Below are 55073 nucleotides of genomic sequence, written 5' to 3' on the forward strand. Positions count from 1 at the left end.
GGTAACGCCAATTTTTGATGTTTTACGGCCGACGAAGGCCAATCCAGTGGCCAAGCGAATTGAAGATTCTGCCAGGCTTCTTATCGAAAGCGGTTGGTGCAAGCCAAGTAAAAAATTCATCGTAGACACGTACGACATCCCTATCGAAGACTTCCTGCCCGACGGGTCAACCCCTATCGAAGGGCTAGCAAAAAAACTTTCGTATTATAATTTTCAACCGGGCTATTGCTATGGCTTCGACAGGGGGATAGCCTATGAAGAAGGTTTTTCAAGGCTTATCCAGTCCAATCTTATAGAGAATATCTATTTTCGATTAGGCATACATGATTTAATTTTCATACAGGATACCCTCGCGAAAATCCAATCAGTTCTATCTCTATCCACAAGAAAATTCAAAAACGTTGGCGTTATTTTTGATCTCCGAGTTTTGGAGCAATGCCCTACTGATTCCGATCGAATCTGCACCAATGCCAGTCACCATCTAAAAGTATTCGGCATAAACAATCAAATATTCCTAGCATCTGCGATGTGGGACTGGACAAAAATCAAGCCCGAGGAAATAACTCGAGTTCCCCGCTCCGACTATTTACTGTGGGAATCGCTACTAAAAAGAAACGTTCAGATCAAATATGGAGACTACGGGGTAATCAGCCCACAATTTACAGAGCCAGACAAAACGATAATTGCATCACCAAAAATACGATATTGCGGATTTTCAAGTTGGCTCGTATCCAAAGGAGAAAAACCTCAAAAAGGAGGAAATTCTCAATATCCGCGCTTGGCAAAACGTCTAATCAAAGAAAAAGAATTTCGTCACAATGAATTGAACTGGGGTCATGATCAACTGAAAGACATGAGTGACTACAGACTAGATACTGTAGGCCACTCCAAATCCGTTGCAATTGACACATGCAACCATCTCGATCTTGTTTTTCAACAAGTTACATATGCTGAGCGCATTCATGCAGAATCTCAATCTGCAGGTGCAAATTCTTTTTATGATCTAGAAAATATCGGTGCACCGAAAAAGCTAATTTAGTTAGACCGCCTGCCCCAGGCGGGCGACGCCTTCGCGGATCTTCTCCACATCGGCGGTCGCGAACGACAGGCGCAGCGTGGCGTGGTCGGGGTTGGCGCAGAAGAACGGCGTGCCGGGCACGAAGGCCACGCCCTTTTCGATGGCGCGTTTGGCCAGCACATTGCCATCGGCCACCTTGCCGCCCGCGCCGGTCAGGCGCGCCCACACGAACAGGCCGCCCTGGGGCTGCACGAACTCGATAGCGTCACCCAGTTCCTTGCGCAGCGCATCGCCCATGGCCTGGGCACGCTCGGCGTACACCTTGCGCACGTTGGCCAGCGTGGCAGGCATGCGGCCGGCCTTGAGGTACTGGGCGGCCGTGGCCTGGGCGAAGGTGCTGGTGTGCGCATCGCTGAACTGCTTGCACATGGTGGCCTTGGCCAGCAGCTCGGCCGGGGCGATCATCCAGCCCACGCGCAGGCCGGGCGACAGCACCTTGCTCAAACTGCCGCAGTGCACCAGCAGCTCGCGGCTGCCGGGCACGCTGGCCGACAGGTTGAGCAGGCTGGGGGGTGGCGCGTCGCCAAAATACAGGTCGCCGTACGGGTCGTCCTCGACGATCAGGGTGTTGTGCTTGACGGCCATCTCCAGCACGGCCTTGCGGCGCTCGGCGCTCAGCATCACGCCGCTGGGGTTGCCGAAGGTGGGGATGAGGTAGACGAACTTGGGCTTGTGCTCAGCGATCAGCTTTTCCAGCTCGTCGGTCTTCACACCGTTGGCGTCGATGGGTGCGCTGATGAGCTCGGCGCCGTACAGGCGAAAGCACTGGATGGTGGCCAGGAAGGTCGGGCCTTCCACGATGACCTTGTCGCCGGGGCTGATGAGCGTCTTGCCCAGCAGGTCCAGCGCCTGCTGGCTGCCGGTGGTGACGATGAGGTTGTCGGCCGCGACCGCCGTGGCACCCTTGGATGCCATGAAGGCGGCCAGTTGGTCGCGCAGCGGGTTGTAGCCCTCGGTGGCGCCGTACTGCAGCGCAGCGCCCGGCTCTTCGGTCAGGGCAGCGTTGCTGGCGGCGCGGATGCCTTCCACATCGAACATCGCGCTGTCCGGGAAGCCGCCCGCAAAGCTGATGATGCCGGGCTTGCCCAGCAGCTTGAAAAGCTCGCGGATGGCGGAGGTTTCTACATTGTTCAGGCGGTCGGCGAATTGCATGGCGTCAACAAGGTGGGTGGCAAAGAATCTGCCATTGTCGCCAATTGCCGAGCAGGTTTCCTGCGACGGGCCAGGTGTTTACGATGCAAGGCGCCGCGTTGTCGGCCATCACCCGACTGAAAGACCTGCCCCATGCCCCTCGAAATCCGCCAATTGCCCCGCATGCGCCTGGCCTACATGCGCCAGACCGGCCCGTACGGCCCATCGCTCACGCACCTGTGGGACCGCTTTGGCCGGTGGTGCCAGGCGCGTGGCCTGGCCGAGCCGCGGCCCAAGTACTACGGCATCAGCCTGGACAACCCCGCCTGCACCCCGCCCGAGCAGTGCCGCTACGACGCCTGCGTGCAGGTGGGCGTGGGGCTGCGCACGGGCACCGAGGCGCTGGTGCAGGACTTTCCGGGCGGCGACTACGCCTGCCTGCAGTTCGTGGGCACCGGGCCCGAGATCGGCGCGGCCTGGGCGAGCATGATGGCGCCGGGGCAGATCCCCGCGGGCTGGGAGGTGGCCGCGCGGCCCGCCGTCGAGGTGTATGACGAACACTTTGCCGTCAACCCCGCCACCGGTGCGTTTCCGTGCTGGCTGTGTCTGGCGGTGCAGCGCACGGCCTGAGCACGCCCCGCGCCGCGGCGCGCCACCTTATTGATCAATCGACGCGGATGTCCGCCCGCGCCGCTACGGCGCGCATCAGCGGCAGTTCACGCTCGATGCGGGCGCGCAGCGCGTCGCCATTGCCCCAGGCCGGGGTCATGCCGATGTCCACCAGCTTCTTCTTGAATTCGGCGGACGCCATGGTGTCGGCCAGGGCCTTCTCCAGCTTTTTCTGCACCGGTGTGGGCAGGCCGGCGGGCGCGACGAACGCGAACCACGAGCCCATGTCGAAGCCCGGGTAGCCGCTCTCGGCCACCGTGGGCACGTTGGGCAACAACGCCAGGCGCTGCGGGCTCAGCACGGCGATGGGCTTGATCTTGCCGGCCTTGATGAGCGGGGTGGAGGCCACCACCGTGTCCACCGCCAGCTGCACCTGCCCGCCCATCAGCGCAGTCAGGTTGGGCGAGCTGCCGTTGAAGGGCACGTGCAGCATCGGAAAGCCCGCGGTGGCCTTGAGCATCTCGGCGCCGAAGTGCACCGACGAGCCCGTGCCGTAGGACCCGTACGAGAACTTGTCCGGCGCGGCCTTGGCCTGCGCCACGATGTCCTTGAGCGTGCTGCCCTGCACATCGTTGTGGGCTACCAGCAGCAGCCCCATGTCAGCCACCATGCCGATGGGCGTGAAGCTGCGCACCGGGTCGTACGGCAGGTTGGTGCGGATGGCGGGGTTCATGGTGAGCGTGGTGTTGGCGCCCAGCAGCAGGGTGTAGCCGTCGGCCGGGGCCTTGGCCACCAGCGACGCAGCCACCACCGTGCCCGCGCCCGGCCTGTTTTCGACCACCATCGGCTGGCCCAGCCGCTCGCCCATCGCCGTGGCCAGCAGGCGCCCCAGGATGTCCGTGGCGCCACCGGGCGCGAACGGGACGACCAGCTTCACGGGCCGGTCGGGATAGGTCTGCTGCGCCCACGACACGGCAGGCGCTGCCAGCACGAATGCGCTGGCCAGGAGACACGATACGAAGCGGGAGCGCGGCAGGGACATGGGGAGTTCTCCGGTCAAAAAATGCGGGAAGGGCAGTAAGAGCAGTAAGGGCGGGATGGCGAAACGATGTGGAAAACAGCGCGCATCAGCCCAGCAACGGGCTCGGCACACGGGCATGGCCGCTGGCCTGGTCGTACGCATGCCCGATCTGCAGCACGGCCGCATCGGACTGCGCCGGGCCGATGATCTGCAGCCCCGCCGGCAAGCCCCCGGGCCCGAAGCCCGCAGGCGCAGCCAAGGCAGGCAGGCCGGCCATGGTGGCGGGCACCACGGCCTCCATCCAGCGGTGGTAGGTGTCCATGGTGCGCCCGCCGACCTCGTGCGGCCAGTCCAGGTCGGCATGGAACGGAAAAACCTGCGCGGCCGGCAGCACCAGAAAGTCGAACTGCTCGAACAGGCCGCGCAGCATCTGGTACCACGCACTGCGCACGCGGGCCGCGTCGTACACCTGCAGGGCCGACAGCCGCATGCCGCGCTCGATCTCCCACACCGCCTCGGCCTTGAGCAGTGCGCGCGTGGCCGGGTTGCGGTACAGGCCCGCGTTGGCCCCCGCCACACTGAAGCTGCGCAGGTCGATCCAGGCGTTCCACAGTTGGGCCATGTCGAACGCGGGCACCACGGATTCCACCGTGCAGCCCACCGTGCGAAAGTGCGCGAGCGACTGCTCACAGGTGGCCAGCACGCCGGGCTCGGTGGGCAGGTGCCCGCCCAGATCGCCCAGCCAGCCGATGCGCGCACCGCCGAAGTCGCGCTCCAGCGGCCGCCCCAGCAAGGCCACGTCCTCGTGCCGGCGGGTGAGCGGCAGCCGCGCATCGAAGCCCGCCTGCACGGACAGCAGCAGCGCCAGGTCCGGGATGTTGCGCGCCATGGGGCCGGCCACGCTGAACTGCTGGAAGAACACCTCTTCGGTCGGGCCGTGCGGCACCAGGCCGAACGAGGTGCGCAGCCCGTACACGTTGTTGAACGCCGCCGGCGTGCGCAGCGATCCCATCATGTCCGAGCCGTCGGCCACCGGCAGCATGTGCAGCGCCACGGCCACCGCCGCCCCGCCGCTGCTGCCGCCCGCCGACACGGCCGGATCGAACGCATTGCGCGTGGTGCCATACACGGGGTTGTAGGTGTGCCCGCCCAGGCCGAACTCGGGCGAGTTGCTGCGGCCGATGAACAGTGCGCCGCCCGCGCGCATGCGCTCGAACACCACGGCGTCGGTGGTGGACACCTGCCCCGCAAAGATGGGTGAGCCGCGCGTGGTGACCATGCCGGCGGCGGGCATGATGTCCTTGGGTGCCTGCGGAAAGCCGTGCAGCGGACCCAGGCTCTCGCCGCGCGCCAGCTGCGCATCGCGCTCGGCGGCCTGCGCACGCAGCACGTCGCGGTCTGCCAGGGCCACCAGCGCATTGACCACGGGGTTCAGGCGGTCGACCTGTGCCAGGTAGGCGTCGAGCACCTCGGCACACGACACGTCGCGGGCGTGGATGGCGCGCGACAGGCTGGTGGCCGTGTGGCCGACGATGCCGCCCGGTGCCCTGCCCTGGGCAGGCTGAGCGGGTGTGGTCGATGTGGCTAAGCTGGAGGATTGTGTCATTTGCAAGTCAGCATAAGCAGCCCCTTGCGTTTCGACAATCGACGATTTCTGAGGTTATCGTTGCGTTTTATGCAACCCACACCCCGAGGCGGCCCCATGCTTTCGACCCGGCTTCAGGACACGGCACTGCGCTACTTTCTGGAGGTCGTGCGCAGCGGCTCGGTCAGCGAGGCCGCCACGCGCCTGAACGTGTCGCCCTCGGCCGTCAGCCGGCAGGTGGCCGCGCTCGAAGACCTGCTCTCCGTGCCGCTGTTCGAGCGGCGCCCGCGCGGCATGGCGCCCAGCGCCGCCGGCGAACTGCTGGCGGCCTACGCCCGGCGCGGCGCGCTGGAGGCGGACCGTGTGGTGTCAGACATTGCGGCGCTGCAGGGCCTGCACACCGGGCTGGTGCGCGTGTGCAGCTCGGCTGGTTTTGCCATCGAATTCCTGCCCCGGGTGATGGCGCAGTTCCGCACGCAATACCCCGGCATCCAGTTCCACCTGCGGGTGGTCAGCCCCGCGGCCGTGACCACCGCCGTGCTCAACGGCGATGCCGACATCGGCCTGACCTACAGCCGCTCGGCCGAGCGCGACATCACCGTGCAGCACCGGCAGGCATCCCCCGTCATCGCCATCATGCGCAAGGACCACACGCTCGCGCGCTTCGCGTCGGTCACGCTGGCGCAGATGCATGGCTACCCCATCGCCCTGCCCGAGCGCGACAACACCGTGCGCCAGCTGTTCGACATCGGCTGCAGCCAGCGCGGCCTGGTGTTCGAGCCCGCACTGGTGTGCAACCACTTCGAGACCCTGATGCACTTCGTGCTGCACGGCGGGGGTCTGTCGATCTCGGGCGAGGTCACGGTGCGCGACCGCGTGCAGCGCGGCGAGCTGCACGCCGCACAGATCCGCGAGCCTGGCATGGGCGCGCGCTATACCGAACTGCAGACCCTGCACGGCCGCACCCTGCCGGCCGCCGTGCGCATGTTCCTGGAATTCCTGCGCGGCCAGCTGCGGGACAATGGAGCGACACCACCCGTGCCTTCCAGAAAAAAGACATCCCCACCCAAGTCCAGATGAAGACCTCCGACATCGAGCCCTTCTTCGCCACCCTCAAGGCGGCCAACCCCATGCCCAACACGGAGCTGGAGTACACCACCCCGTTCGAGCTGCTGGCCGCCGTGCTGCTGTCGGCCCAGGCCACCGACGTGGGCGTGAACAAGGCCACGCGCAAGCTGTTTCCGGTGGCGGGCACGCCCCAGGCCATCTGGGACCTGGGGTTGGAGGGCCTGGAGGGCTACATCAAGACCATCGGCCTTTACAAAAGCAAGGCCCGCCACCTGCTGCAGACCTGCCAGATCCTGGTGGAGCAGCACGGCAGCCAGGTCCCCCGCACCCGCGAAGCCCTGGAGGCCCTGCCCGGCGTGGGCCGCAAGACGGCCAACGTGGTGCTCAACGTGGCGTTCGGCCAACCCACCATGGCGGTGGACACCCACATCTTCCGCGTGAGCAACCGCACCGGCCTGGCCCCGGGCAAGAACCCGCTGGCGGTGGAGCTGCAGCTGATGAAGCGCGTGCCCCCCGAGTACGCCGTGGACTCGCACCACTGGCTCATCCTGCACGGCCGCTATGTGTGCCAGGCGCGCAAGCCGCACTGCTGGGAGTGCGTGGTGGCACGGTATTGCGATTTCGAGCCGAAGGTGATGGCGCCTTGATCCATACGGCCTGCCGCTACAGATTCGATAGCTGCTCGCGCTTAACAGTCAAGCGGTAGAGGCCTCAAAGCCTTCATGCTTGGCGAGCGACTGCATGTTTGCGCAGCCAGGCGGCAAAGGCTTCTTCCGAAATGTCTCCGGCAGCGACGGCGAGCATGGTCATCACGCAAGACGCATCATCCGCAGCCAACGTCCACCCGTTCAGACGCAGAAACAGTTCCGCCGCCACGAAGCCTGTACGCTTGTTGCCGTCAATGAAAGGATGGTTGCGAGAAATGCCGTAGCCGTACGACGCGGCCAAGGCAGGGGCATCGGGCGGCGGCTCGCCGTAGTGGCTCAGATGGAGCGGCTTGCCCAATGCCGAATCCAGCAATCCTGCATCACGCACGCCTGCACCTCCGCCATGCTCTGCCAACTGCATTTCATGGATGGCAACAATGACAGCCCTGTCCAGCCAGACCCACTGGCTCATTTGGCCAACTCGTGCAAAACGGCCCGACGCTCTTTCATGATCTCGCGCGCAACGCGCATCTGCGCTTCGAATTCCGGATTGTGGGTCGTGATGCGCAAGCCATCAGGTGACTCGGTCACGTACAGCTCATCGCCCTTCTCCAACTGCAGTCGCGCCAGCAGCTCCTTGGGGAAGATGGCTCCGACAGAGTTACCGACTTGGGTGAGTTTGAGGGTGTGCATGGGAACTCCAGTAATTACACATGTAATACTAAACCTGCCCGCTGCCTCCGTCAAACGTAGAGTTAATTCCCAGATCTGCCATATCGACTGAAACGCCAGCCCAGCTGACATCAAACCCCGCCACCCGACGCTCGGGCGGCACCGGGTGCGCCCGCAGCGCCCAGGTCGCACCCGCCACCACGCTGTCGATCACCGGCACGCCCACCTGCGGCTGCACGGCGGAGGCCATGCCGGCCAGGCCTGCACCGCCCAGGATGACGGCCTGCACACCCATCTGGCGCACGACATCGCGGCAGGCCTGGGCCAGCAAGGCGCGGGCGGCGTCCGGGTCGGCGGCCAGTTGGGCCCCTGTGGGCGCCACGGTGTGGATGCCTGCCAGCCCGTGCGCATGCCCCAGGGCCTGCGCCAGGCGCTGCAGCATGGGGCCCCAGCGCTCGCCACCGGTGACGATGGCAAAGCGGCCGTGGCGGGCGGCTTCGATGAAGGACGCTTCGGCCAGGCCGGTCACGGGCACCGGGCTGCTTTCACGCAGGGCCATGAGTCCCGGGTCGCCAAAGCAGCCGATCAGCACGGCATCGGGCGGCTGCTGCCTGCCCTGCGGCTGTGCCAGGTCATGGGCCCAGGCGTCGAGCGCGGCATGCGCTGCCACGGCGTAGCTCGCCTCGCAGGCGATGTACGGCGCACCGAAACGGGCGGTGGCAGTGCGCACTGCCACATGCGAGCCGGCAGCGGCCTGCACGTGGTGCTGCAGCAGCGCGCTCACGCCGGCAGAGGTGTTGGGATTGATGACCAGCAGTTGGCGCACGGTGTGGAGAAGGTCGTGGAAGGCGGGTCGATGCGCTCAGGCCGCGCGGCCCAGCAGCAGGGCGATGAGGTCGGGTGCATCGCTGGCAGGCGGCGTGAACTCCAACTGGGACTCGATGCGTTTCAAATGGTCCAGCATCAGCCGCGCCGCCTCGCGCGCGTCGCGCAGGCGGATGGCGTCGATCAGCGCGCGGTGCTCACGGCAGCCGCAGGCGGTGGCCTCCTCGCGCTCGCGGGCATGGCTCGGGCTGTAGGTCATGAGGATGAGCGAAGTGCGCGAGACCAGTTCGCGCAGGATGCGCCCCAGCGTCTGGTGGCCCGCGGCCTGGGCGATGTGCAGGTGAAAGTCGCCCGACAGGCGGATGGCCCGGCGCATGTCGCCACCGGCGCGCGCAGCCTCTTCGTCGTCGATGCAGGTGCGCAGCGCGGCGATATCGGCGTCGGTGGCGTTGGCGATGAAAAGCTCCACCAGGCGCGGCTCCAGCAGGCGGCGGACCTCGAACACCTCGAGCGCCTCTTGCGGTGTCGGCTGCGCGATGGACGCGCCCCGGTTGGGCGTGAGCGTGACCACCTGCTCGTTGGCCAGCCGCACCAGCAGCGGCCGCACGCGCGTGCGCGATACGCCGAAGGCCGCTGCCAGCTTGTCTTCGACCAGTTTGGTGCCGGGCGGCAGGCGGTGGTCCAGGATGGCCGACACCATGCGGTCGTACATGTCGTTGTCGCTCAGCTGGCCCGGGACGTCGGCCGTGGGCGACTGCACGGTCGACTGAACGGGCGATTCGGCGGGCGCGGAGGCGGGGGCAGAAGCGGCAGCCTGGGCTGCGCGCCGGGGTTTCTTGGCAGTCGTGGTCATAGATGTGCCGTTTTTACCCCGAACGGCCCTTGCGACCGCGGCCCAATGCCCACACCAGGGCGAGCGTGATGCCCATGACCACGAACGACACCACCGTGGTCAGGGTGCCCAGCGCGTAGATCGACGGCGTGGTCACCGTGCTGGTCAGGCCCTGCAGCTCCAGCGGCAGCGTGTTCACATCACCGATGGCCTGCGAGGTGCGGGCGATCTCGTCCCAGCTGAGCGTGAAGCCGAACATGCCGATGCCCACCACCGAGGGCGCGATCAGCGGCAGCACCACATGGGCAAAGCCCTGCCAGGGCGTGGCACCCAGGTCGCGCGCGGCCTCTTCGTACGCCGGGTTGAAGCGGTTGAACACCGCGAACATGATCAGCAGGCCGAACGGCAGCGTCCAGGTCAGGTGCGCGCCCAGGGCCGAGGTGAACAGGCCGAGCGACGTGCCGTAGCCCTCCAGCGCGCTCTCCATGCCCAGCCATTCGAGCGCGGCCTTGATGCCGTTGTCGATGAGCCGGAACTCCAGCCCGATGCCCAGCGAGACGATGATGGACGGCATGATCAGGCTGGCCACGACGATGAAGAACAGCGTGTTGCCGCCCGCCAGCCTCTTGCGAAAGGCCAGGCCCGCCAGCACCGACAGCACCACCGTGCACAGCATCACCGCCACACCCAGGCCCAGCGAGCGCCACAGCGCCGCGCCGATGTCCACCACGCCCAAGCCTTCGGCCAGCTTGTGGAACCAGTGCAGCGACACGCCGCGCATGGGAAAGGTCAGCCCGCCTTCGGGGCCCTGGAAGCTCAGGATGAAGATGACGAACATGGGCCCGTACATGAACAGCACGAACAGGCTGAACACGATGGCCAGCAGCCAGAAGCTGGCGGGGCGGGATTCGCGAGGAGCTTTCATGCGGGATTCCTACGATGGACCAATTTCGGCAACAAGCCATTCAACATGGCATGAACCAAGCCAGTGACACCGTGGAGCCGGCTTTGCCGGGCCACCGGTGTCGCCCCCTGGAGGGGGGTGGCGGCTACACGAAGTGAGCAAGCAACGGGGGTGTTCATAGTTCTTTTCGGATGTCCACGAGGCGCGTGAGGCCCCAGATGATCATGAGCACCACCGCGAGCAGGATCACGGCATTGGCCGCGGCCAGCGGGAACTGCAGGTACGACGTCTGCACCTGGATGATCTTGCCGATGGAGGCGATCTGCTGGCCGCCCATCACGCCGATGGTGACGAAGTCGCCCATGACGATGGTGATCACGAAAATGGACCCGATGATGATGCCGGTGCGCGACAGCGGCACGATCACGTTCCACAGCGTCTGCCAGCCGCTGGCCCCGCTGTCGCTGGCGGCCTCGATGAGGCTGCGGTCGATGCGCATCATGCTGTTGAAGATGGGCACGATCATGAACATGGTGTACAGGTGCACGAAGGCCAGCACCACCGAGAAGTCCGAGAACAGCAGCCATTCGACGGGCTGATCGACCAGCCCCGCCCCCACCAGGGTCTGGTTCACCAGCCCGTTGCGCCCCAGCAGCGGCACCCACGAGATCATGCGGATCACGTTCGACGTCCAGAACGGAATGGTGCACAGCACGAACAGCAGCGTCTGCATGCCCGACGAGCGCACATGAAAGGCCAGGAAATAGGCCACCGTGAAGCCGATCACCAGCGTGATCAGCCACACCAGAAAACTGAACTTGAGCGTGGACCAGTACGTCTTGAGCGTGACGCACAGGCCGTCTGACGCATCGCCACAGCCCGCAAAGATCGACACGTAGTTCTTGAACGTGAAGCCCGGCAGCAATTCGTACTCGTTGAAGTCCCAGAAGCTGACCATCACGATCAGCGCGAGCGGCACCAGGAAGAACAGCACGAACACCAGCGTGAACGGCGCGGCCTGCCACCAGGCGGCAATGCCGCGCCCGGGGGCGGCGCTGGCAGGCAAGGTCGGAGTGTGGGTGGTGCTCATGGTGGTGCGGTTCAGCCAAATTAGCGCAAGAGAACGTGACTATTCACAAGGATTCGCGTTCGATCGATCCGAGCCGTTCGGGCTGAGCCTGTCGAAGCCTCGTGCGGCGCTTCGACAGGCTCAGCGTGAACGGGTTGGGATTTTTCCAATGACGGATCGGCACAAAAAGTCATGCTGAGCCCTCACTTCGACAAGCTCAGTGCGAACGGTTGGGGGTGGATTGGGGTCGGATTGGGGGTTGCGGTGAACACACGCCCTCCCCCAAACCGTTCGGGCTGAGCCTGTCGAAGCCAGGCCCCGCCCTTCACTCCGTCAGGCCGCGACGAATTCATTCCACTTCTGAACCATGTAGTTGTTCTCGTCCATCAGCGCGTTCCAGCAGGCGATGCCACCCATGCGCGATTCATAGCTGCCGCCGTCGCGCACCGCGCCGGTCTTGGCCAGCACGTCGCCATTGGGGCTCTTGATGTCCTGCGTGGCGGGCTTGCCTTCCATCCAGTAGGCCCACTCGTAGGCGTCCATCTTGGACTTGGCGGTCTCCAGCACGGCGCTGTAGTAGCCCTGGCGGTTCAGGTACGCGCCGGCCCAGCCGTCCAGGAACCAGTTGATGAACTCGTACGCGCCATCGAGCTTGCGGCCGCTCAATGTGGCCGGCAGGCCGAAGCCGGCGGCCCAGGCGCGGTAGCCCTCCTTCAGGGGCTGAAAGTTGCAGGCAATACCCTTGGTGCGCACAGCCGTGACGGCGGGGCTCCACATCGACTGGATCACCACCTCGCCCGATGCCATCAGGTTGACCGACTCGTTGAAGTCCTTCCACAGCGCGCGGAACTGGCCCTGCTTCTTGGCTTCGATCAGGGTCTTGATCGTGAGGTCGATCTCCTTCTTGGTCATGTTGCCCTTGTCGGGGTACTTGTAGATGCCCATGGCCTCGACCACCATGGCGGCGTCCATGATGCCGATCGAAGGAATGTTCAGGATCGCGGTCTTGCCCTTGAACTCCGGGTTCAGAAGCTCGGCCCAGGAGCTGATGGGGCGCTTGATCAAATCGGGGCGGATGCCCAGCGTGTCGGCGTTGTACACGGTGGGGATCAGCGACATGAACTGCGTGGGCGCGGTCGCGAACTTCTTGGACTTCTCGCCTTCCAGGTAGATCACCTTCTTGGGCGCGGTGCCCTGATCGCCCACGGCCTTGCCGGCCACCATGCCGGTGGTGAACAGCGTGGTGATCTTGTCGGCGTTCTTGATGCGCTTGGTGTCGATGCCCTTCAAGTTGCCTGTGGGCACGATCTTTTTCAGCGAGAAGTACTCGGTGTCGATCAGGTCGAAACTGTTGGGCGCGGTCACGGCGCGCTTGGTCACGTCGTCCGTGGTCACGGCCACGTACTGGATCTCGATGCCGGTGTCGGCCTTGAACTTCTCGGCAATGGCCTTGTCCTGGTTCACCGCCGTGCCCAGGTAGCGCAGCACGATCTTCTCCTGCGAATGGACGGCCGGGAAGATGCCTGCGGCCAGGATGCCCGCCGTGCCCTTGAGCAGCGAGCGGCGCTGCATGCCGCCGGTGGTGTCGGAGGCGGCGGCAGCAACAACAGCGGGGGAATCAGCACGAGAGTCGTCGGACATGGGAAAGCTCCTTGGTTGGCGAAGTGGCAGGGGGTTGGAAACGAGAGGACGAACGATCAAACGAAAAAGGGTCAGGCCGGCACGGCCTGCGCAGTGGCCGCATCAGCAGCAGCAGCAGCAGCAGCAGCAGGCGCGGATACCGGCACCGTGCGGGGCGACAGCGGGTGGGCCTGCTCCGGCGTCCAGTGCAGCTGCACACCCTGGCCCACCGCATACGGCTGCGCAGCAAACGCGGCCTCGGACACCATCACCGAATACGCCGCCGTGGCGTTGGCCGACAGGGCCACGCCCTGCTTTTGCAGGCCCAGCAGCACATAGGTGCCCTGGTACTCCACGTCGGTCACCACGGCCTGCATGCGCTGGGCGCCCCAGGGCAGCTCGGCACTGGCGGGGGCGATCTGCAGGTGGTCAGTGCGCACGCCGACCTTGCCGCCTTCGGTATCGATCACGTTGTGGCCGCCCATGAAGCGCGCCACGAACTCGCTGGCCGGCCGGTTGTAGACCTCGTGCGGGCTGCCCACCTGCTCGATCACGCCGTGGTTCATCACCACCATGGTGTCGGCCAGGGCCATGGCTTCTTCCTGCGAATGGGTCACGTGGATGAAAGTCAGGCCCAGCTCCTTTTGCCAGCGGCGCAGCTCGGCGCGCATCTGGATGCGCAGGAAAGGGTCCAGCGCGGAAAGCGGTTCGTCCAGCAGCAGCACGCGCGGCTGGGTGATGAGCGCGCGCGCCAGCGCCACACGCTGCTGCTGCCCACCCGACAGCTCGGCCGGCTTGCGATCGGCCAGGTGGCCCATGGCCACGCGCTCGAGCAGGTCGCGCGCCTTGGCCTGCCGCTCGGCCCGGGCCACGCCTTTCATCTTCAAACTAAAGGCCACGTTGTCCAGCGCCGACAGGTGCGGGAACAGCGCGAAGCTCTGGAACATCATGGCCGTGCCGCGCGCCGCGGCGGGCAGGTCGGTGATGTTGCGGTTCTCCAGCAGGATGTCGCCGCTGGTGACCGACTCGTGCCCGGCGATCATGCGCAAGGTCGTGCTCTTGCCGCAGCCCGAAGGGCCCAGCAGGCAGCAGTAGCTGCCGCTCGCAATGCGCAGGTTGATCGCATCCACCGCGGGTTTGCCGTGGGAATACCGCTTGGTGAGTGCGACGATTTCGATGGCGGCCGGGGCCTTGGCAGGGGCTGGGACTTGCATGCACTGCTTATTGCAAGCGCCGTGCCAGTTTTGTACACAATCTTTTATTCACTTTGAGTACAAAATGCACCAGCATCGTGCGCACAGCGCACCAGTTGCACGAACCGCCGGCACCGCGCCCGCACGGTGCAGCCTTTTATTGGTGCGAAAACGTTTGCGCGGCGCGCCTTGCTGGTGAGCCGCTTGGCGCATGGCTATACTGAAACCGAAGCAGACACAAATACTTACCTTTACAAGAGGCGCCACCTCCCCCCACGCCGGATGACGCACCTCGACCCGCGCTCCATGATCGCCATGGCGGGCTTCATGTCCGCGGTCATGGCCATCGTGCTCCTGTTCATGCGGCGGCACTACCCGCCATCGATCCGTGGCGTGGGCGCCTGGGCGGTGGCCCCGCTGCTGTGGCTGGCCTCCACCGTGCTCTTCAGCGTGCGCGGTTTCGTACCCGACTGGCTGAGCCTGGTGCTCGCCAACGAACTGCTGGTGCTGGGCACCGTCACCTACTACATGGGCACGCGCAGCTTCATGGGGGCGCCCAGCACCTGGCGCGTGTGGGCCTGGGTCATGGCCGCCAGCACGCTGGTGTTCATCGTGCTCACCTACTGGGTCCCGCACTACGCGCTGCGGGTGGCCTTCTTCTCGGCCATGATGGGTTTCATCTACGCCGCGCAGCTGCGCTTCATGCTGCGCCATGGCGAGCAGACCTTTCCGGTGCGCCTGGTGGAGGCGGTGCTGGCCCTGCACATGGCCGTGCTCGCCCTGCGGCTCGTCTCCATCGCCATCGGGCATGCGGGGGCCAACCTGATGGAGCCCTCGATGTTCCAGACCTTCTACATCGGCGCCTACGTGCTGACGGTGCTCATGCTGTCCATCGGCGCGGTGCTGATGGCCACCGACCGGCTGCGCACCGAGCTGGAACACCTGGCCACGCACGACTCGCTGACCAACACGCTCAACCGCCGCGCGCTGCTGCAGCGCTGCGAGGACGAACTGGAGCGCGCCCAACGCTACGGCCAGGGCCCGTCCATCATGATGCTGGACCTGGACAACTTCAAGGCCGTGAACGACACCCACGGCCACCAGCATGGCGATGCGGTGCTGGTGCACTTTGTGGACTGCACCCGCCAGGTGCTGCGCCGCGCCGACCGCCTGGGCCGCTACGGCGGAGAGGAATTCATGGTGCTGCTGCCGGGCGCAGATACCGCGGCCGCCGCGCAGGTGGCCCAGCGCATCCACGCCGCCCTGGCCGCAGGCCACCCCCTGGACTGCCAGGTCAGCATCGGCGTGTCCAGCTGGCAGGGGCCCGGCGAGACGCTGGACGCGATGCTCTCGCGCGCCGATGCAGCGCTGTACCGCGCCAAGGAACAGGGCCGCAACCGCACCGTGGCGGCCTGACGCAGGCCGCCCGTCAGGCCGTCTGCGTGGCCACGCCGGCCGACTCGAAGCTGGCCATCTCGCCCAGCACCGCGCAGGCCGACTGCAGCAGCGGCCAGGCCAGCGCCGCGCCCGAGCCCTCGCCCAGGCGCAGGCCCAGGTCCAGCAGCGGCTCTGCCTGCATCTGCGCCAGCATGAGGCTGTGGCCGCGCTCGCCCGAGCGGTGGGCAAACACGCAGCGCTGCAGCACATGCGGCTGCAGGCGGCTGGCCACCAGCACGGCGGCGCTGGTGATGAAGCCGTCCACCACGATCACGCGGCGCTCGGCAGCCGCCTGCAGCACCGCGCCGACCAGCGTGGCCACCTCGAAGCCGCCCAGGGCCGCCAGTGCATCGAGCGCACTGGTGGCCTCGGCGTTCACATCCAGCGCCTGCTGCAGCACCGCGCGCTTGCGCTCGATGCCGGCGGAGTCGAGCCCGGTGCCCGCACCCGTCACCTCGGCCAGCGGCAGGCCGGCCAGGCGCGCCAGCAGCAGCGACGCCACCGACGTGTTGCCGATGCCCATCTCGCCCAGCAGCAGCGCATTGCCGGGCAGGCCGCGCACCACCTCTGCGCCATTCGCCAGGGCCTCGCTGCACTGCGCTGCCGTCATCGCAGGGCCCACAGACGCATCTTGCGTGCCCAGCGCCACCTTGCGCAGCAGCAGTTGCGGCTGGCCCGGCGCGGCATCACGCGCCGCGATGGGCTTGGCCACGCCGCAGTCCACCACCGTGAGGCCCAGGCCGTGCTGGCGCGCCAGCACGCTCACGGCGGCGCCACCGGCCAGGAAGTTCTCGACCATCTGCCAGGTCACGTCGCTCGGAAACGCCGACACCCCCCTTGCGGCCAGCCCGTGGTCGCCCGCGCACACCAGCATCTGCGGCGCATGCAGTGCAGGCGTCTCGGTGCCCTGGATGACGCCCAGGCGCAGCGCCAGGCGCTCCAGCGCGCCCAATGAACCGAGCGGCTTGGTCTTGTAATCGATCACATGCTGCAGGCGGGCGGCCAACGCGGCATCATGCAAATCATCAACGGACGGTAGAACGAAAGGTGCAGTCATGGTGGTAGTGAACACAAAGAATGACGCTGTGCACGCTGCGGCACAGCAGGGTTACGCGAAAGAGGCCCAGGCCTACGCGCGCGGCCGGCCGGACTACCCGGCGGCGCTGTCGGACTGGCTGGCGCACACCCTGGGCCTGGGCCCGGGGCGGCAGGTGGCCGATGTGGGTGCGGGCACGGGCAAGTTCACCGCGCTGCTGGCGACCACCGGGGCGGATGTGGTGGGCGTGGAGCCGGTGGACGCGATGCGCGCCAAGATCGACGCGCGGCAGTTGCCCACGGTGCGCACGCTGGCAGGCACGGCGCAGGCCATCCCGCTGCCCGATGCCACGCTCGACGCGGTGGTCTGCGCGCAGTCGTTCCACTGGTTCGCAGGCACCGACGCGCTGGACGAGTTCCACCGCGTGCTGCGTCCCGGCGGCAAGCTCGGCCTGGTGTGGAATGTGCGCGACGAGTCCGTGGACTGGGTGGCCGAGCTGACCACCATCATCACGCCGTTCGAAGGCGATGCCCCGCGGTTCTACAAGGGCGACTGGAAGAAGCCGTTCCCCCACCCCGGCTTCAGCGCCCTGGCCGAGACGCGACTGCAGCACGAACACGTGGGCCCGCCAGAGCAGGTCATCATCGACCGCTTCATGTCGGTGAGCTTCATCGCCGCGCTGCCCGATGCCGAGCGCCAGCAGGTGCGTGCGCAGATCGACGAACTCATCGCCCACCACCCCGCGCTGCGCGGGCAAGACACCGTGCGCTTCCCGTACACCACGCTCGCATACCACTGCGAGCGGCTCTGAGGCGGCGCGCACCGTCATGCCGCAGCAGGCGTAGTGCCGGGCGCCGGGTGCGCGATCAACGCCGCCAGCACGCCGGGCGCAAAGCAGGCCTCGGCGGACCGCGCCAGGCCGTCGAACACACTGTCGAGCGTGGGGGCGCGCGTGCCGAACAGCGCGTGCAGCACCGCCGTATCTTCAAACAGGCCGTGCAGGTACACCCCCAGCACATTGCCTGCTGCATTGGTCCAGGCCAGGCCCGGCATCACCTCACGCGCCACATCGCCCCCGGCGGCCATGGCCGGGTGCTGCGCGGTCTGCCCATGGTGGATCTCGTAGCCCGACACCTCCACCCCTGACAACGCGCTCCATGCGCCCGCCAGCATGCCCCAGCGGGTGCGCGTGAGCCGCACCGTCTTGTCGCGCGCAAAGGCGGTCACCAGCGGCAACAGGCCCAGGCCGGGCGCATTGCCGTCGATGCCGTCGGTGTCGATCAGCGCCTCGCCCAGCATCTGCAGGCCGCCGCACACACCCAGCACCCGCCCGCCGCGCGCGGCATGGGTGACGATGGCCCCGTCAAGGCCTTGGGCGCGCAGCCAGGCCAGGTCGTACGCCGTGGCCTTGGAGCCGGGCAGCACCACCCAGTCGGCAGGTGCGAGCCCCGCCAGATCGGCTGGACTGCGCACCCACTGCAGGCGCACGCCGGGCACGTTCTTGAGCGGCTGAAACTCATCCAGGTTGCTGATGCGCGGGTAGGCGATGACGGCCACGGTGGTGTGCACTGCGCCGGCTGCGGTGCTGCGGTCGTCGAAGACACCGTCCTCTTCCGGCAGCCCGTGGTGCCACTGCATTGGGATGGTGGCGACCGTGGGCACGCCGGTCAGGTCCTGCAGCATTTGGGGCGCAGGGGCCAGCAGGCTGGCATCGCCCCGAAACTTGTTGAGGACAAAGCCGTGGATGAGCGCCCGCTCGTCTTCGGGCAACAGCGCCCAGGTGCCGTACAGGTGCGCAAACGCGCCGCCCCGGTCGATGTCGGTCACCAGCAGGCAGCGCGCATCGCTGTGGCGGGCCACGCGCATGTTCACGATGTCGCTGGCGTGCAGGTTGATCTCCGCGGGCGAGCCCGCGCCTTCGATCACCACCACGTCGTTCTCTGCGCGCAGGGCGTCCAGCGCGGCGGCGATCTGCGGCCACACCCGCTCGCTGCGGCCGCGCCAGGGCAGCGCGGTCAGCTCGGCGCTCACCTGCCCCATCAGCACCACCTGGCTCTTGGTGTCGGCCTCGGGCTTGAGCAGCAGCGGGTTCATGCGCACCTCGGGCACGGCGCGGGCCGCCAGGGCCTGGAAGTACTGCGCGCTGCCGATCTCGCCCCAGGCACCAAAGCCACCCGCATCGGCGCCCGTGCCGCCGGGGCCGGGCACCACGCGCGCGTTGTTGCTCATGTTCTGCGCCTTGAAAGGCGCCACCTTCAGGCCCTGGTTGCTGTACCAGCGGCACAGGGCGGTGGTGAGCCAGCTTTTGCCGGCGCCGCTGGTGGTGCCCAGCACCATCACGCAGCGGGCCAGCGAGGAAGGTTGCGAAGGCACGGTCATTAGGAATGAAACGAATGCTGCCGACTATAGCCTGCGCGCGCCTAAAGATCACATCGTGCCTACCTCAAAATCCGACTATTGATCGATTGCTGTATCTCCCCCTCGGAGTGGCACGCAGCCCTATTATCAGGCCTCTTTGTTCTCCTTGATACTGAAACCCATTTCGCTCGTTGCGCCCTTACCACCCTGTGCCGTCTGCTCAGAGTACTCAGTCTTGATTTTTGCGGCTTGAAAGCCGTAGTTCACCATAACAATGTCGCCCTCAGCGGTTCCACTGACAGCCACGTTAGTAACAATCACATCAGTCAGTGTGATTTTAAAAAATTCGATCTGCGCACCACCAGCCTTACACATCGAGATTTCCATCTGACCCAGGTGTTTGCCTGTGGCGCAGTGCTTGAGCACGGCAGGATAAGCCTTGTCAATATGAGCAGTGATGTTCAGATTCTGAAATGTCGCCTTACCAGCACCGGCCCCGCCACCCGTCGCCATAGATTGCGGCTGAGAGGTACCCCAAGTGAACGACTTGACATCGGTCCAATCCTTGTGCGAAGCATCTTTTGACTCGCCGATGGCGCCTTCCACTTTCATAAAAATTGCAACTGCCATTACCAATCTTTCGTCATTTAAATTAATTTAGCAAAGCCACAAGCAATGCACCCAAATAAAAACACAAGGTTGCAAAAAAGGATCAAAAAAAAGGGATAATCCAACAAGTATTGTTTTACGCCAGCCTCAGGAATCTTTAATTTGCAACACTCTACTCGTGCTTGAAAATAAAATGCGAGATAAAATCACATTACAGCAAAAATCAAAAGACATTTTTGACAGACACTTCCAGCAAAGACAAAAACACACAGCCAAAGAAATTATTTTCTAGAATGCACGCCTTGCCAATCAAAACAATCGTTGCAACTCACCCCTCCATCAACGATCCTTGCGCAAGTGTACTAAGCAAACGGCCAAAATCACCAGCAAAACAACAATCCATACAAATTCGAAACATCATCACTGTGCACGGGTATATTTTGGCATTTTTAACCAGAAATAATACACTTTGAAACCAATTAAAGTATTAAAATACCCAATAAACACTTTTAACTTAAGATCTAAAATACTTAATATTTAAAAAATCTATTAACTTACGCAATCAGAAAAATGCCCGATTTAATTGATTATTCTTTTTTAAGCGATCTTGAAGGCGGACGACGCACAAAAGCCTATGTCCCAGCATCCGAAACCAGCAAAAGCGGTGTAACAGTGGCAACTGGATTTGATCTAGGGCAGCACTCGGAGCATGACTTAAAAAGACTAGGACTGAGTTCAACCTTGATCGTAAAATTGAAACCCTATTTGGGATTAAAGAAAGAAAAGGCAACAGAACTTCTCGACAAATCGCCGTTAACGGTAACAGCATCCGAAGCAGAAATCATCGACAAGGCTGTAAAATCGGCACACTTGGCAGCCATTAAGCTCAAATACGATACAGCTTCTAGCGAAAAAAGTTTTTTAGATCTGCCAGCTGAAGCTCAAACAGTAATTGCATCGGTTTCATTTCAGTACGGGAAGAACCTTGATGCAGTTTTACCTAAATTTTGGTCTCTAGTGGTTAAGCAAGATTGGGAAGCGACCGTCAAACTTTTGAATAATTTTGGCGACAAATATCACACCCGCAGGAGAAAAGAGGCGGCTCTTTTAGATAAGGTAAAATGAGAAATTCTTTACTTGTCGCGACAGTTCTAATTTTTCTCAGCAATGCTTTGCAGGCAAGTCAAAGCTCCGAGCAATCAACACTTGTTCAAGTATATCCAACCAACAAGAGTTTCTCGACTGCTCTAATGGACGTCAAAAAGACTCTTATCAAGTCCCGGACTCCAATAAAGTTTGAAAATGGTGCACTGGCGGATAACTGCACCGATTATTTGACATACTTAGCGACAAGTGCAACTGAAGAAACCGTTATCAACGAAGAAGTGCACTCGGAATATTTAACCTGTGAAGCGTTGTATTTAATTTCAAAAGAAAAATACATTGTCAGCAAAAATAATTTGCTTTCACCTAGTGCTGCAAGGAAAATTTTTGAGCATTTGGATTTTCGCTCTTTTCCATCATCCCTACGCAACCGCGCGGACGATCAACAACATACGTTTAAGACTCTCTTACCTTCAAGCAAAGTAAAATTATCCAAAAATTCAATAGAGGTTGAAAATAGCGAGCAATTTTTCGGATTGAAAATTGTTGGTGTGGTCCGCCGCACGGTCGTGACCAAGGGAGTAAAAGCTACCAAAACAGAATGGATTGTTTGGATTGGAGACGAAAGAAAAGACGGAAACTACAAGTCCTATTCCACCATGGTCGTGACTCCGTCGAACCCATCATCTAACGGGCCATATATAGGATCAATTTACCCGCCCGGGGTTAGTCTAGAGACACTGCCGAAGGGCCGCTAATATCTTATTAAGGACGCGTTCAGCGCGCACCCAGGGGCCGCACCATGCGGTCCATGATGTGGTCGAGCGCCGCCGCCGCATCGGTGCAGCGGCCGGTGTGCACCGGGGACGTCTGAATGATCGCGCTGCGCCGCGCCGTCAGCCAGTGAAAGCGCGAGCGGAAGGGCAACTGCGCAATCGGCCCGCAACCCGCCTCGCCCGCGCAGATGGCGACGATGGCCGACAGGTGGCGGCGCACGGTGTCGATGTCGACCTGCGGGTCCATGGCCAGCAGGCGCGCCTCGTCGAGCGCGATCGCCGCTTGCAGGAAGCCGCTGCGGTGGCACGACAGGATCACGCCGGCGTTGACGAATTCTTCGCGCTCCACACGCGGCACCACGCGCACGACGGCGTAGTCGTACACGTCCATCTCAGCGCTGCGCATCGAAGGCTCCCTTCAACGCATCCACCCAGGCGGCACGGCCTTCCAGGCGCGCGCAGAAATGGTCCACATAGGCCTGGCGGTGGCTGGCCGGTGCCGACAGCGGGCCCTCGGTGTGCTCAGCCCCGGCGATGGCCAGGAACTCGTCGGGCACATCGGCCAGGATGTGGGTGAGCACATCGCGCGTGAGCAGCGCGGCCAGCTCGCCATCCACCTGCGCAATGGCGGTGGCGCGGTGCAGCAGCACGTGGTCGGCCATGGGTGCAAACGGCTTGGCCGGCTGCGCCACCGCGCCGTTCCACGCATGGTGAAAAGTCAGCGATGCGCCGTGGTCGATGAGCCAGGGCTTGCGGTGCCACATCAGCAGGTTGGTGTTGCGCGCGGTGCGGTCCACATTGGCCACTAGGGCGTCGAACCACACCAGGCGCGACGCGAAGTCGTCGGTCACCTCGTCGACCGCCGGGTCGAAGTTGAGCGCACCCGACAGGTAATCGAGCCCCACGTTGAGGCCGGCGCTGGCGCGCACCAGGTCTTGGATCTCGGGGTCGGGCTCGGTCTGCGCGAGCGCCGGGTCCAGGTCGGCCAGCACGATCTCGGGCACCGGCAGTTGCAGGGCACGGGCGATGCCGCCCGAGATGAGCTCGGCCAACAAGGCGCGCACGCCCTGCCCTGCACCGCGGAACTTGAGCACGTACAGGCCCAGGTCGTCGCCCTCGACCACGGCGGGCATGGAGCCGCCTTCACGCAGCGGCGTGACATAGCGGGTGACAGTGATGGTTCGCACGAAGTGGCGCTCCTCAGGGGTTGGATGGATCGGGCATGGTAGCGGCGGCGCGCTGCACATCGTGGACGGCGCGGGCCAGTGCCTGCTGCGCGGGGGGCGCCAGCACGCCCAGTCGCACATGGCTGGGCAGGCCAAACGAGCTGCAGTCGCGCAGCTTGATGCCGTGCGCGCGCAGAGCGCGCAGCCACTGTGCTGTCTGGGTGGATGGGGCGGTGTCGGCTGCGCGGGCAGCTTGAGAGGTATCGACCGTGTGAGATGCATCGGCCACGTGGGCAACTGACAGTTGCGCCACGAAGTAGTTCGCCAGGCTTCCAGGCACCACGCGCCAGCCCAGGGCGGCGCACAACGCCTGCTGCGCAGCCTTCCATTCGCGCAGCGTGGCCAGGCTGTGCTGCAGCCACTGCTGCACCGTGGGCAGTGTCCAGGCGGTGAGCATGGCCACACCGTGCGCGCCCACAGGCCACGAGGGCGCCAGGCGCTGCAGTGCGGCGATGCGCTCGGGGGTCTCGTGCGCCGGGGCGATGGCATAGGCGGCCCGCACGCCCGTCAGGCCCAGCGCCTTGTTGGGGGTCCACAGCTGCCAGGCCGTCGGCGGCGCGTGGGTACGGTGGCCGTCCAGGCGCAGCGGGGCGTAGGCGCAGTCCAGCACCTGCAGGGCAGTAGCTGCGCAGCCGTGTTCACGCCACGCTGCCAGCGCGGGGTCCGTCACGCCCAGCGGGCTCGACGGCTCGCACGCCCAGTGCAGGGCGGCCTGCGTTGGCAGACCACCGCGTGTTGCGCGGATGACGCCCAGGCCCCACGCCTGCGCGGCGTGTGAGTAGTCGCCATAGCTGTGCGCGGGCACCTCCACACAGGTCGCACTCTGGCGCGCAGCAAAAGCGGTAGTGCGGTGGATGAACTCACTGGCGCTGCCCGCCAGCACGATGCGGCCGGGGTCCACCGCATGCAGGTCGGCCAGGCGGGCGCGCAACGCGGTGTAGGCCGGATCCGGGTAGCGGCTGGCATCGGCGGACTGCACGCAGAGCAGCGCCTCGGGGCATGGTCCGCAGGCATTGCTGTTGGTGGAGAAGTCGTGCAGCGGCGCACCCAACGCGTCGGGCCCGCCGTGCAGGGGCGCCGAGGCGCTGCCCATGCCGCAGTCGCCATCTGCCGCCGTGTTCATGCTCATGTCGATGCTCATGTCCTGGCCCACCCCATCAGCGCCATCGCCACCAGCAGCTGCAGGCCCGCCACCAGCGGCACCAACATCAGCACCACCTTGTCGCCCTGGCGCGCCGCGCGGCGCGTGTCCAGCGGCCCGGGGGAGCGTGCCGCGCCGTTGAGCGCATACACCCCGGGCTTGGCCAGCCGCACGTTCAGCGACAGCGCCATGGCCGCCATGGGCCAGCCGCTGTTGGGCGACGGCGTCTTGCGCGCTTGCCGCACCAGCGTGCGCAGCGGCAGGCCCCCGGCGGCCAGCGCCAGCAGCAGCGCCGCGATGCGGGCAGGCACCCACGACAGCCCATCGTCCGCCCGCGCCGCCCACTTGCCGGCCCATTGCCAATACCGCCCGCCGCGCATGCCCGGGTAGCCCCACATCGCATCCGCCGTGTTGGCCATGCGGTACAGCGCGGCGCCGGGCAGCCCCAGCAGCGCAAACCAGAACAGCGGCGCCACCACCGAATCGTTGAGGTTTTCGGCCAGCGACTCGATGGCGGATTCGCGCACCTCGTCGGCCGTCAACGCACTCACATCGCGGCTCACCAGCCGCGACAGGCGCTCGCGCCCTGCGGGCAGCGACTGGCTCAGCGCAATCTCCACCGCCAGCACCTCATCGCGCAGCATCCGCCAAGCCAGCAGGGGCTTGAGCAGCAAGGCCAGCAGGGCCATGGCCAGCAGCCCATACAGCGCCAGCGTCGCGTGCTGCGCCAAGCCAGACACTATCAAAACAATAGCTGCCAGCGCACACCAGAAGAGCGCTGCTAGCCAAAAACGCTTCAAATCAGCGGCCACAGGGGCGGTGGGAGCCACCCGCTCGCCACCGTACTGCAGCGCCTTGCCCATCCACACCACAGGGTGCCAGGCCGCCGGCGGCTCCCCCAGCCACCAGTCGACGGCCAGGGCCAGCACCGGCACCCAGATCAGCACGCGCAGGGCATCCCACTGCGTGGCAGGAAGAAGCAAAGCCAGGGCGTCCATGGGATATCTACGGGCGAGAAAAAGCTCAGGACACAGAAGGCGGCAGGCGCACCACGATGCCGCTGCGCAGGCGCTCGGGGCGTTCGTTGCGGTGGAGCATGCCGTCGGCCGCGCTGGCGTGCATCGCGCCGCAGTCCAGCACGTGGCGGGCGGTTTCCTCATCGGGCTTCAGGTCGCCGAACACGAAGGTGTGCTTGCCGGCCGCCTGAAAAGCCACCGAGCAGGCACGCGAGCAACTGCTCAGGCAGGCCACGCCGCGCACGCGCACCTGGGCCCAAGTGCCGGCATCGTCGCCCAGCTGAGCGGCCTGCACGGCTTCGAACAGCAGTTCGCCGTCGGCGGGCAGGTCACGCGATGCGCCCGCCGGGCGGCAGGTGGTGCAGACGATCACGTCGGTGGTATGGGAAGGCGTCAAGGCGGCAACGTCAGACATCGGAAAAAGCTCGTTCATGGATCTAGGAAGAAAGGGGATCAGGCAGGCGGTGCTCGGCCTGCCAGCGTGCGGCCCAGGCTGCGCAGCGGCCCACGGGGCGCAGCGGGTCGTCGAAATCCACGACCACGACGTGCGCGGCAGCGCCCGGCGCGGCGGGCTGCTCGAGCGTGCGGCCGTCGGTCAGCAGCCACAGGCACGAGGGTGCGCCCGCGCCCCGCTGGCGGCGCGCCGTGCGCAGCAGCCGGTCGGCCTCGGCCAGGCCCGCCGCCAGCGGCGTGCCGCCACCGCCGCCCAGCGGGCGCACGCGGGCCGTGCCAGCCGTGCGCGCGGGGCCCGGGGCCAGCAGCAGCTCCACCCCCTGGCCGCCAAAACACAGCAGCGCCACATGGTCGCCGGCGCGCGCGGCCTGCTCGATCAGGCGCGCGGCATAGCCCTTGGCCCAGGCCAGGCGCCCGCCCTGGCGCATGGAGCCCGAGGTGTCGAGCACGATCAGGTGCAGGCAGGGCTGCACGGCGCTGGTGGGACGGCGGCGCAGGTGCTCAGGCTGCAGGCGCGCGGGGCCCTTGGCCACCAACGTGCGCAGCCAGTCGACGCTGGCGCCTTCCGGGTCAGCGGGCCGGGCCACGGCCTGCGGCGTGCGCAGCCAGGCATTGCGGGGGGCTTGCCACCGCCAGCCTGCGCTTGCCTTGCTTGTTGCCTGGTTGGCAGCGGACAGGCGCGGGCCGGGGTGGCTCAGGCTTTTTTTGGTGGCCATGCTCCGGTGCTTCGCACACGCGCCATGGTTTGGGGTTCGGGCGGCAGCGCGCCCCAGTCGCCCTCGGGAGCATCCTGGGCAGAGCCCGCGGCCTGCCCGCTGGCGGGCGAGGGTCTTGACGGTGACGGTGACGGCGATGAAAGCGAAGGAGGCTGTGTGGCGCCCGAGGGCGGTGCCGTGCCGGCTGCGCCTGCCGGGTTCTCACCGCGGCGGTGCGCCAGCGCCAGTTCGGCCACGGCGTCCACATGCTCCACGCGCACGCTGGACTGCTGCTCCAGCGCTGCCAGGGCCCGTGCGGCACGCAGCATCACCAGGTCGGCACGGATGCCGTCCACGCCTGCGGCCAGGGCCAGGTTGGCGGCGTGCTGCACCACGGCGTCGGACCACTCCAGGCCCGCCAGCGCGGCACGCGCACGCACGACGGACGCCACCAGAGCAGCCTGTGCAGCGGTATGCCGCGCCACCACGGCCGCCGGGTCGGCCTCGAAAGCCAGTCGCGCCCGCACGATGGCCTGGCGTGTGGCGGCGTCGGCCGGGTTGTGCAGCGCCACCGACAGGCCGAAGCGGTCGAGCAGTTGCGGGCGCAGCTCGCCCTCCTCCGGGTTCATGGTGCCCACCAGCACGAAGCGCGCGGCATGCTGGTGCGACACGCCATCGCGCTCCACCGTGTTCACGCCGCTGGCGGCCACGTCCAGCAGCGAATCCACCAGCGCATCGGGCAGCAGGTTGACCTCGTCCACATACAGCACGCCGCCGTGCGCGCGCGCCACCAGGCCGGGCGCCAGGTGTACCTGGCCGTCGCGCAGCACGTCTTCGATGTTCAGCGTGCCCACCAGTTGCTCCAGGCTGGCGGCCAGGGGCAGCGTGACGAAGGGCGCATCGGGCAACAAGGCCGCCAGCGCGCGCGCCGAGGTCGACTTGGCCGTGCCCCGCGGGCCGGTGATGAGCACGCCGCCCATGCCGGGGTCGATGGCAGCCAACAGCAGCGCGCGCTGCAGGGCTTCGTGGCCGACCAGCGCGGTGAAGGGGAATGTGGTGGTTGGCACCGCGGCCAAAGAGACAGGAGTCATGTCAGTTATCCATAGCTATGTGAGCCGCCCACGGTCCTTGAACCCGGCGCGGCCGAGGCCAGCGGCCCCGCGCAAGGGCCGCCCCGCCGCGCTGGGGGCGTCCCCCTCCCGACTCGCGCAGCGAGACGAGAGAGGGGGAAGGCGCGAAGCGACTCAGGGGGTGTTTCACTTCAGCGTCCTTCGCCCTGAGTTTCTAAGCGGTGTTCGAGCTCCAGCAGGTGCTCTTCGATGCGCTCGCGGTGCTCGCCGGGCTCGGCCCACAGGCCGCGCTGCATGGCTTCGAGCAAACGCTCGCCGATGCTGCGCAGGGCCAGCGGGTTGTGTTGTTGCAGAAAATCGCGCGTGGCGTCGTCGTGCAGGTAGGCGTCGGCCACCAGCGCGTACTGGTGGTCGCCCACCACGCCGGTGGTCGCGTCGAAGGCGAACAGGTAGTCCACCGTGGCTGCGATCTCGAAAGCGCCCTTGTAGCCATGGCGCTTCACGCCGTCGATCCACTTGGGGTTGACGGCGCGGGCACGCACCACGCGGGCGACTTCTTCACTCAGCGTGCGGATGCGCGGCGCGCCGGGCGTGCTGAAGTCGCCGTGGTACAGCGCGGCCGGCGCGCCGGCCAGGTGCTGCACGGCCGCGGCCATGCCGCCCTGGAACTGGTAGTAGTCGTCCGAGTCGAGGATGTCGTGCTCGCGGTTGTCCTGGTTGTGCAGCACCGCGTCCACCGCAGCCAGGCGCTGCTCGAAGGCGGCGCGCGCGGCCTCGCCGTGGCCGCCCTGCCCGTAGGCGAAGGCGCCCGCGCGCAGGTAGGCCTGGGCCAGGTCGTCCGACGTGCTCCAGCGGCCGCTGGCCATGATCTCTTGCAGCCCTGCGCCGTAACCGCCGGGGCGCGGGCCGAACACGCGCCAGGTGGCGCGGCGCTCGGCGTCGTCGGCGGCCATGCCCTGGGCCTGGGCCTCGGCGGCCTCGCGCTGCACGCGCACGCGGATAGGGTTCACGTCGTCGGGCTCATCGTCTGCGGAAATGGCGGCCACCGCGCGCACGGCGGTGTCGAACAAATCGATCACGCCCGGGAAGGCATCGCGAAAGAAGCCCGACACGCGCAGCGTCACGTCGATGCGCGGGCGGTTGCGGATCGCCATGGGCAGCACTTCGATGTCCACCACGCGGCTGCTGCCGGGCGCCCATCGGGGCCGCACGCCCAGCAACGCAAAGGCCTGCCCGATGTCCTCGCCCCCCGTGCGCATGGTGCTGGTGCCCCAGACCGACAGGCCCACCGCGGTGGGAAAGCTGCCGTGGTCCTGCAAATGCCGCTCCACCACGCGGTCGGCCGCCAGCGCGCCCATGCCATAGGCCGTGGGCGTGGGCACGGCGCGCGTGTCCACCGAGTAGAAGTTGCGCCCCGTGGGCAGCACGTCGGGCCGGCCGCGCGAAGGCGCGCCGCTGGGGCCGGGCGGCACGAACCTGCCCGCCAGGCCGCGCAGCAATTGGCCCATCTCGTTGGGGCCGCAGGCATCCAGCCGAGGGGCCAGCACCGTGCGCATGCGCGCTAAAACCGCGGCGCTGTGCGGCCACTGCGCGGCGTCCATGGGCAGGCCCACGATGTGCCCTGCATCGTCCACCGCCAGGTGCTGCTGCACGCACTGCACGGCCAGCTTTTCGAGCCGCTCGCGCGTGTGGCCCACGTGGCGCCAGGGCTCGTCGCCCAGGGCCTGCAGCGCCGCGGGGCGCGGGCCGGTCCACGGTGCGGCCCACTCGGGGTTCAGCGGGTCGAAATCGCCCAGTTCCAGGTCACGGGCCAGCGCCACCAGCAGGCTGCCCTGCCCTGGCGCCGAGCCGCCCGGAAAGCGCGCCAGCGCCACCAGCGTGTCGGTGCGCTGGCGGTCCCGCGGCGAGCGGCCCAGGATGTGCAGGCCGTCGCGGATCTGCGACTCCTTGATCTCGCACAGGTAGGCGTCGAGCCGGCCGAGCAGCGCCTCGCGCTGCGCATCGTCGGCCGGCGGGGCAAAGCCCAGTTCCTGGTGCAGGCCGTTCTTCAGCACCTGGTCGAGGATGCTCTGGCGCAGCAGCTTGGCGCGCCGCGGGTCGAGCGACAGCGCCTCGTAGTACTCGTCCATGGAGCGTTCGAGCTGCTGCAGCGGGCCGTAGGTCTCGGCGCGCGTGAGCGCGGGCATCAGGTGGTCGATGATGACCGCCTGCGTGCGGCGCTTGGCCTGGCTGCCCTCGCCCGGGTCGTTGACGATGAACGGGTACAGGTGCGGCAGCGGGCCCAGGATGGCATCGGGCCAGCACGCGGCGCCCAGCGCCACGCTCTTGCCCGGCAGCCATTCGAGGTTGCCGTGCTTGCCCACGTGGACCACCGCGTCCACCGCGAACGCGCGGCGCAGCCAGAAGTAGAAGGCCAGGTAGCCGTGCGTGGGCACCAGGTCGGCATCGTGGTACGTGGCCACCAGGTCCAGGTCGCGCCCCCGAGCGGGCTGGATGCCCACGAAGACGTTGCCCAGGCGAACACCGGGCACCATGAAGCGCCCGCTGCGCACGATGGGGTCTGCGCCGGGCTGGCCCCACAGGGCGTTGACCGCGTCCTGGCTGGCCTGCGGCAGCGCGCCCAAGTCGGCCAGGTAGTCGGCCATGGCCAGGCTCTGGCCCGCGGGGCGGTCGGCGTTGGCGTCGAGGTTGTTGGTCACGCCCGCCACCAGCTGCGCGATCAGCGCATCGCCGCCCTCGGGCAGATCGCCCGTGGTGTAGCCCGCGTCGCGCAGCGCTTGCAAAATCAGCACGGTGGAGGCCGGTGTATCGAGGCCCACGCCGTTGGCCAGGCGCGCATCGTCGTTGGGGTAGTTGGCCAGGATGAGCGCCACGCGCTTGTCGACCTGCGGCTTGCTGCGCAGCACGCACCAGCGGCGCGCGAGTTCGGCCACGAAGGCGATGCGCTCGGGCTCGGGCTGGTAGCGCACCACATCGACCTCGGTGCGCTCGCAGCGCCAGGCCAGGCCCTTGAAGCTGATGGCGCGCGCGCCGATGCGCCCGTCCACCTCGGGCAGCACCACCTGCATGGCCAGGTCGCGCGGCGCCAGGCCATGCGGGTCGTCCTGCCATTGCTCCAGCGAGCAGCCGGCGGTGATGACCTGCAGCACCGGCGCATCGCCCGCCAGGGTGATGGCCTGCGCGTCGTCATCGTCACTGCCGTCGATGGAGGCCACGGCAAAGCTCGTGGCGTTGAGCACGATGCCCACGCCCTGCGCGGCGGCCATGGCCTGCAGCGCGGCCAGGCTCTCGGGGTTCTTGAGCGAGTCCACGCCCACGGCCAGGGTGTTGAGCCCCACGTCTGCCAGCGCCGCATGCACCGCATCGAACACCGCCGTGTTGCCCGACTGAATGTGCGCGCGGTAGAACACCAGCATCGCCACCGGCGCGTCGGGAATCCACGGCGCTGCGGCGGCCGGGGTGTAGGCCATCACCGGCGGCAGCGCCCGGGGTGGCGCCGGGCGCGGGCCGATGCCGAAGGCCGCATGGCCGATGAGCGCAAAGAACGCCAGCGCGTTGTCGCGCCCACCCTCGCGCAGGCAGCGCCAAAGCTGGTGGCAGTCCTCGGGGCTGGCGGTACTGCGCATCAGAAGCTGCGGGTCTTCGATGTTGTCGCCCGAGAACAGGGCCAGCCACTGGCGGTGCTTGCCGGCCAGCGACATCGCTTGCTCCACCACATAGGCCCAGTCGCTGGGGCTGCCCAGGTGGTCGATGACGATCACGCGTGCATGGCGCAGCACGTCGTCCACGTACATGTCGGTGGACGCGGGCTGGCGCAGCCACATCAGGTTGGCCAGGCGCACGCTGGGGAATCCATCGCCCAGGCTGGCCGCCGCATCGGACAGCAGCGACAGCGTGGTGTCGGCCGCGCTCAGGATGACGATGTCGCCGGGCGTCTGCTCCACGCGCACCAGGCCCTGGCCCCCGTCCTCGACGTAGCCACCCGGGCGTGTGGAAAGCAGATGCATGGGTGTCGCCTCAGACGGTGGTGGCAGCGGGTTCGGCCAGTGCCGATTGCAGTTCGGCCTGCAGGGCCGCAGCGTCCAGGTGGTCGCCGATCACGACCAGGCGCGTAGCGCGCGCATCGCCTGCGCGCCAAGCGCGGTCGAAGTGGCTGTCGAAGCGCTGGCCCACGCCTTGCACCACCAGGCGCATGGCCGCGCCCGGCAGGGCCACGAAGCCCTTGATGCGGTAGATCTCGTGGCGCTGCACCAGGGCGACCAAGGCCTCCACCAGGCGGGCGCGGTCGGTCACGTCGAGCGTGACGTGCACCGACTCGAACTCGTCGTGGTCGTGGTCTTCTTCCTCGTCGTGGTGGGTCTTGCGCGCGTCGATCACGTCTTCCACCGCGTGGCCCAGGCCCAGCAGCACGCTGGGGTCGATGCGGCCGTGCTGGGCGTGCACGAACTTCACGCCCGGCTGGGTCTCGCCGCGCACGATGGCTTCGACACGGGCCAGGGCGTCGGCGTCCAGCCCGTCGGTCTTGTGCAGCACCACCAGGTCGGCGGTGGCCAACTGGTCTTCGAACAGCTCGTGCAGGGGCGATTCGTGGTCCAGGTTGTCGTCGGCACGGCGCTGGGCGTCCACCGCCACCGGGTCATCGGCGAACTGACCGGCAGCCACGGCGGGCGCATCGACCACGGTGATCACCGAGTCCACCGTGAACACGTTGCGCAGCGCGGGCCACTGGAAGGCCTGCACCAGCGGCTTGGGCAGCGCCAGGCCCGAGGTCTCGATGACAAGGTGGTCGATCTGGTCGCGGCGCGCGGCCAGTTGCTCCATCACGGGCGCGAACTCTTCCTGCACGGTGCAGCACAGGCAGCCGTTGGCCAGCTCGAACAGCTGGCCGTTCTCCACCCCGTTCTCGTCGCAGCCGATGCCGCAGCTGCGCAGCAGCTCGCCGTCGATACCGAGCTCGCCGAACTCGTTGACGATGACAGCGATGCGCTTGCCCTGCGCGTGGGTCAGCAGGTGGCGCAGCAGCGTGGTCTTGCCGCTGCCCAGAAAGCCGGTGACGATGGTGGCGGGGATCTTGTGGACTTGTTGCATGGAGGTCTCCAGTCAGAAAATGGTGGGAGTCAGGATGTGTGGATCAACGCAAGGCTTGCGGCAACCCTGAAAGGCAATCGACCAGCATGTGCGCCGCCTCGCCCAGGCGCGGGCCGGGGCGTGAGAGCAGGTCCATGCGGTCGGTGTCGAGCTGGCAGACCTGGTGCTGGCGCAGCGCTCTCATGCCCGACCAGCCGGGCCGCTCCGCCAGGTTCATGAGCGAGGCGGCCGGGCCGATGACAAGGTCGGGCGCGCCGCGCACCACCATCTCGGCGTTGACGCGCGGGAACAGCCCCAGGTCGCCGGGCACGATGTTGACCAGGCCCAGCCGGGCGATGGTCTCACCGATGAAGCTGGCCGCGCTGGCCGCAGTCGGCCCCACGCCCACCTCGACATACACGCTGCGCCCGCGCAGGTGGGCCGGCATGCGGCGCGCGGCAGCGTCCAGTTCGCGGTCGATGCGTGCCACCAGCTCAGCCGCGCGGGCCGATTCGCCGAGCGACTGGCCCACGCTGAGCAGCATGCGCTGGAGGTCGGCATGGGTGCGCGCATCGAACACCTGCACGGGTACGCCCAGGGCCGACAGCCGCTCCCCTGCCCTGCTGCGTGGACCGAGCAGCACCATGTCGGGCCGCAGGGCCACGATGCGTTCGATCTGCGCGTCCTGCAGGCCGCCGACCTTGGGCAGTTTGGCGACCGTGCCGGGCCAGCTGGAATAGCGGTCGGTACCGACCAGCTCGGCGCAGTGGCCGAGGGCGCAGACGGTCTCGGTGAGCGAGGGGGACAGGGTGATGATGCGGTGTTGTTGTGGCTGCTGCTGTTGTGCCTGGGCTGATGCCACGGCGAAACCGCCCAGCAGGCCGAGCACCGCCAGTGCCGGCACGGTGGGGTGCAGCAGGCGGGTGCGGGTCATGGGCAGGGGTATCGGCATGGGTGCGTGCACGGCGTTCGGCATCAAATCAGATGAGATCAGATCAAATCAGATCAATGCTTCATCAGTCCTCGATGCCGCGCTGGGCGGGCACGCCGGCTTTGAAGTGGTGCTTGATGAGGGTCATCTCGGTGACGGTGTCGGCCAGCTCGATCAGCTCGGCCGGTGCGTTGCGGCCGGTGAGCACGACGTGCACGTGCGACGGGCGTTCGCGCAGGCAGGTGAGGATGGATTCGAGCGGGATCCAGCCGTAGCGCAGGGGGTACATGATCTCGTCGAGCACGACCATGAAGTGCGCGCCTGCGCGGATGGTGGTTTCGGCCTTGGCCCAGCCGTCGAGCGCGAGTTGCGCGGAGTGGTCGAGGTCGCGGCTCTTCCAGCTGAAGCCGTCGCCCAGGCCTTCGATGGGGACGCCGAGTTGCTCGAACAGGCGGTGTTCGCCGAAGCGGGCGGTGGGGACCTTCATGAACTGGTAGACCTTGATGGTCTTGCCACGGCCGTGGGCGCGCAGGGCGAGGCCGAAGGCGGCTGTGCTTTTGCCTTTGCCGGTGCCGGTGTGGACCAGGATCAGGCCTCTGCGTTCGCCTTGGGGTTTGGGGGTGTCGCGGAGGATAGGGGGGGATTCGATTTGCATGGTTTCGATTCAGGCTCTATTTCGTCCGTGTGGCGATGGCGACTTCTGCTTCTTTGCAGAGGGCGGAGGCCGGGGTGTGCGCCCGGCGGCGCAGTAACTTTCTCTTGCGTCGCCAAGAGAAAGTCACCAAAGAGAAGGCGACCCCCAGTCTGCGTCCCCCGTTCGCCCTGGCGGGCGAACGGGGGCAACCTGCGATGCTCGGGCCGGGGGTGGCGTCGCAGAACTCGCTGCGCGGGGCCGTTGGCCCCGCTCCGCTCAAACATCTGCGACGAGCTAGATCACGAAGCGTGTGTGTCCTGCGGCACACACGCCCACCCCCGGCCCTGCGCTTCTCGGCGCAGCCAGCAGGGGGTGAATACCACCCGGCTGCTGCCTGGGCAGCGGCGCCGGGGGTGGGGGACGCGCTGCGCGCTGCCCACGACACTGGCGCAATCGCTCTGCTTAGATCAAAGCGTCGCGAGGTCGCCAAGGCAGAGGGAAACAATAGTTCATCTTCAGACAACTCCCTGCCACTACTCCAACGTAGGTGACGCATCAGATAGCGATGCTTGGTTGCCGCATTGCGCGCTGCCCACAACACCGGCGCGGCCGCTCTGCTCAGGCCGAAGCGCAGCGAGGCAACCCGGGCCGAGCGAAGCAATGGCCCGTGTGGAGCCCGCTCCCCACCCCTGCTGGCTGCGCCGAGAAGCGCAGGGCGTGGGGTGGGTGCGTGTGCCGCAGGACACACGCACTTCGTGATCTGACTCGTCGCAGTTGTTTGAGCGTAGTTTGGCCTGCGGCCAAACGCAGCGAGTTCTGCGACGCCACCCCACGACCGAGCATCGCAGGTTGCCCCCTTCGCCCAACGGGCGATGGGGGTCGCAGACTGGGGGTCGCTTTTTCTTTGCCTTCTTTCTTTTGGCGACGCAAAAGAAAGAAGGTGCGCCGCCGGGCGCACATCCCGGCCTCCGCACTTGATACACCAACCGAAGCAACAACGAGTCACGATCACAAATCAAACAGCCTGATGCAACCGACGCTCAACGAACGCAGAGCCCTCGAAACGACGCAAAGCCTTGGCCCCCGCCAACACACCCAGATCCACCAGCGGCTCCAACAACACCACCATCATGTAAGCAGCACCAAAAGTACCAATGCTCTCCAGATTCGCAGACCCAACCCCCGCACCATAAATAGCCCAGAACGCCACCCAGGCCACGATCCCCCCCTGGTAAGCCACCGACAACTTGAACGTCTGCGCATACGTCATGTCCACATACGCCATGCTCTCCGGCACGATGCGCTTGGCAATCGCAGCAGTGGCAAACAACGGCACCAGCAACGTCGTCACATTCATCCCGTACTGCGGCAAATCCTGCTGCGCAAAAAACACGCTCTGGATCAACAACCCCGCCGCCAACCCAATGCACGCAGGCGCAGCCCCAAACAGCAACAACAAGGTCGTGCCTAGAATCAAATGCACCTCCGACACCCCCACCGGGTGGTGCGGCAGCAGCTCGAAGAACGCAAACACCAGCGCCGTGGTGAACACCGAGCGCAACAGCAAAGCCACCACGCCCTCCTGCTTCACCATGTCCACCGCCAGCGTGCCCGCATACAGCAGCGCCGTGGCCCCCGTCGCGTAGCTCAGGAAGATCTTGGTGGTATCCACCAGCCCGGGTTCGATGTGCATGTCACGACTCCTTGGTTGAAACAAAAACAAAACAAAAGCCAAACAGAAAAAATCATCAGCGCGGCAACGCCACCCACTGCCCCAGCAGCGCGTGCACCGCGATGCGGTCGTCAAACACCGCCTCCAGCGCGCGGTGCGTGGCGGGCTCATCACAGCCACCCTGATGCGTGACGCGGCCCTTGGCCATCACCACCAGCTCATCGGCCTGCAGCGCCAGCGACACCTCATGCAGCACGCTGACCACTGTGGCGCCGCCGGCCACCAGGGCGCGCACCGTGTGCAGCCAGTCCGTCTGGTGCGGCGGGTCCAGGTTGGCCAGGGGTTCGTCCATCAGCAGCACCTGCGCCTGCACCGCCAGCGCACGCGCCAGCAGCACACGCTGGCGCTCGCCGCCCGACAGCTGCGACAAGGGGCGGTCGCGCCAGTCCCAGGCCTGCGTGGTGCGCAGCGCCTGCTCCACGGCGGCGTGGTCGGCGGGCGATGGTGGGGCCAGCCAGGGCTGGTGCGGCAGGCGGCCCAGCATGGCCACGTCGTAACTCGTGAGGTCGTCGGCCGAGCCTTCGTTCTGGCCCAGCCAGGACAGCGTTCGCGCCCGCTCTCGCGCCGGCACCTGGGTGAGCGGGCGGCCGAGCAGCGCCACCTGGCCGTCCACCTGGCCGCGTGGCAGCAGGCCCGCCAGCACCTTGAGCAGGGTGGACTTGCCCGCGCCGTTGGGCCCGACGATGCTGGTCCAGCGGCCCGCGGGCAGGTGCAGGTCGATGCCGTGCAGCACCTCGGCGCCGCCTACGCGCGCGGTCATGCCGTGGACGCTCAATGCCGCGCCCGTCACAGGCTGCCTCCACGTGCGGTGCGCCGGTGCATCAGCCACAGCAGGTAGGTGCCGCCCAGCGCGGCGGTGAGCACACCGACGGGCAGCTCCTGCGGTGCCAGCATCCAGCGCGCGAGGATGTCGGCGGCCAGCAGCAGCACCGCGCCCATGAGGCTGGACAACAGGATGTGCCGCTCGTGCGTCACGCGCACGATGGAGCGCACCAGGTGCGGTGCGGCCAGGCCGACAAAGGCGATCAGCCCGGTCTGCGCCACGGCCGTGCCGGTGGCCAGCGCCATCGCGGCCACCAGGCCGGCGCGCATGGGGCCGAGCGGCAGGCCCAGGCTGGCGGCGGTGGACTCGCCCAAGGTCAGGCCGTCGAGCGCGCGCGCCAGCACCCAGGCCAGCAGTGCGCACAGGGCCCAGGCGGCCAGCATCAGGGTGCAGGCGATCCAGCCGACGAAGGCCGTGCTGCCCAGGATGAAGGCCTGCATGGCCTGCAGGATGTCGGGCGAGGCCAGCTCCACCAGGTCGCGCACGGCCCCCAGCACCACGCCCACGATCACACCAGCCAGCAGCAGCCGCAGCGTGTGCTGCACGCCCTGGGCCAGCACCAGCGTCAGCACCACGGCCCCGGCGGCCCCGACGAAGGCCATGCCGGTGATGCCGATGCGTGCGATCCACTGCGCTGCCACCGGCGACACGCCGAACATCGCCATGGCCACCGCGCCGCCCAGCGCCGCGCCCGAGGCGCTGCCCAGCAGGTACGGGTCGGCCAGCGGGTTGCGGAACAGGCCCTGCGCCACCGCGCCGGCCAGGCCCAGCAGCGCGCCGGCCAGCCAGGCGCCCAGGGTGCGCGGCAGGCGGATGTCCCACACGATCTGGCGCGCCACGGGGTCTTCGCCCATGTGCACCAGACTCTCGAGCCCCGTGCTGCCGACGGCGGTGCCCAGCACCAGCAGCAGCGCGCTGGCCAGACCCAACCACAGCGCGCACCACGCGGCGCGGCGGGCGCCTGCGGCAGTGGGCATGGCCGGGTGGGGGGAAGGCGTCACCGGGCCTTCTCCACAAGGCACCGGGCCATGATGCGGGCGGCCTCGGCCATGCGCGGGCCGGGGCGCACCACCACTTCGGCATCGCCGGGGCCGAACACGCACACGCGGTTTTCGCGCACGGCGCGCATCGTGGACCAGCCGGGGTACGGCACCATGGTCTGCATGCTGCTGTTGCCGATCATCAGCACATCGGGGTTGGCGCGCACCACGTATTCGGGGTTCAGGCGCGGGAAGGGGCCGAGCGATGCGGGCACCACGTTGCGCACGCCCAGGCGCGTGAGCGATTCGCCGATGAAGGACGACTCGCTGGCCGCATACGGGCCGCGGCTCACTTCGAAATACACCCGCAGGTTGCGCGCCTTGGGCGGCAGCGACTGGGCTGCCGCCTGCACGGCGGCGTCGATGGTGCGCCACTGCCGGTCGGAGCCTTGCGCCCGGGGCACGCCCAGCAGGTCGCTGATGGTGCCCAGCACGCGCCGCACGTCGGCATGGGTCTTGGGTTCGAGCTGCACGACGGTGATACCGAGCGCCTGCAGCCGGTCGCTGGCGCGGGAGCTGACGGACATGAGCACCACGTCGGGCTTGAGGGCCGCGATGGCCTCGATGCTGGGGTCCAGGCCACCGCCGACCTTGGGCAGCTTGCCGATCACCGCCTCGGGCCAGTTGGAATAGCGGTCCGTGCCCACGATGCGGTGGCACTGGTCCAGCTCGCACACGCTCTCGGTCAGCGATGGCAGCAGGCTCACGATGCGCTGGGGCGGCTGCGCCAGCGCAATCTCGCGGCCACGGTCGTCCTGGATGCGCACCGACTGCGCACGCGCCAGCCCCGCCATCAGCAGGCACAGCGCGATGAGGATCGCCACCACCCACAGGATGCGGCGCACGGGGGTCGGCTTCATGCGGCGGGCTCCTTCAAGGTGAGGGGCAGGCCCGCGGTCATCAGCGTGACGCGGGGGCACACCTGGGCCACCTGCTGGTTGAGGGCGCCCAGCGCATCGACAAAAGCGCGCACCTCGCGGCCCAGGGGGATGACGCCCAGGCCGATCTCGTTGCCCACCAGGATGACGGGGCCGGGGGATGCAGCGATTGCTCCTAAAAACATAGCTGCTTGCGCTTGCCAGTTGCGCGACAGGGCCTGTTTTTGCTCCAAATTCATGCTCTCGGCGTCCAAGGGCATCGTCCACTGGGTGAGCCACAGCGTGAGGCAGTCCACCACCAGCAGCGTGTGCGCGGTGCTGCGCTGCGCGATGGCGGACGCCACGTCGAGCGGCTCCTCCACCGTCGCGAGGCCCGGCACGCGCTCGGCGCGGTCGCGCTGGTGGCGCGCGATGCGTTCACGCATCTCGTCGTCCCAGGGCTGGCCGGTGGCGATCAGCACCGCGCGGTGGTCGGCGGACTGCGCCAGCCAGTCGCGCGCCAGCAGTTCGGCGCGGCGGGACTTGCCGCTTTTTTGGCCACCCAGGATGAGCTCGGTGATGATGGCGGGAGCAGGGTGCGGTGCGGACATGGCCGTCATGATGCCTGCGCGCCCAGCAATTGGGCCACGGCCTCGGGGCTGGAAGGGAACCAGGCGTGGAAGTAGCTGGCGTGGATGCTGCCGTGGTGGTACAGCGCCTCGCCGGCATCTGCCGCCACGGCCTCGCCGGATCGGGCCGTGCGCGCCACCACCGGCGCAGTGCTGGCGGCAGTGGAATAGTGAAACGTGTGCCCGCGCAGCGTGTGCCGCCCGGCGATGGTCAGGTGCTGCGGCCCCAGCGCCGCCAGGCGCTTGTGCATGGTGACGTGGCCGGGCAGCAGGCCCCAAAGCGGCGCCGTGCTGCCATCGGCCAGCGTGATGGCGTCGAACAACGCCATCATGCCGCCGCATTCGGCCCACAGCGGCTTGCCGGCCGCGACGTGCGCGCGCAGGCTGGCCTGCATGGCGGTGTTGGCGGTGATCTGCGCGGTGTGCAGCTCGGGGTAGCCGCCGGGTAGCCACACCGCGTCGCACTCGGGCACTGCGGCATCGTGCAGCGGCGAGAAATGCACCACGCGCGCACCCAGTTGCGCCAGCGTGTGCAGGTTGGCCTCGTAGATGAAGCAGAACGCCGCATCGCGCGCCACGGCCACCGTGCGGCCTTGCAGCAACGGCGGCGGCACCGCAGGCGGCTGCACGGGGGGCGCAAAGTCCGTCGCCCATCGCTGCAGGTCGGATGCCGTCATCTGCCCCAGCGGTGTCGCGGCCAGGGCATCGGCAGCGGCGTCGAGCCGCTCCAGGCTGTCGGGCAGTTCATGCGCGGCGATCAGGCCCAGGTGGCGCTCGGGCAGCAGCGCGCCGGGCTTGCCGGTGCCCGCGTTGGCTGCCGCTGTGCCGGGCTGCACGCGCATCACCGCGCCCATCCAGTCGGCGTCATCGCGCAGACCCTTGCGCAGCATGTCCGCATGGCGGGCGCTGCCCACGCGGTTGGCCAGCACGCCCGCCCAGCGCAGGCCCGGCCGGTAGTGCTGCAGGCCGAACGCCAGCGCGCCGAAGGTGCCCGCCATGGCCGATGCGTCGATGACGGCCAGCACCGGCAGGCCGAAGCGCTGGACCAGGTCGGCCGCGCTCGGGTCGCCGTCGAACAGGCCCATCACCCCTTCGATCAGGATCAGGTCGGCCTCTTGCGCCGCGGCATGCAGGCGCTGCGCGCAGTCGTGCGCGCCGTTCATCCACAGGTCCAGCTGGTGCACCGGCGCGCCACTGGCCAGGCGGTGCCAGTGGGGGTCCAGAAAATCGGGCCCGCACTTGAAGACCCGCACCCGCCGGCCCTGGCGCGCATGCAGGCGCGCCAGGGCCGCGGTGACGGTGGTCTTGCCCTGGCCTGATGCAGGGGCGGCGATCAATATCGCCGGACAGCGTGCCGGGGTGACCATTCTTCGGGCTTCTCTCTCTGCTCTCTCTCGTTGATGTTTGGGCTTACTGCGGCGCCCACTTCACGCCTACATACGCGGTGCGTCCGGCTGTGGCGTAAGTGCGAGCCAGCTCGTAGTGCTTGTCGCCCACGTTGTCCACGCGCGCCACCAGCGTGAAGTCGCGGGCGATGCGGGTGCTGGCGTACAGGTTGACCAGCGTGTAGCCGCCCAGCACGTTGGTGTTGGCCACCGTGTCGAAGCGGCGGCCCGAGGCCTGCACCTCGGCGCCCACGGTCCAGCCCGCGAGCTGCGTGTCGGCGCCCAGCGTGCCGTGGCGCTTGGCGCGGCGGGCCAGTTGCTTGCCGGTGTCCAGGTCGCGCGGGTCCTGCAGGTCGAGCGAGCCGCGCAGCTGCACGCCGCCGAGCACACCTGCCAGGCGGTACGAGCCTGCAAAGGTCACGCCCTTGTACTCGGCGCGCGCGGTGTTCACGTAGCAGCCGAAGGGCGATGGGCACGGGCCGGGCGCGCCGAAGGAGATCAGGTCCTGCACGCGGTTGCGGTACACGGTGGCCGAGAAGCTGTTGCTGCCCTGCGCCCAGCGCAGGCCCACCTCGGCATTGCGGCTGCTTTCGGGCTTGAGCGAGCCCACGCCGTATTCGCTGAAGCGCTGGTACAGCGTGGGCGCGCGGAACGCCGTGCCCACCGACGCGGTGGCGCGCCACTGCGGCGCAAAGGTATAGCCGTAGGCCAGGCTGCCGGTGCCCTTGCCGCCGAACTCGCTGTCGGAGTCATGGCGCACATTGGCCTGCAGCGTGTGGCCGCCGGCGGTGTAGCCGTAGCCCAGAGCGATGGCGTCCTGCGAGCGCGAGCGGTCGATGGGGGCGTTCTCGAGGTTGTCTTCGCGCCGCTCCAGGGCGGCGGTGACCAGGTGCGCGCCCTGGCGCCATTCGTTCTGGAACAGGTAGCCGCGCAGGTGCGTCTCGCTCAGGTACACCGAGGGCGTGGTTTCGTACTGGTCGCGCGAGTCGGTGACCTGCAGGCGTGTCTTGTATGCGGTGGTCCACTGCGCCTGCCAGGTCAGGCCCAGCGCGTGCAGCTGGTGCTGGTTGCGGTCGTCCTTGCCCAGGCCGTTGTCGTAGCCGCTGTCCAGGTCGTTGGCGAGCAGCGTGGCGTCCAGGCGGTGCGCGGCATTGATCTGCAGGCCCAGGCGCGCGTTGGCCGACGTGCTCTCGTAGCCGTCGCGGTCGGGGTTTTGCGTGGCCACCGTGCGGGCGTTGAAGCCCTTGCTTTTCTCGCGCGCAATGCCGAGCGCGTAGTCGATGGTGCCGGTGGCACCGCTCACGCCGGCTTCAATCTTGGTGGTGCTGTGGCTGCCCACGCCGATGCCCACGTACGGCGCCACACCGTTTTCACCGCGCTTGGTGAAGATCTGGATCACGCCGCCCATGGCGTCCGAGCCGTAGACCGCGCCGGCCGGACCGCGCAGCACTTCGATGCGGTCGATCTGTGCGAGGGGAATGGCCTCCCACGCGGCGCCGCCGGTGGACTGCGAGTCGATGCGCACGCCGTCGATGTACACCGCGGTGAAGCGGGATTCCGCACCGCGCAAAAACACCCCCGTGGTCGTGCCCGGCCCGCCGTTGCGCGAGAACTCGATGCCCGGCACGCGCGCCAGCACATCGGCCAGGCCCGTGGCGCCGCTGGTCTCGATGGTGTCGCGGTCGATCACCGTCACATCGGCCACCAGGTCGGACAGCGGCTGCGGCGTGCGGGTGGCGGTCACCACCGTCTCGCTGAGCGACGGCGCGCGCAGGTTCTGCGCGATCTGCACCGGGCTGCCGGCCTCGCTGTTCGGCGCTTGCTGCGCCTGGGCCTGCGCAGAACAGGCAGCCACAACGGCCATGGCGGCCAGGGCCGGCTGCAGACACAGCGGCGCTGCAATGCGCGCACGAGGGGTACGGATTTTCATGGGGATCATCGTCAACAAACAAAACCCGAGCCGGCCTCCCCGCCAGCAGATGGGTGATACGGCTGCGCTTTGCCCAAAAAAGGCGTGGGCGCAGCCACCGTGTTGGCCGGTATCCGGGCTGGCGGAACGCCCTCCAACGCCTTCCCACACGCTTGTTCAAGGCGCACAGTGGCTTGTGATGGAGAGAGAATCGGGTGATTCGTCCGCTGACCGTTGCGGGGGCAGCGCAGGCTCGGCGTGCCATGCGTGGCACGCCTCCCTGCTTCCCGTTGAACTGCGGCATGTGAACCACACCGCGAGCACCAACCTCGGGATTTTACGGCCGATTACAAACCGCCACCCTACAATCGGGGGCTCTATGGCAACACCATCGACCACCGACCAGATCGCCGAACGCGTTGAACGCCTGCTGCTGCGCCACGCGGAACTGCAGCGCACCAACGCGCTGCTGGCCGACCAGGTGGCAGCCCTCACGCAGGAGCGCGATTCGCTCAAGTCCCGCCTTTCGGCCGCGCGGGCCCGGGTGGACGCCCTGCTGGAGCGCCTGCCCGCCGCAGCCCCTGCCACGAAAGAATCCGAATGAAGCAAATCGAGGTGCAGATCCTGCAGCAAAGCTACCTGCTGACCTGCCCCGAGGGCCACGAAAGCCGCCTGCTGGACGCCGTGGAACGGGTGGACACGGCCATGACCCGCATCCGCGATGCCGGCAAGGTGCGTGCCCGCGAGCGCATCGCCGTGCTGGCAGCCCTGAACCTCGCATTCGAGATCGCCGACCGCGAAGCGGCCGACCTGGCAGCCGCCACCGCCCGGCCCGCGGTGGACACCGCCCCCGCCCAGCCAGCGGCCACTGCCGCGGCGACGACAGCGGCCCCTTCCTCGGCCCCGCTGCCCGCCGCCGACGACCAGCGGCTGCAGTCGCTGGTGCAGCAACTGGACCACGTGCTGGGCGAAGACGGCCGGCTTCTCTGAGCGACGGGGCCCGCCCACCTGCCCTGAATCCGGGCGCTGCCGAAGCTTTGCCGACCCTGCCATCCAGCGCACCGCGCACGGTGCATCGCCTTACGGTCTTTACAAAACCGTCTTTCAGCGCAGTGCCCTGGCAGCGCCTACAATGGACGTGTCTGCGATGCCGCCGGGCTTTATATTTCCTTGAACCAATGCTCATTGAGCTCGGGCTTGGTACATCGTCCGGTGAGCGTGATCATCTCGCGTCAGATGAACCCAACACTTGGCTGCCCTCGCCCACCTGAACCCCCGGTTCAGGATGAGGGTTCGGTGGCAATCGCAGACACCTTATTCCCCATGCCCCTGTCACCCCGCCGCCCGGCTGCACCGCGGCGGCGACAGGGCGCAGGCTTGGCGGCCGTGCCGCCCTCACGCTTTCCTTTTGCGCCATGCTGGACCCTCTTCTGATCGTTGAACTTGGTGTCCTGGGCCTGGCCACGGGCTTTCTCGCGGGCCTGCTGGGCATTGGCGGCGGGATGCTGCTGGTGCCGTTCCTGACCTACATCCTCGGCGCGCGGCAGGTGTCGCCCGATCTGGCGGTGAAGATGGCGATCGCCACCTCCATGGCGACGATCATGTTCACGTCGATCTCGAGCGTGCGCGCCCACCACAAGCGCGGCGCGGTGCGCTGGGACATCGCCCGGCGCCTCGCGCCCGGCATCGTGCTGGGGGGCTTCATCGCCAGCCTGGGCGTGTTCGCGCTGCTCAAGGGCTCGTTCCTGGCCATCTTCTTCGCGCTGTTCGTGAGCTTCTCGGCCACGCAGATGTTCCTGGACAAAAAGCCCGCTCCCACGCGCCAGATGCCCGGCGGCGCGGGCCAGGTGGCTGCGGGCGGGGTGATCGGCTTCCTGTCGGGCCTGGTGGGTGCCGGCGGCGGCTTTGTGAGCGTGCCCTTCATGACCTGGTGCAACGTGCCCATCCACAACGCCGTGGCCACCAGCGCTGCGCTGGGTTTTCCGATCGCGCTGGCCAACGTGGTGGGCTACGCGATCAGCGGCCAGGCTGTGGAAGGCCTGCCCCCCGCATCGCTGGGCTACATCTGGCTGCCGGCCCTGGCCGTGATCGCCACCTGCAGCGTGCTCACCGCCCCGCTGGGCGCCAAGGCAGCGCACAACCTGCCCGTCAAGCAGCTCAAGCGCGTGTTCGCCACGCTGCTGTTCGGGCTGGCGGCTTACATGCTCTGGAAGGGGCTGGCCGCGTCCTGACCGGGGCTGGGCTGGCTGCCGGGCGGCTGCGGGCTACGGCGCAGCAAGAGCGTACCCGCGAGAGCAGGACGCTACCATATTGATAGCTGCTTGCGCTGATCCATCAAGCGGTAGCGGCATTTTTTGCATTGAATCCACCTGCCGGACCAGGCCACAGGACCCGCATGCAACGGCGCAGTGGCACGGCGCACGACACAGCCACCCGCACAGGCCGCCCCGCGCGCACTCTGCGCCCCCACGCCAACGCTCAGATCTGAAGTCCGTCGCGCCGGCCCTGCGCCTTGAGCGGCAGCGGCTTGCCCAGCATGGCGCGAAACTCCGGCGCCGGCAGGCCCGGTGCGCACAGAAACCCCTGGTAATGGTCGCACTGCATCTGCAGCAGCACGGCCTGCTGGGTTTCGGTCTCCACCCCCTCGGCCACCACCTCGATGTGCAGCGCACGGCCCATGCTGATGATGGCGCTCACGATGGCCCGATCGCCGTCGTCGTCGGGCAGGCCGCGCACGAAGGACTGGTCGATCTTGAGTTTGCTGATCGGCAGCTTCTTGAGGTACGCCAGGCTCGAATACCCCGTGCCGAAGTCATCGATGGCCAAGCCGATGCCCAGGCCCGCCAGCACACGCAGGCGCTGCTCCATCTCCAGCGCGTCCTGCAGCAAGATGGTTTCGGTCAGCTCCAGCTCCAGCAGCGTGGGCGGCAGCTGGTGCACGGCCAGCAGGCGCGTGATGCGGTCCACGAAGTCGGGCTGGCGGAACTCCAGCGCCGACACGTTCACCGAGATCACGATGGGCATGCCGCTGTGCATCCACTGCGCGGCCTCGCGCACCGCCTGCTCCATGACCCAGGCGCCCAGCGTCACGATGTAGCCCGACTCCTCGGCCAGCGGAATGAACTGCCCGGGCGACACCGCGCCGAATTCGGGGTCCGTCCAGCGGATCAGCGCCTCGGCCCCGGTGATGCGGCCGGTGGCCATGTTGACCTGCGGCTGGTAGTGCACTGCCATGCGGTCCTGCCCCAGCGCCTGGCGCATCGCGTGCTCCATCTGCATGCGCGACAGCAGGTTGGCGTTCATCTGCGGCTGGTAGAAGCCGTAGCTGCCCCGGCCGCGCTCCTTGACGCGGTACATGGCCGTGTCCGCCTGCTTGATGAGCTCGTCGAGCGTGGTGCCGTCCTGCGGGTACAGCGCCATGCCGATGCTGCACTGGATCGAAAAGCCCATGCCATCGAGCATGAAGGGCTTGAGCATGTCGTCCAGAATGCGGCGGGCCACGCTTTCGGCCACCACCGCGTCGCCGCCATGCAGGTAGATGACGAACTCGTCGCCGCCCAGTCGGCACAGCATGTCCGTCTGGCGCAGGCAGGCCTGCAGACGCTCGGCCACCAGTTGCAGCACCCGGTCGCCGAACGGGTGGCCCAGCGAGTCGTTGATGATCTTGAAACGGTCCAGGTCCAGGAACAATATGGCAAAGCCGGTGTCGCTCTGGCGCGCGCCCTGGATGGCCGTGTCCACGCGCTGCGACAGCAGCAGGCGGTTGGGCAGCCCGGTCAGCACGTCGCTGTAGGCCAGCTCTTCGATGCGCTTTTGTGCCGCGTGCTGCAGCGTCAAGTCGCGCATGAAGCCGATGCTCTGCACCAGCCGGCCCTCGTCGTCGCGCAGCGCCACCCAAGACAGCTGCACCGCGCAGTACGCACCGTTGTCTCGGGGCAGCCACAGCTCGCCCTCCCAGAAGCCGTCGCGCGCCCAGCCTTCCAAGACCTGCTCCATGAAGGCGATATCGGTGCCGCCGCCGAACAGCGAGGCCGCCATGCAGCCTTCGAAGGACTTGGCCGACGGCCCGACCAGGCGCTCGCACCCCGGGTTCATGCGCAGCACGCGGTGCTGGCTGTCGGCGATGAAGATCGCATCCAGGCTGGACTCGAACACGCGGGCCGCCAGGCGCAGGCTGGCCTGGATCTCGGTCTGGCGGGTGATGTCGCGGTACGAGTAGACGCGGCCCACGGGCCGCCCCTGGCTGAACTGCGGCACCGAGCGCAGCTCCAGCACCACGCCGCTTTTCAGCGTGAGGATGTCGGTGCTCTCCTGCATGGGCTCGCGCGCAATGGCGGCCATGCGGTCGTTGTACACCGCAGCGTCGCTCACCTGCGCGGCCATGTGGGCGTAGACCGCGGCATCGTCGCGCTCCAGCAGCAGGTCGCGCGGAATGCCCCACAGCTGCGCCAGGCGCTGGTTGAACGCGCGCACCTGGCCGTGCAGATTGCACACCAGCATGCCGTCGGCGGCGGAGTCGAGCGTGGCGCGCAGCTCGGACAGCAGGGTCTCCAGCTCGCGCTCGGTGGCGGCCTGGATGCTGCGGTCCAGCATGGTCACCATGAAGATGGTGTCGCCGGCCGGGCCATTGGGCACGCGGCTGACCTGGCGGTCCACCGGCACCAGGCTGCCGTCGGCCCGCAGCAGGCTGGTGTGCGAATGGATGCCGTCGGCCACCACATCGGCAGGCTCGCCCCAGAAAGCGACGTCCTGCGGCGTGGACGCCAGGCCGAGCACCGAGGTGCCCACCATGGCCGCCACGGGCGCACCGGCCAGCCGTTCAGCGGCAGCGTTGGCCCGCAGTATCAGCAGGCTGGATTCATCGACCAGCCACACGGCCTCCTGCAAGCCATCGAGCCAGCCGTGGGATTGCACGACCGTCACGCGCCGGCCTCTTCGGGGCCGGGGTTGACCGCTCGCTCAAAAAAGTAGCAGATGCGCTGGCGTGGCGACAGGTAGTCCAGCGCGTCGCGCGGCAACTGCGCCGGCTTGAGGCTGCGGCGAATGCCCAGCTCCGGCACGGTTTCCAGGTCCAGGATCGGCGCTTCTTCCTTGGGGATGCGCGAGTCGTGCACGATGACCTTGGGCCGCAGCGGGCGCGACGAGTTGACCGACGCGACGATGGCATACCGGTCGTTGACCAGCTGCACGATGGACCCCGGCGGGTACACGCCCATCATGCGGATGAAGGCCCCCAGCACGACGGAGTCGAACTTGGACTTGAGCTGCGCGAAGATGACCGACAGCGCCTCGTGCGGCGTGAGTGCATCCACGCCGTTGGCGGGGTTGCACATGCGGTCGTAGCGGTTGACCAGGGCCAGCACCTGGCTGGCGCGCCCGAGGTCCGGGCCCGACAGGCGCAGCGGGAACCCGCTGCCGTCGACCATTTCATGGTGCCGCGCCACGGCGGTGAGCACCGTGTCCGGAAAGCCCATGCGCATGGCGAATGCCACCGACTCCCCCACATGGGTCTCGTAGCGCGAGCGTTCCATCGGGATCATCGACGGCGTGACCTGCCGCAGGTTGGGCGGCAGCTTGAGCTTGCCCATGTCATGGATCAGCGCCGCGACGCCCAGGTCGTGCAGCTCCACGCTCTTCATGCCCAGGGCGCGGCCCAGCAGCAACGAGATGACCATGACGTTGATGGGGTGCAGGGCATTGCGCTCGCCCACGCCCTCGGACAGCAGCCGGATCACCGAGTCGCCGTTTTCCAGCAGCTCGGACACGCAGCCCGACACCAGGGCATCGCCCTTGGTGCGCGCCTGGTCGGGGTGTTCGGACACCACACGCTCCATGGCCTGGTACTGCCGGGTGGCCTCACCAAAGCGCTGGTCGCAGACAGCCAGTGCGCGGTTTTGCGCCTCCAGCAGCGCGCGGCGACGCGGTGCATCAGGGTCGGCCGCAGGGGCATTGCCGGCCGCATCGGCACCGCTGGGTGGTGCAGGCATTTCAGGCACCCGCCAGGCCGCAGGCACCAGCTCGCGCTGGTCGGGGTCGCTCTTTTTGGGAACGTAGCGCACCTCGGTCAGGCCGAGCTCGCGCAAGGTGGCGATCTGCTCCATCGACGCCACGCGAAAGCTGCTGACCGGGAACGGGTGATGCATCCAGCCCACATCGAGCTGGATGTACATGCCGACCCGCAGTTGGCTGATGTCGATGAGGATGGAAGAGTTCACTTCAGGGCGCGCGAAACATGGGGACTTGAATGCCACCGATAGTTACATAGATTATCGCCCTAACCCTGAGTGATCAATCCGTTGCTGCTGCACAGAGGCGACAGGGCAACACTTCATGCCGCAGGTCCTGTCACCGGGTGATTGCCCTGAGTCGGAGGGCGTATCCGATGGTGACCAGTGTGTGCCCAGTGCGTGCCCAGTGCGTGACAAACCGGCGCCGCGCGCTCCTTGGGCGGTGCCCGGCTACCGGCACCAGAGCGACGGCTTGTAGACCAGGTCCATCCAGAGCGCCCAGCCGGCCACCGCGCAGAGCAGGCCGCCGGCCACCCGCGTGCCCCCATTGGCTCGCCAGGTATGGAGCCGCGCCCGGAGCCGGCCCCACGCCCAGGGGCCGGCGGCCAGCCAGAGGCCGCTGCCCACGCCAAAAAGCGCCATGGCCAGCGCCCCTTGCACCGGACCGCCACTGAGCGCGGCCACCAGCAAGGCCGAATACAGCAGCCCGCAGGGCATCAGCGCCCACAGGAAACCCGCCAGCAGCACGCCCCCCGGGGCCTGGACCAGCGGGCGCACACGCGCCCACACCGCCCGGCCCGCCTGCTCCACCCACTGCGGCTGGCGTGCCTGCACCATGAGCATCAGGCCCCAGGCCATCACCGCCACATGCGCCAGGGTCCAGGCGGGGCGCAGCGCCATGGTGTGCTGGGTCAGCCATGCCAGGCTGTCCATGGCCAGGGCCGCGAGGGCGCCTGCCAGGGCATAGCCCGCCAGCCGGCCCGCGTGAAACGCCGCCGTGCGCTGCACCACGCCACCGCGCGGCAACCACCGCACCGGCTGCGCCACGGCACCCGCTGCAGAGCCGCCCCCCTGCCCCACCAGCGCCCCGCAAGGCGCAGAGCACATGGCCAGGCAGTGGGACCCGCCGGCAAGGCCCATGAGCAGGGCGGTCGAAGCTACCGTGAGCAGCATGGTGGGCAAGCGCCTGAAGGCACCCAGTGGGCCCGGGCGGTGCGGCCGGGCATCAGATGATGCGCGAGAACCGCGCCCGGTTGCGGTCTGCCTGCAGATAGCGGTCGAACACCATCGCGATGCCGCGCACGAAGAACCAGCCCATGGCAGTCACTGCGATGCCATCGGGGCGGATCTGCACCAGCCCCTGGCCGGCCATCTCCTCCAGCCGCTCGATCTCGGCCGCGAAGTAGCGCCGAAAGTCGATGAGCCACGCCTGCTCCAGCGGCTCGAACAGCAGCTCGCCCTGGCACATCAGCGCCATGATGACGGCGCGGCGCACCAGGTCGTCGCGGGTCAGCGCCAGGCCGCGCACCACCGGCAGCCGGCCCTGGTCCAGGAAGTCGTAGTACTCGTCCAGCGTCTTCGCGTTCTGGCTGTACGTCGCGCCCACACGGCCGATGGCGGATACCCCGAGGCCAATCAGGTCGCAGTCGGGCTGGGTGCTGTAGCCCTGGAAGTTGCGGTGCAGCCGGCCCTGGCGCTTGGCCACGGCCAGCGCGTCGTCGGGCAGCGCGAAGTGGTCCATGCCCACGTACACGTAGCCTGTGGCCATGAAGGCATCGAGCGAGCGTGACAGCATCGACACCTTGGCGCCGCCCATGGGCAGCTCGGCGGGGACGATGCGGCGCTGCGGCTTGAAGCGCTCGGGCAGGTGTGCGTAGGCATACAGCGCAATGCGGTCGGGCCGCAGTTGCACCACCTGGGCCAGCGTGCGGTCGAACGACTCGGGCGTCTGGCGCGGCAGGCCGTAGATGAGGTCGACGTTGATCGACTCGAAGCCCAGCGCGCGGGCCGATTCGACCAGCGAGAACACCTGCTCCGCGGGCTGGATGCGGTGCACGGCCTTCTGCACCTCGGGGTCGAAGTCCTGCACGCCGAAGCTCAGCCGGTTGAAGCCCAGCTCGGCCAGCACCGCCAGGCGCCTGGCATCCACCGTGCGCGGGTCCACCTCGATCGAATACTCGCCGCCCGGCGCCAGCGTGAAGCTGCGCTTGAGCATGGCCATGAGCTCGCGCAGGCCGTCGTCGGACAGGAACGTGGGCGAGCCCCCGCCCAGGTGCAGCTGGCTCACCACCTGCCCGGTGCCGCAGTGTGCGGTGTGCAGGTCGATCTCGCGGCTCAGGTAGCGCAGATAGACATCGGCGCGGTCATGGTGCTTGGTGATGATCTTGTTGCACGCACAGTAGTAGCACAGCGATTCGCAAAACGGAATGTGCACGTACAGGGACAGCGGCAGCGCCTTGGCCCCGGTGCCTGCGCGGCGCTGCTCCAGCGCAAGCACGTAGTCGTCCTGCCCGAAAGCCTCGACGAAGCGGTCGGCCGTGGGGTAGGAGGTATAGCGGGGCCCTGGCACATCGAAGCGGCGCAGCAGCTCGGGCGAAACAGCAGTCATTGGAAGCATCCTTGCGTACGCTGCCACTGTGCCGTAAGCTGTTCCTCACGTCCTTGATCTACGTCAAGTGATGCCACCAGCCGACCAGCGACAATTTGATGCATGTCAGTCGCCCACCCCCGGTCCGCAGCGAAGCCTCGCCACCACGGGGTGAAACGCCCGAACCCCAACCTGCTGTACCTATGAACCCGCTCACCATGAAAGTCGCCTGCTCCAACTGCAATCTGCGGGAGCTGTGCATGCCTGTCGGCCTGAGCGATGAGCAGTTGCAGCGCATCGACGAGGTCGTGGCCACCCGCCGCAAGGTCAAGCGCGGCACCACGCTGTTCCGCAACGGCGAGACCTTCACCTCGCTGTACGCCATCCGCACCGGCTTCTTCAAGACCTGCGTGGCGACCGAAGACGGCCGCGACCAGGTCACCGGTTTCCAGATGGCCGGGGAGATCATCGGCCTCGACGGCATCGTGAACGACCAGCACACCTGCGATGCCGTGGCGCTGGAAGACGCCGAAGTCTGCGTGATGCCGTTCGACCGCATCGAAGAACTCTCGCGCGAGGTCACGGCGCTGCAGCACCATGTGCACAAGATCATGAGCCGCGAGATCGTGCGCGAGCATGGCGTGATGCTGCTGTTGGGCAGCATGCGCGCCGAAGAGCGGCTGGCCGCATTCCTGCTGAACCTGGTGCAGCGCCTGCACGCACGGGGCTTCTCGCAGTCCGAGCTGGTGCTGCGCATGACGCGCGAAGAGATCGGCAGCTACCTGGGCCTCAAGCTCGAGACCGTGAGCCGCACGTTCTCCAAGTTCGTCGAAGAAGGCATCGTCGAGGTCAAGCAGCGCCATGTGCGCATCCTCGATACCGACGCGCTCAAGCGCATCGTGAACAGCCAGCAAGCCTGCCACTGAGCACCACCACAGGCCAGGACTTCGGCGCCGGCCTCGAGCCGGCGCTGTCGTTTTCAAAACGCCGTTTTCACCACCCGCAGTCTCCGCACACCTCGGCACATCAGGAGCACGACGTCTTGCGGCAATCGTCAGGGCGCTCCCCCGGCGGCACGGGACAGCGGTTCAGCTCGAACGGCGACATCGCCAGCAGCGTGGTCAGCGCGCTCGATGCCATCGTGACGGCCCAGAACGCGAAGAACGCGAGGGTATAGACCCCCTCGCGCGACAGTGCCAGGGGCTGGCCGAACCAGTGCAGGTCGTGCGGATCGACCAGGGCAAAGACCAGCATCTCCATCACGCCGGCCATCAAAAAGGCGGGCCAGGCAATCCACATCAGGCGTTGCGTCCACATACTTGCAGTCTCCTTCGCGGGGCGAACGGGCACGGCGGTACCGCAGGGGCCGCCGGTGCTCGCCGGTGTTGTTGTTCTCGTCTTCGCAGCCGGTCAGCCGGTGGGCGACTCAACGCGGCTGGTCCTGCACCGGCGTGGCGGCGTGGTTGCGGCCCTTCACGGCAGGCGCCAGGCTCTTGGCGGGGTTTTCCAGCGCCTTGTTGATCTCGATGCCCTGGCGGTAGTAGTCCTCCGCCACCACCGGGTCGGGGCGCGAGATGGCCAGCCACAGCGTGACGAAGCCGGCCACGATCACGATGGCGGGCCCGGCGATGACCAGCCAGACGTGGCCGAACTTCCACCACGGGGCGGCGGCGGGCGCGGCGCCCGGACCTGTGGAACTGGCAGAGATGGCTGGGCCGTTGCGGCCGATGGCGGGATTCGATGGCATGTCAGTACTCCTTGCAAATCTTCTCGGGCGGTGCAGCGCCTCAGCGCGGCACCAGGAAAACGGATTTCTCGGTCACATGGGCGGCTCGGTCCACCGCCTGCACGTCGAACTGCACCGCGTGCGAGCCCGGCGCGGCCGATCCGTACGGAATCTGCAGCCGCACCGCCACCCAGCGGGACTCCGCGGCACCGATGTCCACCTCGGCCTCCGAGGCCACTTCGAGCGCGGTCAGCCCGCGGGCGGCGATGCGGTAGCGCTGCGGCCCCTCGGTCGCATTCATGATCTGCAGGCGGTAGATGTTCTCGAGCTTGCCCCCGGCCACGATGCGTGACAGGGCTGCACGGTCGCGCACCACGTCCACCTTCAGCGGCGTGCGCGTGACCAGGCTGGCCAGCATGGCAAGACACAGCGCTGCCAGGATCGCGGTGTAGATCAGCACGCGGGGGCGCAGCACCCGGCGCAGCATCTGCGACTGGCTCCACCGGTTGGCCACGCCGTTTTGCGTGGAGTAGCGGATGAGCCCGCGCGGGTACTGCATCTTGTCCATCACGGTGTTGCAAGCGTCCACGCACAGCCCGCAGCCGATGCACTCGTACTGCAGCCCGTTGCGGATGTCGATACCCACCGGACACACCTGCACGCACAGCGAGCAGTCGATGCAGTCGCCCAGGTCCTGGGCCTTGTAGTCGATGCCCTTCTTGCGCGGGCCGCGCTGCTCGCCCCGCTCGGGGTCGTAGCTCACCACCAGCGTGTCCTTGTCGAACATCGCGCTCTGAAAGCGCGCATAGGGGCACATGTACTTGCAGACCTGCTCGCGCATGTAGCCCGCGTTGCCGTAGGTGGCAAAGCCGTAGAACAGCACCCAGAACATCTGCCACCCGCCCGAGAAGGCCAGCAGCTCGCTGCCCAGCGTGCGGATGGGCACGAAGTAGCCCACGAAGGTAAAACCCGTCCACAGCGCCACCGACATCCACGCCAGCTGCTTGAGCGACTTCTTCACCGCCTTCTCTGCCGTCCACGGCCCCTTGTCCAGCCGCAGCCGCGCGCTGCGGTCCCCCTCGATCCTGTGCTCGATCCACATGAACATCTCGGTGTAGACCGTCTGCGGGCACGCAAAGCCGCACCACAGCCGCCCCGCCACTGCGGTGAACAGGAACAGCGACATCGCCGAGATGATGAGCAGGCCCGTGAGGTAGATGAAGTCCTGCGGGTACAGCACCAGGCCGAAGATGTAAAAGCGCCGCGCACCCAGGTCGAACAGCACCATCTGGCGCTGCCCCCACTCGAACCATGGCAGCCCGTAGAACACGAGCTGCGTGAGGAACACCATGGCCCAGCGCCAGCGCGCGAACACGCCGCTGATGGAGCGGGGGTAGATCTTCTTTTGCGCCTCGTACAGCGAGACGATCTCGCCCTGGGACGACGACGCATCGGCCGCGACCGCCGCGATGGGGATGACCTTGCGGGCAGGCCCGCTGGGTGGCTTCATGGTGTGGCTCGTGGTGCTGGCTTTTGAAACGGTGAGGCCCTGGCTGGCGGGAGGGATGCGCGGTGCGGACCGCAGGGCGGCGCTGGCTGTCGCGCCGCCCGGCGTGGTCAGGTGCCCGGGCCTACCTGGCCGCCGCCACCTGCTTGCCCGAGAGGCTCCACACGTAGGCCGACAGCACGCCGATCTGCGCTTCGGTCAGCTTGTCCGCCTGCGCAGGCATCTGGTTGGTCTTGCCGTTGTTGATCATGGCGGTGATGGCGGCTTCGCCCCAGCCGTGCAGCCAGATGTCATCGGTCAGGTTGGGCGCACCCAGGGCCTGGTTGCCCTTGCCATCCATGCCGTGGCAGGCCGCGCAGGCACCGAACTTGGACTTGCCCAGCGATGCACGCAGCGAGTCGTGCGGGCTGCCCGACAGGCTCAGCACGTAGTGCGACAGGTTGCGCACGTCCTCGGGCGTGCCCACGGCGGCGGCCATCGGGGGCATGGTGCCGATGCGGCCCTGCGTGATGGTCTCGCGGATCTTCTCGGGCGTGCCGCCGTGCAGCCAGTCGGCATCGGCCAGGTTCGGAAAGCCCTTGCTGCCGCGTGCGTCGGAGCCGTGGCACTGGGCGCAGTTGTTCATGAACAGGCGCTCGCCGATGGCCTGGGCCTGCGGGTCCTTGGCCACGTCCTCGGGCTTCATGGATGCAAAGCGGGCGTACAGCGGGTCGAGCGCGGCCTTGGCCTTGGCCATCTCGGCCTCGTACTCGCCCTTCTGCGTCCAGTTGAGCTTGCCGTTGAAGCTGCCCAGACCCGGGTAGGCCGCCAGGTACGCCAGGCCGAACACGATGGTGATGACGAACAGCCACACCCACCAGCGCGGCAGGGGGTTGTTCATCTCGACCAGGTCCTCGTCCCAGACGTGGCCGGTGGTGTTGTCGGCGGTGGCCACGACCTTCTTGCGGCCCGCCATCCACAGCAGGATGCCGCAGGCAACGATGCCGACCAGGGTCAGCGTGGTCACAAAGACCGACCAGAAATTGCTGGTGAAGTCACTCATGGGGTGTTCTCGTTCTGGTGA

Annotated in this window: 52 protein-coding genes and 1 riboswitch (1 of these 53 cut by a window edge); of the genes, 12 read left to right on the plus strand and 40 right to left on the minus strand. The window is 67.2% G+C overall.

Annotated features, from left to right (window positions below; translation table 11 throughout):
• A protein-coding gene (locus ACSQ3N_RS17515; RefSeq protein WP_436146946.1) for a beta family protein crosses the window boundary here: on the plus strand, nt 1–1039 show its 3' portion. The gene continues 83 nt to the left of window position 1, outside the view; 1039 of the gene's 1122 nt are visible here — the last part of the coding sequence; its start codon lies beyond the left edge, outside the window; its stop codon occupies nt 1037–1039.
• Here the strand turns inward: ACSQ3N_RS17515 and ACSQ3N_RS17520 are convergent, their stop codons facing one another.
• Nucleotides 1040–2230 (minus strand): PLP-dependent aminotransferase family protein, encoded by a 1191-nt coding sequence (locus ACSQ3N_RS17520; RefSeq protein WP_436146947.1) that lies wholly within the window; start codon nt 2228–2230, stop codon nt 1040–1042.
• A 132-nt stretch (nt 2231–2362) separates the two neighbouring features.
• Here ACSQ3N_RS17520 and ACSQ3N_RS17525 point away from each other — a divergent pair, with 132 nt between their 5' ends.
• Nucleotides 2363–2839, plus strand: a complete 477-nt coding sequence (locus ACSQ3N_RS17525; RefSeq protein ID WP_436146948.1) for an AraC family transcriptional regulator — start codon at nt 2363–2365, stop codon at nt 2837–2839.
• A 34-nt stretch (nt 2840–2873) separates the two neighbouring features.
• Here ACSQ3N_RS17525 and ACSQ3N_RS17530 read toward each other — a convergent pair whose 3' ends face one another.
• Entirely contained in the window at nt 2874–3860 is a 987-nt protein-coding gene (locus ACSQ3N_RS17530) for a Bug family tripartite tricarboxylate transporter substrate binding protein (RefSeq protein ID WP_436146949.1), read from the minus strand.
• Nucleotides 3861–3945: 85 nt separating this feature from the next.
• Complete coding sequence (locus ACSQ3N_RS17535; protein WP_436146950.1) at nt 3946–5445, minus strand: amidase; 1500 nt, start codon at nt 5443–5445, stop codon at nt 3946–3948.
• A 96-nt stretch (nt 5446–5541) separates the two neighbouring features.
• Between ACSQ3N_RS17535 and ACSQ3N_RS17540 the strand changes: the two genes are divergently transcribed.
• The gene (locus ACSQ3N_RS17540; protein ID WP_436146951.1) at nt 5542–6504 is read left to right on the plus strand and encodes a LysR family transcriptional regulator; all 963 of its coding nucleotides are present in this window, start codon (nt 5542–5544) and stop codon (nt 6502–6504) included.
• Nucleotides 6501–7139 (plus strand): endonuclease III, encoded by a 639-nt coding sequence (nth, locus tag ACSQ3N_RS17545; protein ID WP_436146952.1) that lies wholly within the window; start codon nt 6501–6503, stop codon nt 7137–7139. Before ACSQ3N_RS17540 ends, nth begins: the two co-directional genes overlap by 4 nt.
• Nucleotides 7140–7212: 73 nt before the next feature.
• Here nth and ACSQ3N_RS17550 read toward each other — a convergent pair whose 3' ends face one another.
• The 8 genes from ACSQ3N_RS17550 to ACSQ3N_RS17585 form a co-directional block, all read right to left on the minus strand.
• The gene (locus ACSQ3N_RS17550) at nt 7213–7611 is read right to left on the minus strand and encodes a type II toxin-antitoxin system death-on-curing family toxin (RefSeq protein ID WP_056169493.1); all 399 of its coding nucleotides are present in this window, start codon (nt 7609–7611) and stop codon (nt 7213–7215) included.
• Nucleotides 7608–7832, minus strand: a complete 225-nt coding sequence (locus tag ACSQ3N_RS17555; RefSeq protein WP_056169497.1) for an AbrB/MazE/SpoVT family DNA-binding domain-containing protein — start codon at nt 7830–7832, stop codon at nt 7608–7610. Before ACSQ3N_RS17555 ends, ACSQ3N_RS17550 begins: the two co-directional genes overlap by 4 nt.
• A gap of 28 nt (nt 7833–7860) precedes the next feature.
• Entirely contained in the window at nt 7861–8637 is a 777-nt protein-coding gene (locus ACSQ3N_RS17560) for an aspartate/glutamate racemase family protein (RefSeq protein ID WP_436146953.1), read from the minus strand.
• 36 nt (nt 8638–8673) lie between these two features.
• A complete protein-coding gene (locus ACSQ3N_RS17565) occupies nt 8674–9489 on the minus strand; it encodes a GntR family transcriptional regulator (protein ID WP_436146954.1) in 816 nt (271 codons plus the stop codon).
• 13 nt (nt 9490–9502) lie between these two features.
• The gene (locus tag ACSQ3N_RS17570) at nt 9503–10393 is read right to left on the minus strand and encodes an ABC transporter permease (RefSeq protein ID WP_056169505.1); all 891 of its coding nucleotides are present in this window, start codon (nt 10391–10393) and stop codon (nt 9503–9505) included.
• A gap of 154 nt (nt 10394–10547) precedes the next feature.
• Nucleotides 10548–11462 (minus strand): ABC transporter permease, encoded by a 915-nt coding sequence (locus ACSQ3N_RS17575; protein WP_056169510.1) that lies wholly within the window; start codon nt 11460–11462, stop codon nt 10548–10550.
• 312 nt (nt 11463–11774) lie between these two features.
• The gene (locus ACSQ3N_RS17580) at nt 11775–13082 is read right to left on the minus strand and encodes an ABC transporter substrate-binding protein (RefSeq protein ID WP_436146955.1); all 1308 of its coding nucleotides are present in this window, start codon (nt 13080–13082) and stop codon (nt 11775–11777) included.
• Nucleotides 13083–13153: 71 nt separating this feature from the next.
• Complete coding sequence (locus ACSQ3N_RS17585) at nt 13154–14275, minus strand: ABC transporter ATP-binding protein (protein WP_436146956.1); 1122 nt, start codon at nt 14273–14275, stop codon at nt 13154–13156.
• Nucleotides 14276–14536: 261 nt separating this feature from the next.
• On the opposite strand from ACSQ3N_RS17585, the gene ACSQ3N_RS17590 reads away from it, so the two are divergent.
• Complete coding sequence (locus ACSQ3N_RS17590) at nt 14537–15670, plus strand: GGDEF domain-containing protein (RefSeq protein WP_436146957.1); 1134 nt, start codon at nt 14537–14539, stop codon at nt 15668–15670.
• Nucleotides 15671–15683: 13 nt separating this feature from the next.
• Here ACSQ3N_RS17590 and cobT read toward each other — a convergent pair whose 3' ends face one another.
• Entirely contained in the window at nt 15684–16748 is a 1065-nt protein-coding gene (gene cobT, locus ACSQ3N_RS17595) for a nicotinate-nucleotide--dimethylbenzimidazole phosphoribosyltransferase (RefSeq protein WP_436146958.1), read from the minus strand.
• On the opposite strand from cobT, the gene ACSQ3N_RS17600 reads away from it, so the two are divergent.
• Nucleotides 16747–17538 (plus strand): class I SAM-dependent methyltransferase, encoded by a 792-nt coding sequence (locus ACSQ3N_RS17600; RefSeq protein ID WP_436146959.1) that lies wholly within the window; start codon nt 16747–16749, stop codon nt 17536–17538. The genes cobT and ACSQ3N_RS17600 overlap by 2 nt on opposite strands.
• 14 nt (nt 17539–17552) lie before the next feature.
• Here the strand turns inward: ACSQ3N_RS17600 and ACSQ3N_RS17605 are convergent, their stop codons facing one another.
• Together ACSQ3N_RS17605 and ACSQ3N_RS17610 are read right to left on the minus strand one after the other, a co-directional pair.
• Nucleotides 17553–19064 (minus strand): cobyric acid synthase, encoded by a 1512-nt coding sequence (locus ACSQ3N_RS17605; protein ID WP_436147970.1) that lies wholly within the window; start codon nt 19062–19064, stop codon nt 17553–17555.
• A 168-nt stretch (nt 19065–19232) separates the two neighbouring features.
• Nucleotides 19233–19715: an Hcp family type VI secretion system effector gene (locus ACSQ3N_RS17610; protein ID WP_436146960.1), complete on the minus strand. Its 483-nt coding sequence runs from the start codon at nt 19713–19715 to the stop codon at nt 19233–19235.
• A gap of 549 nt (nt 19716–20264) precedes the next feature.
• Here ACSQ3N_RS17610 and ACSQ3N_RS17615 point away from each other — a divergent pair.
• Together ACSQ3N_RS17615 and ACSQ3N_RS17620 are read left to right on the plus strand one after the other, a co-directional pair.
• Nucleotides 20265–20819, plus strand: a complete 555-nt coding sequence (locus ACSQ3N_RS17615; protein WP_082516993.1) for a pesticin C-terminus-like muramidase — start codon at nt 20265–20267, stop codon at nt 20817–20819.
• Nucleotides 20816–21556, plus strand: coding sequence for a hypothetical protein (locus ACSQ3N_RS17620; RefSeq protein WP_156372111.1), 741 nt, complete (start codon nt 20816–20818; stop codon nt 21554–21556). The genes ACSQ3N_RS17615 and ACSQ3N_RS17620 overlap by 4 nt, the downstream gene beginning before the upstream one ends.
• A gap of 19 nt (nt 21557–21575) precedes the next feature.
• Here ACSQ3N_RS17620 and ACSQ3N_RS17625 read toward each other — a convergent pair whose 3' ends face one another.
• From ACSQ3N_RS17625 to ACSQ3N_RS17710, 18 genes are all read right to left on the minus strand, one after another.
• Nucleotides 21576–21980 carry a DUF3037 domain-containing protein gene (locus ACSQ3N_RS17625; protein WP_056169530.1) on the minus strand — a complete coding sequence of 135 codons (405 nt, stop codon included), beginning with the start codon at nt 21978–21980 and terminating at the stop codon, nt 21576–21578.
• Complete coding sequence (locus tag ACSQ3N_RS17630; protein WP_056169532.1) at nt 21967–22761, minus strand: HipA family kinase; 795 nt, start codon at nt 22759–22761, stop codon at nt 21967–21969. Before ACSQ3N_RS17630 ends, ACSQ3N_RS17625 begins: the two co-directional genes overlap by 14 nt.
• A 13-nt stretch (nt 22762–22774) precedes the next feature.
• The gene (locus tag ACSQ3N_RS17635) at nt 22775–23929 is read right to left on the minus strand and encodes an aminotransferase class I/II-fold pyridoxal phosphate-dependent enzyme (protein WP_235507409.1); all 1155 of its coding nucleotides are present in this window, start codon (nt 23927–23929) and stop codon (nt 22775–22777) included.
• Nucleotides 23930–23937: 8 nt separating this feature from the next.
• The gene (gene cbiB / locus ACSQ3N_RS17640; RefSeq protein WP_436146961.1) at nt 23938–24939 is read right to left on the minus strand and encodes an adenosylcobinamide-phosphate synthase CbiB; all 1002 of its coding nucleotides are present in this window, start codon (nt 24937–24939) and stop codon (nt 23938–23940) included.
• A gap of 25 nt (nt 24940–24964) precedes the next feature.
• Nucleotides 24965–25372, minus strand: a complete 408-nt coding sequence (locus ACSQ3N_RS17645) for a DUF1636 family protein (protein ID WP_436146962.1) — start codon at nt 25370–25372, stop codon at nt 24965–24967.
• Nucleotides 25373–25394: 22 nt separating this feature from the next.
• Nucleotides 25395–26126: a vWA domain-containing protein gene (locus tag ACSQ3N_RS17650; protein ID WP_436146963.1), complete on the minus strand. Its 732-nt coding sequence runs from the start codon at nt 26124–26126 to the stop codon at nt 25395–25397.
• Nucleotides 26105–27196 (minus strand): ATP-binding protein, encoded by a 1092-nt coding sequence (locus tag ACSQ3N_RS17655; RefSeq protein WP_436146964.1) that lies wholly within the window; start codon nt 27194–27196, stop codon nt 26105–26107. Before ACSQ3N_RS17655 ends, ACSQ3N_RS17650 begins: the two co-directional genes overlap by 22 nt.
• A gap of 170 nt (nt 27197–27366) precedes the next feature.
• Nucleotides 27367–31182, minus strand: a complete 3816-nt coding sequence (cobN, locus tag ACSQ3N_RS17660; protein ID WP_436146965.1) for a cobaltochelatase subunit CobN — start codon at nt 31180–31182, stop codon at nt 27367–27369.
• A gap of 10 nt (nt 31183–31192) precedes the next feature.
• Complete coding sequence (cobW, locus tag ACSQ3N_RS17665) at nt 31193–32263, minus strand: cobalamin biosynthesis protein CobW (protein WP_436146966.1); 1071 nt, start codon at nt 32261–32263, stop codon at nt 31193–31195.
• 43 nt (nt 32264–32306) lie between these two features.
• Nucleotides 32307–33176 (minus strand): ABC transporter substrate-binding protein, encoded by an 870-nt coding sequence (locus ACSQ3N_RS17670; protein WP_436146967.1) that lies wholly within the window; start codon nt 33174–33176, stop codon nt 32307–32309.
• Between the two features lie 82 nt (nt 33177–33258).
• A complete protein-coding gene (cobO, locus tag ACSQ3N_RS17675) occupies nt 33259–33828 on the minus strand; it encodes a cob(I)yrinic acid a,c-diamide adenosyltransferase (RefSeq protein WP_056169549.1) in 570 nt (189 codons plus the stop codon).
• Between the two features lie 994 nt (nt 33829–34822).
• Entirely contained in the window at nt 34823–35500 is a 678-nt protein-coding gene (locus tag ACSQ3N_RS17680; protein WP_436146968.1) for an energy-coupling factor ABC transporter permease, read from the minus strand.
• 55 nt (nt 35501–35555) lie between these two features.
• Nucleotides 35556–36299, minus strand: a complete 744-nt coding sequence (locus ACSQ3N_RS17685) for an ABC transporter ATP-binding protein (protein ID WP_436146969.1) — start codon at nt 36297–36299, stop codon at nt 35556–35558.
• 26 nt (nt 36300–36325) lie between these two features.
• Nucleotides 36326–37339: a FecCD family ABC transporter permease gene (locus tag ACSQ3N_RS17690; protein WP_436146970.1), complete on the minus strand. Its 1014-nt coding sequence runs from the start codon at nt 37337–37339 to the stop codon at nt 36326–36328.
• A 20-nt stretch (nt 37340–37359) separates the two neighbouring features.
• Nucleotides 37360–38262, minus strand: a complete 903-nt coding sequence (locus ACSQ3N_RS17695) for an ABC transporter substrate-binding protein (RefSeq protein ID WP_056169562.1) — start codon at nt 38260–38262, stop codon at nt 37360–37362.
• Nucleotides 38259–38879 (minus strand): bifunctional adenosylcobinamide kinase/adenosylcobinamide-phosphate guanylyltransferase, encoded by a 621-nt coding sequence (locus tag ACSQ3N_RS17700; RefSeq protein WP_436146971.1) that lies wholly within the window; start codon nt 38877–38879, stop codon nt 38259–38261. Before ACSQ3N_RS17700 ends, ACSQ3N_RS17695 begins: the two co-directional genes overlap by 4 nt.
• The gene (locus tag ACSQ3N_RS17705; protein WP_436146972.1) at nt 38876–40255 is read right to left on the minus strand and encodes a cobyrinate a,c-diamide synthase; all 1380 of its coding nucleotides are present in this window, start codon (nt 40253–40255) and stop codon (nt 38876–38878) included. Before ACSQ3N_RS17705 ends, ACSQ3N_RS17700 begins: the two co-directional genes overlap by 4 nt.
• Before the next feature lie 43 nt (nt 40256–40298).
• Entirely contained in the window at nt 40299–42203 is a 1905-nt protein-coding gene (locus ACSQ3N_RS17710; protein ID WP_436146973.1) for a TonB-dependent receptor domain-containing protein, read from the minus strand.
• Between the two features lie 87 nt (nt 42204–42290).
• Nucleotides 42291–42525: riboswitch (cobalamin riboswitch) on the minus strand.
• A gap of 36 nt (nt 42526–42561) precedes the next feature.
• On the opposite strand from ACSQ3N_RS17710, the gene ACSQ3N_RS17715 reads away from it, so the two are divergent.
• The 3 genes from ACSQ3N_RS17715 (at nt 42562) to ACSQ3N_RS17725 (ending at nt 44413) form a co-directional block, all read left to right on the plus strand.
• The gene (locus ACSQ3N_RS17715; RefSeq protein WP_056169572.1) at nt 42562–42786 is read left to right on the plus strand and encodes a hypothetical protein; all 225 of its coding nucleotides are present in this window, start codon (nt 42562–42564) and stop codon (nt 42784–42786) included.
• Nucleotides 42783–43172: a cell division protein ZapA gene (locus ACSQ3N_RS17720; RefSeq protein ID WP_436146974.1), complete on the plus strand. Its 390-nt coding sequence runs from the start codon at nt 42783–42785 to the stop codon at nt 43170–43172. Before ACSQ3N_RS17715 ends, ACSQ3N_RS17720 begins: the two co-directional genes overlap by 4 nt.
• 425 nt (nt 43173–43597) lie before the next feature.
• On the plus strand, nt 43598–44413 hold the full coding sequence (locus ACSQ3N_RS17725; RefSeq protein WP_056169577.1) for a sulfite exporter TauE/SafE family protein: 816 nt from the start codon (nt 43598–43600) through the stop codon (nt 44411–44413).
• Nucleotides 44414–44660: 247 nt separating this feature from the next.
• Here the strand turns inward: ACSQ3N_RS17725 and ACSQ3N_RS17730 are convergent, their stop codons facing one another.
• The 4 genes from ACSQ3N_RS17730 to hemN form a co-directional block, all read right to left on the minus strand.
• Nucleotides 44661–47105, minus strand: coding sequence for an EAL domain-containing protein (locus ACSQ3N_RS17730; RefSeq protein WP_436146975.1), 2445 nt, complete (start codon nt 47103–47105; stop codon nt 44661–44663).
• A complete protein-coding gene (locus tag ACSQ3N_RS17735) occupies nt 47102–48397 on the minus strand; it encodes an HD-GYP domain-containing protein (protein WP_436146976.1) in 1296 nt (431 codons plus the stop codon). The genes ACSQ3N_RS17730 and ACSQ3N_RS17735 overlap by 4 nt, the downstream gene beginning before the upstream one ends.
• 243 nt (nt 48398–48640) lie before the next feature.
• On the minus strand, nt 48641–49363 hold the full coding sequence (locus ACSQ3N_RS17740; RefSeq protein WP_436146977.1) for a sulfite exporter TauE/SafE family protein: 723 nt from the start codon (nt 49361–49363) through the stop codon (nt 48641–48643).
• Between the two features lie 52 nt (nt 49364–49415).
• A complete protein-coding gene (gene hemN, locus ACSQ3N_RS17745; RefSeq protein ID WP_436146978.1) occupies nt 49416–50798 on the minus strand; it encodes an oxygen-independent coproporphyrinogen III oxidase in 1383 nt (460 codons plus the stop codon).
• 182 nt (nt 50799–50980) lie between these two features.
• On the opposite strand from hemN, the gene fnr reads away from it, so the two are divergent.
• Nucleotides 50981–51703, plus strand: a complete 723-nt coding sequence (fnr, locus tag ACSQ3N_RS17750) for a fumarate/nitrate reduction transcriptional regulator Fnr (protein ID WP_056169593.1) — start codon at nt 50981–50983, stop codon at nt 51701–51703.
• 100 nt (nt 51704–51803) lie between these two features.
• On the opposite strand, the gene ACSQ3N_RS17755 is transcribed toward fnr, so the two are convergent.
• The 4 genes from ACSQ3N_RS17755 to ccoP all read right to left on the minus strand — a co-directional run bounded on the left by ACSQ3N_RS17755 (nt 51804) and on the right by ccoP (nt 55052).
• Nucleotides 51804–52094, minus strand: coding sequence for a hypothetical protein (locus ACSQ3N_RS17755; RefSeq protein WP_056169595.1), 291 nt, complete (start codon nt 52092–52094; stop codon nt 51804–51806).
• Nucleotides 52095–52203: 109 nt separating this feature from the next.
• A complete protein-coding gene (locus ACSQ3N_RS17760) occupies nt 52204–52524 on the minus strand; it encodes a FixH family protein (protein WP_436146979.1) in 321 nt (106 codons plus the stop codon).
• A gap of 40 nt (nt 52525–52564) precedes the next feature.
• On the minus strand, nt 52565–54013 hold the full coding sequence (gene ccoG, locus ACSQ3N_RS17765) for a cytochrome c oxidase accessory protein CcoG (protein ID WP_436146980.1): 1449 nt from the start codon (nt 54011–54013) through the stop codon (nt 52565–52567).
• A gap of 121 nt (nt 54014–54134) precedes the next feature.
• A complete protein-coding gene (gene ccoP / locus ACSQ3N_RS17770; protein ID WP_436126244.1) occupies nt 54135–55052 on the minus strand; it encodes a cytochrome-c oxidase, cbb3-type subunit III in 918 nt (305 codons plus the stop codon).
• Between the last annotated feature and the right edge of the window lie 21 nt (nt 55053–55073).

Source organism: Acidovorax sp. LjRoot194 (genome assembly GCF_964253015.1).
Taxonomy (GTDB): domain Bacteria; phylum Pseudomonadota; class Gammaproteobacteria; order Burkholderiales; family Burkholderiaceae_C; genus Acidovorax.

Coding starts and splice junctions, on each gene's coding strand:
- ACSQ3N_RS17565 (WP_436146954.1), bottom strand. CDS start 9,489: ATGACCACGACTGCCAAGAAACCCCGGCGCGCAGCCCAGGCTGCCGCT.
- ACSQ3N_RS17720 (WP_436146974.1), top strand. CDS start 42,783: ATGAAGCAAATCGAGGTGCAGATCCTGCAGCAAAGCTACCTGCTGACC.
- ACSQ3N_RS17705 (WP_436146972.1), bottom strand. CDS start 40,255: ATGGTCACCCCGGCACGCTGTCCGGCGATATTGATCGCCGCCCCTGCA.
- ACSQ3N_RS17575 (WP_056169510.1), bottom strand. CDS start 11,462: ATGAGCACCACCCACACTCCGACCTTGCCTGCCAGCGCCGCCCCCGGG.
- ACSQ3N_RS17615 (WP_082516993.1), top strand. CDS start 20,265: ATGCCCGATTTAATTGATTATTCTTTTTTAAGCGATCTTGAAGGCGGA.
- ACSQ3N_RS17685 (WP_436146969.1), bottom strand. CDS start 36,299: ATGACCGCGCGCGTAGGCGGCGCCGAGGTGCTGCACGGCATCGACCTG.
- ACSQ3N_RS17680 (WP_436146968.1), bottom strand. CDS start 35,500: ATGCACATCGAACCCGGGCTGGTGGATACCACCAAGATCTTCCTGAGC.
- ACSQ3N_RS17555 (WP_056169497.1), bottom strand. CDS start 7,832: ATGCACACCCTCAAACTCACCCAAGTCGGTAACTCTGTCGGAGCCATC.
- ACSQ3N_RS17520 (WP_436146947.1), bottom strand. CDS start 2,230: ATGCAATTCGCCGACCGCCTGAACAATGTAGAAACCTCCGCCATCCGC.
- ACSQ3N_RS17710 (WP_436146973.1), bottom strand. CDS start 42,203: ATGAAAATCCGTACCCCTCGTGCGCGCATTGCAGCGCCGCTGTGTCTG.
- ACSQ3N_RS17620 (WP_156372111.1), top strand. CDS start 20,816: ATGAGAAATTCTTTACTTGTCGCGACAGTTCTAATTTTTCTCAGCAAT.
- cobN (WP_436146965.1), bottom strand. CDS start 31,182: ATGCATCTGCTTTCCACACGCCCGGGTGGCTACGTCGAGGACGGGGGC.
- ACSQ3N_RS17650 (WP_436146963.1), bottom strand. CDS start 26,126: ATGGCCACCAAAAAAAGCCTGAGCCACCCCGGCCCGCGCCTGTCCGCT.
- ACSQ3N_RS17670 (WP_436146967.1), bottom strand. CDS start 33,176: ATGACCCGCACCCGCCTGCTGCACCCCACCGTGCCGGCACTGGCGGTG.
- hemN (WP_436146978.1), bottom strand. CDS start 50,798: ATGACTGCTGTTTCGCCCGAGCTGCTGCGCCGCTTCGATGTGCCAGGG.
- ACSQ3N_RS17625 (WP_056169530.1), bottom strand. CDS start 21,980: ATGCGCAGCGCTGAGATGGACGTGTACGACTACGCCGTCGTGCGCGTG.
- nth (WP_436146952.1), top strand. CDS start 6,501: ATGAAGACCTCCGACATCGAGCCCTTCTTCGCCACCCTCAAGGCGGCC.
- ACSQ3N_RS17550 (WP_056169493.1), bottom strand. CDS start 7,611: ATGAGCCAGTGGGTCTGGCTGGACAGGGCTGTCATTGTTGCCATCCAT.
- cobT (WP_436146958.1), bottom strand. CDS start 16,748: ATGACTGCACCTTTCGTTCTACCGTCCGTTGATGATTTGCATGATGCC.
- ACSQ3N_RS17570 (WP_056169505.1), bottom strand. CDS start 10,393: ATGAAAGCTCCTCGCGAATCCCGCCCCGCCAGCTTCTGGCTGCTGGCC.
- ACSQ3N_RS17600 (WP_436146959.1), top strand. CDS start 16,747: ATGGTGGTAGTGAACACAAAGAATGACGCTGTGCACGCTGCGGCACAG.
- fnr (WP_056169593.1), top strand. CDS start 50,981: ATGAACCCGCTCACCATGAAAGTCGCCTGCTCCAACTGCAATCTGCGG.
- ACSQ3N_RS17585 (WP_436146956.1), bottom strand. CDS start 14,275: ATGCAAGTCCCAGCCCCTGCCAAGGCCCCGGCCGCCATCGAAATCGTC.
- ACSQ3N_RS17580 (WP_436146955.1), bottom strand. CDS start 13,082: ATGTCCGACGACTCTCGTGCTGATTCCCCCGCTGTTGTTGCTGCCGCC.
- ACSQ3N_RS17655 (WP_436146964.1), bottom strand. CDS start 27,196: ATGACTCCTGTCTCTTTGGCCGCGGTGCCAACCACCACATTCCCCTTC.
- ACSQ3N_RS17760 (WP_436146979.1), bottom strand. CDS start 52,524: ATGCCATCGAATCCCGCCATCGGCCGCAACGGCCCAGCCATCTCTGCC.
- ACSQ3N_RS17690 (WP_436146970.1), bottom strand. CDS start 37,339: ATGCCCACTGCCGCAGGCGCCCGCCGCGCCGCGTGGTGCGCGCTGTGG.
- ACSQ3N_RS17695 (WP_056169562.1), bottom strand. CDS start 38,262: ATGAAGCCGACCCCCGTGCGCCGCATCCTGTGGGTGGTGGCGATCCTC.
- ccoP (WP_436126244.1), bottom strand. CDS start 55,052: ATGAGTGACTTCACCAGCAATTTCTGGTCGGTCTTTGTGACCACGCTG.
- cbiB (WP_436146961.1), bottom strand. CDS start 24,939: ATGGACGCCCTGGCTTTGCTTCTTCCTGCCACGCAGTGGGATGCCCTG.
- ACSQ3N_RS17530 (WP_436146949.1), bottom strand. CDS start 3,860: ATGTCCCTGCCGCGCTCCCGCTTCGTATCGTGTCTCCTGGCCAGCGCA.
- ACSQ3N_RS17740 (WP_436146977.1), bottom strand. CDS start 49,363: ATGCTGCTCACGGTAGCTTCGACCGCCCTGCTCATGGGCCTTGCCGGC.
- ACSQ3N_RS17755 (WP_056169595.1), bottom strand. CDS start 52,094: ATGTGGACGCAACGCCTGATGTGGATTGCCTGGCCCGCCTTTTTGATG.
- cobO (WP_056169549.1), bottom strand. CDS start 33,828: ATGCAAATCGAATCCCCCCCTATCCTCCGCGACACCCCCAAACCCCAA.
- ccoG (WP_436146980.1), bottom strand. CDS start 54,013: ATGAAGCCACCCAGCGGGCCTGCCCGCAAGGTCATCCCCATCGCGGCG.
- ACSQ3N_RS17635 (WP_235507409.1), bottom strand. CDS start 23,929: ATGAGCATGAACACGGCGGCAGATGGCGACTGCGGCATGGGCAGCGCC.
- cobW (WP_436146966.1), bottom strand. CDS start 32,263: ATGCAACAAGTCCACAAGATCCCCGCCACCATCGTCACCGGCTTTCTG.
- ACSQ3N_RS17525 (WP_436146948.1), top strand. CDS start 2,363: ATGCCCCTCGAAATCCGCCAATTGCCCCGCATGCGCCTGGCCTACATG.
- ACSQ3N_RS17535 (WP_436146950.1), bottom strand. CDS start 5,445: ATGACACAATCCTCCAGCTTAGCCACATCGACCACACCCGCTCAGCCT.
- ACSQ3N_RS17590 (WP_436146957.1), top strand. CDS start 14,537: ATGACGCACCTCGACCCGCGCTCCATGATCGCCATGGCGGGCTTCATG.
- ACSQ3N_RS17700 (WP_436146971.1), bottom strand. CDS start 38,879: ATGACGGCCATGTCCGCACCGCACCCTGCTCCCGCCATCATCACCGAG.
- ACSQ3N_RS17605 (WP_436147970.1), bottom strand. CDS start 19,064: ATGGTGCTGGGCACCACCAGCGGCGCCGGCAAAAGCTGGCTCACCACC.
- ACSQ3N_RS17610 (WP_436146960.1), bottom strand. CDS start 19,715: ATGGCAGTTGCAATTTTTATGAAAGTGGAAGGCGCCATCGGCGAGTCA.
- ACSQ3N_RS17715 (WP_056169572.1), top strand. CDS start 42,562: ATGGCAACACCATCGACCACCGACCAGATCGCCGAACGCGTTGAACGC.
- ACSQ3N_RS17645 (WP_436146962.1), bottom strand. CDS start 25,372: ATGTCTGACGTTGCCGCCTTGACGCCTTCCCATACCACCGACGTGATC.
- ACSQ3N_RS17540 (WP_436146951.1), top strand. CDS start 5,542: ATGCTTTCGACCCGGCTTCAGGACACGGCACTGCGCTACTTTCTGGAG.
- ACSQ3N_RS17725 (WP_056169577.1), top strand. CDS start 43,598: ATGCTGGACCCTCTTCTGATCGTTGAACTTGGTGTCCTGGGCCTGGCC.